We start from the raw sequence: 47,365 nt of genomic DNA, 5'->3' as shown, positions 1-47,365 counted from the left end.
GGGATAATAGAAAGGAAAGAAAAAAAGCAAATAAACAAATTAGAAAAATTCTCTAAAGATAGTGAATATGAACTCTCCGTTATAGGGGCAGCTGTATTTGATAAACAGAGACTGGTGGGATATTTAAATGGGATTGAGACGAAAGCTTATAATATAATAACGGGAAATGTAAAAACTGGGATTATTACTTTTCCTACACCTACTGTATCAGTAGACGAGATTAGCTCACTAACTCTGGCTATAGAAAGCGATATAGATTCTCAAGAGCCAAATAAAATCCATATGAGTACCATTGATATAATAAAGCTTAAATCGAAAAGGGATGTGGAGATAGTAGACGGAAATATATTGCTTAAGGTAGATATTAGACTAAGAGGTTCTTTAGAGGAATTTGTAGGAAATATGGATATATCAAATGAAAGAAATATGAAGGAAATAGAGAAAGCTTGTTCACAAGAGATAAAAAATAAGCTAGAGGATACATTAAGAAAGGTACAAAGTGAATATGAAACGGATATATTTGGTTTTGGTTCTGTCTTTCATAGAAAACATCCAGAGGAATGGCATCAGATAGAGGATAATTGGAATGAAATTTTTTCTAAAGCCAATATAAAAGTAGATGTGAAAACTAATGTAATACGAACAGGCCTTATTAACGTACCTATTGGAAAAACAAAGGGGAAATAGTATGGATAATTTACAGAATACAAAAAAGATTTCAACCTATCAAGTGATTCTATTGGTAATAATATATAGAGTGATTATAGCTTTCACTTACTTACCAGTGGTAAATATTTCGCCAGGCAACCAAGATATTTGGATAGTACTATTGATGTCAATACCATATACAATTTTGCTTTGTGTCCCCCTGATATACTTAGGCAATAAATTTAATAATTTTACCCTAATAGAGTACACTGAGAAGATTTCTGGAAAAATTGTGGGAAAAATAATTGGCATCTATTATACTGGATTTTTGTTGTTATTTTCCATTATCAATGTTGCAACTTTAGTAGAGATATTAAACAGTGCTCTATTCCCAGAGACTCCCACATGGGTAACAACAATAATCATGTTGATTACCTGTGTTTATATAGCTTATAAGGGGTTGGAAACCATAGCTAGAGGCGGGGAAGTATTTATACCCTTTATACTGGGTGTAGTACTATTGTTTATTATATTAGGATATAATAATTATGATTTTACTGTATTACTTCCAATACTTAAGGACTCTACATTCAAAGAATTGAATATAGGAGCTATAGATAGGGGTATAAAGTTTAGTGATGTAATTATCCTAGCTATGATAACACCTTATTTAGAAAGAAAAGAGGATTTGAATAAAATATATATTAAATCCATTGTATATTCAATATTTATAATCATATTGTTGGTGGTGACTACTCAAGCAGCTTTAGGTATAGAGTATGCAAAACATACTAATTTTCCGTTTTTCACCTTTAATAGATTGATAAATATATTCGACTTCATTCAAAGAATAGATGTATTATCTGTAGTTGCATGGATAACAGGAAATGCAGGTAAAATTACAGGGTATTTGTATTTTACTTCAGTAGCCTTTTGCCAAACATTTGACAAAAATGACAACCGACCCTACATAATCCCCATAGCTGCTATTGTATTGATAGCAACTGTATTGATAAAGGATAGGCGTTCCATATTAAGTGTTGGGAAAACTCTTCAAAAGACAATATTAATAACATCAGCTATAGCTTTATTTGCACTTCCAATGGTAACCCTTATTATCTATTTGTTTAGGAAGAAAAATATATCTAACCCAAATAGGGATTAATTACATACTAGAAGGTATTAATATGGTAAATATAGTTCCAATTCCAAATTTACTTTCTACATGGATGGAACCACCGTGGGCTTCAACTAATGTTTTGGTTATGGAAAGCCCTAAGCCTGTTCCTCCAGTTTTTCTATCTCTAGATACATCAGTCCTATAAAATCTTTCAAATATATGGGGAATATCCTCTTCTTTTATACCTGAGCCATTATCTTCTACTATAATTTTTATATGTTTATCCTCTTTACATAGTTTTACCTTTACTTTACCATCTTCATATAAATACTTCATGGAATTGGACAATAAATTATACATTATTTGTTTTAATCTATCCTTATCCATGGAAATTTGAATATTATCTTCAATTGAATATTCTAAACTAAAGCCTTCCTTTTCAAATATTGGAGTGAAAAGGAAAATTATATTTTTCATTTCCTCAGAAATATCAAATAGAGTTTTGTTAATACTAAGTTTCCCTTCGAATATTTGAAAGGTATTCCTTAGGTCATCTACTAGTTTAGTCATATTATCGATTTCTTCCATTAATATATTTAGGTGTTCGTAACTAGGTTCCCAAACTCCATCCATAATCGCCTCTACATGGGATTTAAGGGTTGTTAATGGAGTGCGAAGTTCATGAGATATGTCTGATGCGTACCTCTTTCTTAGAAGTTCTTGTTTTTCTAATGTTTCAGCTAAGTAATTGATGGAATCAGATAATTCCATGATTTCTTTTGTAGAAGTTGGGGCATTAGTACGAGCATTTAAGTTGCCATTTCTCATTAGGTTTGCTGTTTCAGTTATACTTATCAGTGGATTGGTCAATCCTTTGGACAAAAATATACTAATTAACAACCCAAGCACTGTGGTTATCATTCCTGATAAGATAAAGGATTTAGCTAAAGTATTTTTAAATATTAATGCAGATTCTGTTAAATGGGCATTATCAAAATAACCTATTATTAATGTGGCAATTTGTTTTTCATCTTGTATTAGGGGGAAAGCCTTTTTCATATAAGTGCCCGATGTATTTTTGAAATAGGGATTCATCATCTTACCATGGCCCTTCATCATGTTATTCATCATTTTTCTATGATGAGGCGTATTGTTATTTGCGTTACAGATCATAGTGTTGTTTAGGTCTTTTATCTCTATATAGATACCTTCCATTTTGGCATAATTTGATATATCATCAGAAGTTATACTACTACCTTTTTGTAAAAATAGTTCATTGATATCCTCTCTTATGGTTTCAAATTTTTTGTTTCTTTCATCTATCAGATAGGTATCGAACCTATCGTTTATCATTTTATTTGAAATAAAGCTAATGATTAGAATGGCAACAAGGATAGCAAAAATAAAGCTTAGAGTTAATTTTTTATTTAAACTCATCTAAATTCCTCCAAACTTATAGCCAGCCCCATATACGGTGATAATATATGCTGGATTCTTTGGGTCATTTTCGATTTTTTGTCTAATGTTTTTAATATGGGTATCTACAGTTCTATCAAAACCATCATAATCATATCCAAAGGCAATTTCAATTAATTGTTCCCGTGAAAAAACTTGACCTGGATTTGTCAATAAAGCTATCAATATTTTAAATTCGTTAGTAGTTAAATAAACATTTTTGCCATCTTTTCTTACTATCATTTTATCTACATTCACCACAAGCTCCTCATTGTTAAAACTCAACTTTTCAGCTAAGGGACTTAATTCTCTATAGCTCCTTCTCAGTAAAGCTTTAACCCTACTGACTAATTCTCGAGGGCTAAAAGGCTTGGTAACGTAATCATCAGCTCCAATGGATAGGCCTTCTATTTTATCATCTTCTTCTACCTTAGCCGTTAGCATTATAATGGGAATATCTGAGGTACCCCTTATGGTAGTACATACTTCTTCCCCAGACAATTTAGGCAACATAAGATCTAAAATTATCAAATGAAATTCTTCTTTAGAAAACATCTCCAGGGCTTCATTGCCATTGATTGCAATAGTTACATCAAATCCTTCTTTTTCTAAATAGGCTTTAATCACATGGGAGATGTTTTTTTCATCCTCTACAACCAATATTTTAATTTGATCCATTTATTTCACCTCGAATATATAATACCCAAAAATAGAGAAAAAGCTAAGTTTTAATAAGGAACTACTTAGCTTTTGTCCCTCAGTTAATTAGCAGAAGTCCTATTATTAATAAAATGCATAACTAGCTTGTATCCTAAAACCAATAATCCAATAGCAAACAATACCCTAAAAATCAACATTCCTCCGAACAACCAAGTGTTACCTGGATAATTATAAAATCCAAATCCCTGGCACATAGTATTTTCCCTCCTTGAGCTTTTAGCATAATTATAATAATAAAATATGTAGGAAATATGAAGATAGATTTTCTGCTCTCCATATTTCCTACATATTTAAGATTTATAATGAATTTACAAAAGAAAGGGGAGATAAAATGAAAAAGATATTACTCGTTTTAGCTTTAGTATTGGTAGTAGGTTTATCAGCTAGTTTTTCTTATGCTGAAGTTCCTAAAGTATCCGATACAGAACAAACAACTAACTTTGGATCAAGAATTGATAATGAACAACGAGAAGCTTGGTTTCAGCAGAGAACAGAATGGAAAAAAGCTCAGTTAGAAAAAGCATTAACAGATGGGCAAATTACTAAAGAAGAATTTCAGGTTTGGGATGATCATTTTAAAGCAATGGAAGAATTTCACGAAAAGAATGGTTTTATGCCAGGTGCTTGCCAAGGTGGATATGTTTGGAAGGATGAAAATGGTTTGAAAAGAGGTTTTGGCCATAGAATGATGAGAGGCCATAGGTGGAATAGGTAGTAATAGAAGGGATCTATATTTTATAGATCCCTTTTTGATTTGGAAACCTGAGCCTATGGTTCCAGAAAGTACATAGGGAAAAGCTGAGAATTTACGTTTTTTGTCATAATTCCTTAACCTTTTAAAGAGGGATTTGTAATATAATATATTGGTAATGAATTTTGATAATTTTTCAAGATTATGGTGCATAGATTTAATAATAGGAATTTATATATTGGGTGATATAGATGAAAAGGTGTAGGAAAAAAAAGTATAAAATCAATTACAAAAGATTTACCATATCGTTAACTATACTTATAATTTTGCTTTTATCCTTTACCAATATTTCGAAAAGGATACTTGCTCATGACGAAGGCATAGATGAAGCTGAAGAGCATATTAATTTAGATGAAAAATTGGACAATCTTCCCAAAAAGCCGGTGAATTTACATAGAAAAGTAGAGCTAGAGGCTGAGAAAAAAGTGGACAAAGTAGAGGAAAATGAGACTATAATGGATGAAAAAGAGGATACCAACGCAGCCAATGATTCTATGGATATGGATTATAAGGAAATATTTAAAGACAGTTTATTTCTTGGAGACTCCATTACGGACAGCCTATCCTTCTATGAATTTTTAGATGAGTCTAAAGTGGTTGCAAAATTTGGTCTTACTGCCAAAGGAGCTAAGGATATGGTTGACAAAATAGCGGAAGAAAATCCTAATAATATATTCATTATGTTTGGAATGAACGATATCCTTATCCATGAAGGAAGTGTAAGATTTGCAGAGGATTATGCCCAATTGATACATGCAATAGAAGAGAAATTACCTGAGGCAAATATTTATGTACAATCCATACTGCCCGTAGATTCTAAGGTGAAGGATAAAAAATCCCTATTAACTAATGAAAATATAGATGAATTCAATCAAGCTCTAATCAATATGGCTGAAGATGAAGGGGTGGAATATCTGGATATAAGGAGTATATTAGAAAGGGATATGGATCTATTAGAACCAGATGGAATTCATGTCAAATATGGATTTTATAAGCTTTGGCTAGATTATTTAAGAGACAATGTAATGGTTAAGGAAGATTAATATAAAGGAGGAGATGAGTAGGATGAACAGATTTAAAAAATTGTTGAGAAACATGACTATAGTTGGATTGACTATAGTTGTTTTAACTAGTTGTACAGCAAATAAATCTAAAGGTCAAGAGCCTTCCATAGGAGATATAGAAAGGGAGATAAAAGAGTCTGTGGATATTTCCGATATGGTTCAGAGTGATAAGGAAAAACTAGAAAAGCTATATCAAGTAGATGGTGAGGATGTAGAAGATTTCATCCTTTATCTTCCTTCTAAGAATATTGAGGCAAATGAATTAGCAATAATCAAGGTAAAAGATGTAGATAAAATTGATACCATAGAAGCTAATATAGCTAGCAGGATAGAAGAAAAATCCAATGCTTTTAAGGATTATCTTCCTGATGAATACTATTTAATTGAAAAGCATGTGCTAAAAACAAAGGACAATTATATACTATTTGTCATATGGGAGGATGGAGAGAAAATAGAGAAGATATTTGATGAATCCTTTAAATAATAGGATTGTTTAATTGGTTAGGAGTGGATGTGTTTTGGTTTTTAGCAGTTTGATATTTATATTTGTATTTTTGCCAGTAGTTATTTTAGCTTATTATATAGTTCCTAGGTCTATGAGAAATTTGGTTTTCTTATTAGCTAGCCTAGTATTTTATGCCTGGGGAGAACCTATATACATACTTATCATGTTGTTTTCAACGGTATTTGATTATCTCAATGGACTGGCTATAGACAAGTATAGAGATCATAGGTATATAGCTAAGATAGTTTTGATAAATTCTTTGATTGTAAATTTAGGGATACTTGGATTTTTTAAGTATTCAGATTTTGTTATTAACAATATAAATTTATTATTTAGTGTAAGTATTCCCCTAAAAAACCTCCCCCTTCCCTTAGGAATATCCTTCTATACATTTCAGACTCTATCCTATACCATAGACGTATATTTAGATAAGGTACCTGTACAGAGGAATATCATATCCTTTGGTACCTATGTAGCCATGTTTCCTCAATTGGTAGCAGGGCCTATTGTTAGATATAGTCAAATAGCGGAGGAGTTAGATAATAGAAGGGAAAACCTATATCTGTTTGGGGAAGGAGCCGAGCTATTTATAGTAGGATTATCAAAGAAGGTATTGTTGGCCAATAATATTGGTCTATTATGGGATAGTATCAAGACTACACCTTTAGAGCAAATATCCATACTATCGGCTTGGCTGGGAATAATAGCCTTTACATTTCAAATTTATTTCGATTTTAGTGGATATTCGGATATGGCTTTAGGCCTTGGGAAGATGTTTGGTTTTAATTTTGCGAAAAATTTCAACTACCCCTATACCTCCAAAAGTATTACTGAATTTTGGAGGAGATGGCATATATCTCTGGGAGCTTGGTTTAGGGAGTATGTATATATTCCCTTAGGAGGAAATAGGAAAGGAAAAGCAAAACAATACAGAAATCTAATAATAGTATGGTTCCTTACAGGGCTATGGCATGGAGCTAACTGGAATTTTATTTTTTGGGGATTGTATTATGGAATTATCATAATGATGGAGAAGATGTTTTTATTGGACTGGCTTGATAAGAAGCCAAAAGTTGTTAGACATATATATACCATGATAGCAGTAATAATTGGCTGGGTATTGTTTGAGTTTGAAAACTTAAGTGCCGGCTTAAATTTTATCAAAATCATGTTTGGTTTTGGAAATAGTACCTTAATAGATAATAATGCTATTTATTATCTATATACCAATGGGTTGCTTTTTGTAGTGCTTATTTTTTCATCCACACCATTTCCAAAAAAACTATTTGTCAAGTTAAAAGAAAAGGCAAAGGGGTTAGAAGATATATTAATTCCGGTAACCTATATGCTTTTAGTATTTTTGTGCACTGCTTATTTAGTAAATGAAACCTATAATCCATTTTTATACTTTAGGTTTTAAAATTAATATCCTGGAAAGGAAGATAACTTTGAAAAAAAAGGATCCATATAAGCCTATACTTGGTATATTATTACTGATGTATATTGGAACTATGATAGTACTACAATCTATGAAGACGGATATGATATTTTCTGAATCGGAAAACAGAAGATTAGAACAAGCTCCTAAGATATCTAAAACTCAGGTAGTAGATGGGAGATTTACTACTAATTATGAAAAATATATATCGGATCAATTTCCCTTAAGGGATTTTTGGATAGGGGTAAAATCTAAATCAGAGAAGATTTGGGGGAAAAAAGAAAACAATGGGGTCTATATAGGGAAGGACGGCTATTTATTGGAGAAGTTTCAAAATCCTTCAGAGGAAGACTTTGAATCTAAAGTTGCTGAAATAAATGATATAGCTATCAATCTACCTAATGTTAATAAATATTTTATGTTAGTACCAAATTCAACTAAAGTGTTAGAGGATAAGCTTCCACCTTATGCTCCCAATGGGGATGAATTGGATTGTATTGATCAGGTGAAGTCTAATCTAGATAGAGATGTGCAGTTTGTAGATGTATACCAGGTGCTACAGTCCAATAGGGACAAATATATCTATTACAAGACTGACCACCACTGGACCACTAGAGGAGCCTTTTTAGCTTATATTGAACTTATGGGGGAGATGGAGATTGAACCTCGGGATGAAAAATATTATGAAATAAAGAAATTTAGCGATAGTTTTTATGGTTCATTATATTCAAAATCTGGGATTAGGGATGTAGAACCAGATACTATAGAGCTCTATATCCCTAAAGATATGGAGGAGATCAAGGTAGAATATTTAGGAGAAGGGGGCATTAGCTATTCCCTATATGATATGGATAGTTTTAATAAAAAGGATAAGTATACGGTATTTTTAGGTGGGAATCATCCGCTTATAAAAATAGAATCCAGTGCCAACACTACAGATAAACTATTAATACTTAAGGATTCCTATGCCAATAGCTTTATCCCATTTTTAACTAGTCATTTTAGTGAGATATATGTGGTAGATCCTAGATATTATGATGAAGATTTGGTTGACCTTATGAAAGATGAAGGAATAGATAATTTACTTATACTTTATAATGTAAAGACATTTTTTGAATAAAACGATGAAAGGTGACAATATAAAATCCTCTTGAACAATTTCAAACTATATTGTAGAATAGGATAAGTTAGTGTTACGAAATAAATATAGTATTTGTTAGTAAGGAGGCAGGATATCATGGAGAACAGAACCCTGACAGAAGGACCTATAACGGGCACTCTGGTGAAGTTAGCTATACCCATTATGGCTACCTCCTTTGTTCAGATGGCATACAATATGATGGATATGATATGGCTAGGTAGGGTAAGTACCAATGCTGTGGCAGCCGCTGGGACTGCTGGGTTTTTTACCTGGTTTGGGACTGCTCTATTGATGGTACCTAAAATAGGTGCAGAAGTAGGAGTAGCTCAATCTCTGGGAGGAGAGGATGTTAAAGCAGCAAAAAAGTATGTATTTCATACTATACAGTTGGATATCATAGTAGCTTTGATATATTCCATACTATTGATGGTATTTAGACATAAAATTATTGGATTTTTTAATCTAGGGGATGAAGAAGTGATTCAAATGGCTGCGGATTATTTGTTAATAATATCCATTGGCCTAATATTTTATTTTTTAAACCCTGTATTTTCAGGGATTTTTAATGGTTCTGGTAATAGCACTACCCCTTTTAAAATTAACGTAATAGGTTTAATCATAAATATGGTATTAGATCCTTTGATGATATTGGGTATTGGCCCTTTTCCAGAGATGGGGATTAAGGGTGCAGCTCTAGCTACTATTATAGCTCAGTTTACCGTTACCCTTATATTTGTTATAATAGGGAAGAGTAAATCTAGCTTGTTTGATGGTTTAAATATATTCCAGATTCCAGATAAGCACTATTTAAAGAGGATATTTAAATTAGGACTACCAGCTTCAATTCAAACAGGATTGTTTGCAAGTATAGCTATGGTTATTGCTAGGATAATAGCCCAGTGGGGGCCTACGCCTATTGCAGTACAAAAGGTTGGTTCTCAAATAGAGTCCATATCTTGGATGACTGCAGGAGGTTTTTCTACTGCTATATCTGCCTTTATTGGACAGAATTATGGTGCTGGTAAGTGGGATAGAATACGAGAAGGGTATCGTAAGGGACTATTAATTGTAGGAAGTATAGGTATATTTGCTACTTGTTTGTTGATATTTGGTGCAAGTCCTATATTCAGATTATTTATACCTTATGATAAAGAGGCTTTGGATATTGGTATCACCTATCTTAGAATTTTAGGTATATCTCAGTTTTTTATGACTATAGAAATTGCTACCCAAGGTGCTTTTTATGGATTGGGAAGGACTATACCCCCTTCCTTTGTAGGAATATTGTTTAATGGATTACGTATCCCAGCAGCTTTGGTTCTTTCTTCTACTTCTTTAGGACTAAATGGGGTATGGTGGAGTATAAGCATTAGCAGCGTATTTAAAGGGATAGTATTGGTAATATGGTATACTATAGTTCTTAGAAAGAGCCCTAGAAACAATGATAATATAAATACATAGAGAACAATGTAATGGTAAGGAGTAGTGTAAAATGATAGTGTATGAAAAAGGGAACTTAAGAATAGAAAGTGACTTTGAAGTAAGAACATTTATGGAAAATGAATTTGACGTGGATTTGTTTATTCCCACGAATTTTAGAACATTAAATCTATATTTGGAAGATCTACCGGATTATATAGATAGTAGAATACAGTTAACAGAAGTAAAAAATATTGTACTTAGATTTACCACTAAAGAAGATAATGATTATTGTACTATCCATTTTTTAAGAAATATAGACCTTCAATCAGCTATGATAAACTTTGTAATCAATTATAGGGAGCACTATATAGTATTAAAGGATAGAGAATATAGCGGTGAGATGTATATAAAAAGAAAGTAGGTAGTTTAAACTACCTACTTAATATTATTTTGCACGATATACATCATTAACTCTATCTTGGAGGTAGATATGGGTATAGCTTCCTTTAGGATTTTTATATAGATTATATCCTTCGTCGATACAATTGGAGCAAGCATCTACTGGAATCTGTATGGCAAGTATCCGATATCCTTCTCCACTTTGGGATTTAATAGTATTCAAACCGGAACATTTTTTACATATTTTGAAGTTTTGGGATTGATCTTCAAGTATTCTGTCCGTGTCATAGTATATTTGTCTAGTTCTTTCTACTTGATCATATCCTTTAAATTCCTTTAGTCTTAAGTTGTCTTTATCCTTCCAACGATTGTATACTATTTCCGATACCTGTTTAATATATTCAGTAATATCCTTAGGTTGTTTTAATCTATCCTTATCATAATCCGGCTCATGGACATGGGAATAGTCAATACCAGCCATGGCTAGTATAATGCCTAGATTAATATAAGGCAAGGCTCCTTCTATAGAATATCCTCCTTCTAATACTGCAATATCTGGATTTAATCTATCGTTTAATTTTGCATAGCCTTGGGCAGTAAAGTTCATATTGGTAATAGGGTCTGTATAATGATTGTCTTGTCCAGCAGAATTTATTATAATATCTGGCTTGTATTCCTCTAATATGGGCATTACCACATTATCGAGTACATATAAAAATCCTTCTTCTCCAGTTCCTGGTGGAAGAGGAATATTTACATTATATCCATAGGCAGCAGGACCACCAAATTCGTCCAAAAACCCTGTACCTGGATAAAGGGTTCTACCGTCTTGATGGAAGGATATGAACAATGTTTCCTTATCATTCCAATAGATATCCTGGGTACCATCTCCATGGTGACAATCCGTATCCACTATAGCTACCCTTAAAGGACCATATTCTTTTCTAATCCTTTCTAGCATTACCGCTTCAACATTAACTACACAAAAACCCCTGTCTCCATATACGACCCTTTGAGCATGGTGTCCTGGAGGACGAACCAATCCGAAGGATTTGTCTACTTCCTTATCCATTACTGCTTGGGATGCTCTAATAGCTCCACCTACAGAGATTAGATGGGACTGGGTAACTCGTGATTCTACATCTGGGACACAAAAATGTACCCTTTGAATATCCTCTATGTCAGCCACAATGGGATTATAAAATTTAATCCCTTCTATATCCTCAATACCCTCTTCAAATATCTGATCTTGGGTATATAAAAGCCTTTCTTCCCTTTCTGGATGGGTAGGGCTAATAGCCCAGTCAAAGGCTGGGAAAAATACTAGACCTAATCTGTTTTTTGCTTTAATCAATGCTATCACCTCGCAAATCATATATAAGGCCAGGTTTTACTTGGGCCTTTATCCTCATGTTCTGTCCGCTAGTGAAAAATCCCCTTACCATATTGAAACTACTTTCTTCTATTATCTCAGCTTCTATTTGGTCTTCTTCAGCCCCTAGATTTAAAGCTGATTCTTTGACTAATTCCATGGCCCTTTTCTTTGCCGATTCAAATGTGTATTTTTTACTTACTTTTTCATATATCTCCAGTTCAGGTATGGTAAGTATTCCTTTGGCAGTATCTACAAGCATATTTATTTCAGTAGTTGGTTTTGCAAGGGCTGCTCCTACAGCATTGGCTACTTCATATTTATCTGGGTAATAACAGGGGAGGTGGAATTTTTTCTCAAGTATTGGCGCTAAAACCTTTGCTGGGCCACCAATTATATTTATCAGTTTAGGTTCGATAGTCTTTCCATATAGTAATTCCTTGACGGTGTAAACAGGTTGACTATTGATTTCCTTTAAAACTTTATCCACTTTATCCTTAATCATATTAGCCATAGTATCTAATATTAAGTTTGCCATCTCTTCTGCTGATATATTTAGTTTTTTCCCCATGCTTTCCATTATTTCATAGGCTTTTTCCTTTTGACCTTCCATTAGCCCTAAGGTAATCATAGCATCAGTAGGTGTAGGGGCTGGACCTCCAAAGGCATAGGGAACTCCTTCTCGCCTTGGACCGATTTTGATTTTACCATCTTTAATGCTAATGCTACTATCTCCTCCTAATCCAATGGAAAGGCTATAGATAGCCCTAACTAGGGTTTTATACTTATCTATTTTTATTCCCAAGGGTTCAAATAGAGGCACTCCATCAGCAAGGAAGAATATATCCGCAGTAGTTCCGCCAATGTCTAAAAGTATAGCATCTTCATCTCCTGGTAACATCGCATTTATCCCCATGAAGCTGGCAGCGGGACCAGAAAGGATAGTTTCTACTGGTTTTTCTTCAGCAGTGGATAGATTCATGGTACCACCATCAGCTTTTAATATATAGACTGGTGTTTTTAAACCTTCTCTTTCCATGGACTTTTTAATATTGTTAGAGAAATCATTAAAGGTATCATTTACAGCAGAGTTTAAATAAGAGGTATATACTCTTCGTGGAAAGTTCAATTTTCCTGACATAGTATGGCCTAAGGTTATATTGGGAAATGTCCCGTTGGTTTCCAACATCTCTTTTACTTCCAATTCATGGCTAGGATTTCTAGTGGAAAATTTGGTAACTATAGCTATGGAATCAATATCCTTATCTTTAAATATGTTAATTGCCTCTTTGATTTCCTTAGGATTCCAATTCTCCACTATTGTTCCCCTATGGTCTATGTAACCAGAGATAAATACATTCTCCTCTCCACAGGTCAAGAAATCCTGAGGTAGTCCTGGACCAGATTGGATTATCATTCCAACGGGAGAAGTAGTATTTTCAACGATAGCATTGGTGGATACGGTAGTACTTAAGTTAATTCTTTTGATTTTGGACTTATCATATCCTTTAAGTAGTTCCTCCAAAGTGTTCCAGATAGATTCAAATAGATTATCCCTATTAGTAGGTTTCTTTACTGTATTTATGATTCTACCATCCTCTATTATAACCGCATCTACATGGGTTCCTCCCATATCTAAACCAACAATCAATTTTATCCTCCTCATTTCCTTATTTTAGTATCTATTAATATTATATCCCTATTAGGTAGCAGGTATCAAGTTGGGACAGTGGGGATGGTTCTTCCTGTTCCACATTTAATATTTATATGTGGGAGAATCTTTGGCTATTATTGTAAGCAAAGGGAAGGATTCAATTATCTAATTAAGGATAGTTGGATCTTTTTTTATTACAAATCCTATTGACATGTGAAAATACATGAAATATAATGAAAATATATGAAAATAATGAAAGGGGTAATACTTTGGAAAAGCTATATACTGTAAAGGATATTGCAATTATGACAGGTCTTACGGAAAGGACCATTAGAAATTATATTAAAGATGGGAAATTGCAAGGGAAGAAAATAGGTGTCCAATGGAGATTTACTGAAGATGATATTAAAAAATTGTTTGAGGATGAAAATGTTAGCAATAATATTATGGAGAATAATCACGATAGAGTATTTAATTTTTTAAAGAGTAACCCTAAATCTGATACAGGTGCAGTGATTATTAATGTTCCAGTAGCATCAGAGGATGAGTTAGAATCAAAGGTTCAACAGATAGTTGAGTTAGTCAATAGAAATGAAAATTTAGAGTTTTCATACCAATATTTAAAGAAAGATAGAATTGCTCAGTTTACGTTAATTGGAAATACAAAAACAATCCATGAATTCATGGAAACAAGGGGGATATGGGATGAATGTGAATAATATCTGGCAACAGATAGATAGTATCTTAAATGATATGGATTTTAGAGAGTTGTGGAAGGGATTTAAAAGATATAAATTTGTACTATATGATGATGAGAGAGTTTATTTTGGGGATAGGGATATAGAAGTTGATAACAGGTTTAAGGGGAATACATCTATAGATTATGAGGGTGAGAAAATTGCAATTTGGCGTATAACAGAAAAAGATTTAGATAGCATTGAAATACTAACATCTAATATAGTCCATGAAATGTTCCATGCCTTCCAATTGGATAACGAAGAGAATAGATTCCCCAATGATATAAAGGGATTAGATAAGCCTTTGGAAGCTGAATACTATAATATAAAGAAAAAGGAAGCCAGACTTCTCATAGAAGCTATTACATCAAAAGATGATGAAATAAAACTATCAAATCTTGTAGAAATAATTAGCATTAGGGATAAACGAAGTAGACTTTATAGGGGGGCTACTGAATATGAATTCAAAATTGAAACCTTAGAAGGCACAGCAGAATATGTGGGAACAATGGCTTTGAAGACAATTGATGAAAAGAAGTATAAAGAACGCATTGGTAATTATCTACAAATTATAGCGGACAATAATATGATATTTAATACAAGAAGATATTCCTATTTTTATGGGACATTGTTGCTTATATTGTTAGATTCGATGAACATTCAATTATCCCAAGAAATAAAAGACAATCCTAATACCATTATGGAAGAATTGATGAGTATAATCGGTGAAAGAGTTGAGATTGAAAGGATTCCAATAGACCCTGCTATAGAAGAAAATATGATAAAATGTAAGGAGGAATTATTCAATAGATTTAATAAATTTCATGCTGCTGACAGAAAAAATCATTTTGGCAAATATAGCATTACAGGCTATGACCCTATGAATATGTATAAATTAGAAAAGGAAATATTACATGAACATTTTGTGAGCTTATATGATCATGATAGAAATAAGCCAATTTTTATAGAAGGCTCAGTGGTAACAGCTTATAATGAAGATGAGAGTCAAATAATTAATTACATAGTATAATAATTCTATATCTAAAAATGGGACAGTGAGAACTGTCCCCGATGTTCCAAAATATATATAAAATAAATGATTTCAGTCTCGAAATAATATATAATAATAATTGTAGGAAATATTCACAAAGGGGGTAATTTTTTGCTTAGTAAAAAGACAATAGAAAATGTTCTTTACGCAGTTCTTTCCCATGGAGGAGATTTTGCAGAAATATTTGTAGAAGATAGGTTTAATACAAATATCAAAATGGTGGGAGGATATGTAGAAAACAGTATATCAGGCAGGGATTTTGGTGTAGGTATTAGAATATTTGACGGTTTTAATGCTGTTTATGGCTATACCAATGATGCCAGTGAAGAAAATTTAATAGAAGTGGCAAAGGAAATTGCATTAGCATTGAAATCTAAAAAAACAGATATAGTATTAAATTTAATGAAATCAGATACTAGAAATTTAAATCCAATAAAAATCATACCGAGTACTGTAGACAAAGCTAAAAAAGTAGAATTATTAAAAAGGGGATATGAGAGCGCTAAAAATTACGATTCTCTAATAACCCAGGTTACCACTGATTATTTTGATGAAGAACAAAACGTACTGATAGCTAATTCGGAAGGGTTGATGGTAGAAGACAAGCGGGTTAGGACTAGGTTTTATGTTCAATCCGTAGCATCAAAGGATGGAGAAATGCAAGTAGGTTTTTATGCCCCAGGAGCTTCCATGGGCTTTGAGTTCTTCGATGGTATAGATGTAGATGAGGTAGGTAAAGAAGCATCGAGAATTGCTAAAACCATGGTATTAGCAGATTATTGCCCATCTGGAGTAATGCCAGTAGTTATTCACAATGAATTTGGGGGAGTGCTATTCCATGAAGCTTGTGGCCATAGCTTAGAGGCAACTTCAGTAGCTAAGGGGACTTCTGTTTTTTCCAATAAGCTAGGAGAGCAAATTGCATCGCCTTTAGTAACCGCTATTGATGATGGAACTCTACCAAATGAATGGGGTTCATTAAATATTGATGACGAAGGAAAGCTAACCCAGAGAAATGTACTTATTGAGAATGGAATACTTAAATCCTATTTGATAGATAAATTAAATGGGAGGCGTATGGGTATGGAATCTACTGGCTCTGGAAGGAGACAATCCTATAAATTTGCACCTACTTCTAGGATGAATAATACCTTTATAGCCAACGGTGACTCTACTTTTGAAGAGATAATATCCGATACGGAAAGAGGATTATTCGCTAAAAAGCTCGGTGGAGGAAGTGTAAATCCAGCTACAGGGGACTTTAACTTTGCAGTAATGGAAGGCTATTTAATTGAAAATGGAAAGATAACAAAACCTGTTCGTGGTGCAACCCTCATAGGTACTGGAGCTAAGGTGTTGGAAAATATAGATATGGTAGGGAATAATCAAACCTTTGGTCAAGGAGTATGTGGTTCTCTAAGCGGCATGGTACCTACTAATGTAGGACAGCCAACTATAAGGGTTAAAGCTTTAACCGTTGGTGGAAGAAAGGGGGAGAACTAGTATGAAATATAAGGAATTAGCTGATAAGATATTCGAACAAGGAAAAGATAGATTCGAAGATATGGAGGTCTATGTAGAAAAGACCAAGGCTATAGAGATAGCTGTATTTAATGGTGAAATCGACAAATACAATATCTCCGACACAGAAGGCCTATCCCTAAGGGGTATATATGATGACAAGATGGGATATTCCTATACTGAAAAGGTAGATGAATCCTCTATAGAAATGTTAATAGAGGAAGCCTATGAAAATGGAAAACATATAGATGCCTTAGAAAAAGAGATAATATTCTCCGGCTCAGATGAATACAAGGAATTGGATAACTTTAGTAAAGAGCTTCATGAAACACCACTAGAGGATAAAATTGAATTTACAAAGGCCTTAGAAAAGGCAGCCTTAGATTTAGATCCAAGGATTGTAGCGGTAAGCTATTGTATGTACAATGAGATAGAAAATAGCAAATATCTTGTAAATACCAAGGGTTTAAATCTAGAGGACAGTGGAAATTTAGCCTATGCATTTATTATGGTGGTAGCCAAAGAAGGGGAAGATACCAAAACTGGATCTAGCTATGTTATATCTAAGGATTTTGCAGAATTTGATTATAAAAAGTTAGCAAGGGAAGCGGTAGAAGAAGCTTTATCACTATTAGGAGCTAAGCCTATTAAATCTCAGGAATACCCAGTGGTATTTAGAAATGATGCATTTGCTGAACTATTAGGAGCTTTCCAATCCGTTTTTTATGCAGAAAGGGTCCAAAAAGGATTATCCCTATTGAAGGATAAGATCCATGAACCAATTGCTATGAAAAAGTTCACATTGGTAGACGATCCCTTTGTAGAAGGAGGTTTTAATTCTAGCCCCTTCGATGGAGAAGGAACAGCAACATATTGTAAAAAGATAATAGATGAAGGAGTATTAAAGACCTATCTATACAACTGGAAAACTGCCACAAAGGATGGAGTAAAGTCTACTGGAAACGGGCACAGGGATTCCTACAAATCCTCTATAACTACTTCTACCACGAATCTATATGTGGAAGAAGGGGATAAATCCTTAGAAGAAATTTTCCATAGTGTGGATAGTGGAGTATATATTACCGACTTACAAGGTCTACACTCTGGTTTAAATCCAGTTTCTGGCGATTATTCATTATCTGCTCATGGATATGAGATAGAAAATGGAAAGATAAAAAGACCTATAAATCAAATAACCATAGCAGGAAACTTCTTTGAAACATTGATGGATATTGAAGAGATAGGTAAGGATATAAGGGTTTCTATGAATGGAGTAGCTTCCCCAAGTATAAAGGTTAAAAAACTAGCCATATCGGGAGAATAAATCAACCTGGGACAGAAAGGACGGTTCTTTCTGTCCTAAATTAATATTATTTTATTAATATTTTGTCCCAATATAGCTAAAATGGGAGGCTGAGAACCATCCTCAGTCTCCCATAAAAAAAGGGATGACAAACCTCACAAAAAGTAGTATATTATAATTATGATTAAAATTACTTGGGCCAATATAGCTCAGTTGGCAGAGCAGCAGTTTCGTAAACTGCAGGCCAAGGGTTCGAACCCCTTTATTGGCTCCAAATCTGGGACAGTGGGGACGGTTCTCACTGTCCCACAATTATAGATAAATACTATACTTTTAAATATGGGATAATTTGCCTTACATAGAAAGGTTGAAATTATGTCAAAAGCTATTCAAAAACGAAGGATTATTGGAATCCTGCTATTATTTATTGTAATACTATACATATGGTTTATGTACATGGATATATTTGATATTCATGGCTTTATATCTACAGATAGGTTGAAGTTCCTATCTATGATTATTGTATTTATTATTTCTCTATTTACTAGAAAGGATGCCTTAAGCTACAAAGATCTTCATCTACTTCAAGTTGGACTCTTTATCACTCTGATTGCAGATTTATTCCTTTTAATTTTAGATAGCCACTATATATTGGGAATTTTTCTATTTTCCATAGTTCAGATAATATATTCCTTTAGATATGAGCTTAGAAACCTAAAACTTGCCATTAGAAATTTTATAGTAATATTTTTAAGCTTATCCATTGTTTATTTCATAGTAAATAAACTAGTAATAGAGTTGGATTTTATATGGATAATGGGAATATTTTATGCTTTCTGCTTGTTGAATAGCGTGGCAAAGGCATTTAAAGCATATAGATATAAAATATATCCTAAACCCAACCGCCATATGGTCCTCATAGGTATGATATTATTTTTACTATGTGATATAAGTGTGGCTATGTATAATATTTTTAGCGAAGGCCTATTATATAGTATTTCTTCCATAGCCATGTGGTTATTCTATTTGCCTTCTCAGGTATTGTTAGCTTTAAGTGGGTATAATTATGAATGAGTTAAAAGTCCTTGCTACCAAAGGGTAACAAGGGCTTTTTTGCTTTAAAATATATTATATTACTTACTTATTACATATAGGTTCTTCCCACCAACCATAAGCAACTTTTCCACTGGCTGCTAGTTCAGGTGTCTCTGGATTAGATAAAAATATTAAAAAAGAACCGCCAGGTGGAAATATAAATTTACCTTGTTCATCATCAACAATGGTAGTTTCAGGTTGTCCTCGTCTTGCAAAAGCTTTAATACCTCCCACTGGGTCACCAGATACATTTGATGCATATTGTAATTTCACCTTTGATATTGGGAGAGGACAAATTGCTAAATTTGATGGAGTTATAAGGTTGGATTCTTGTGGCGTTCCAGGAGGGTCTGTATTAAACCAAATTTGTGCACGAAATGGAGATTCAGAAACATCACTTACAGTCCAGACTGTTACATGTAGATTTACTCCAGAGTTAGGAGGATTGAACAATCTAGCCCAAGCGTTTGTACCTTAATTATTACCCCTTTGTATTGGATTTAGTTCAGTATATGCTAAACAATGTTAAATGTGTGTTAATGGAGAAAGAATTTATTAATAAGAAAACAAGAATAGTACAGAAAAAAATAGGACTATGAGAGATATACTGATAGGATTTTTGAATATAAAAATTTGAGGGTTATTTAAGAAACAACTAGGGTATAAGGTATAGGAGGGTTTTACTCTATTAATTGGATAAACACTATGGAACAAAAGGAGGTAAGAATATGGATTATAGCATATTGGTGGGAGGAGAAGCAGGTCAGGGGATGGATACTTTTGCCAGACTTTTAGAAAAAACTTTAAAGCGATCTGGATTCCACGTTTTCTCCCATAGCGATTATATGTCCAGGGTAAGGGGAGGACACAACTTTTTCTATATTAGATTTTCCGACAAACCTATATACTCCTATAGTTCAAAGGTGGATATAATATTTGCTTTAAATGAAGAAACCGTAGGAATCCATAGTACTAAACTTAAAGAGAATGGCATAATAATTGCCGATACAAGTATTGCTAAAGATAAAGGTGTAATCCATCTAGAGCTAATTGAGACCGCTAAATCCTTAAGAAACCCAAGGGTTTATACTACTGTAGGTTTAGGTGCCATACTAAAATACTATGGTTTACCTTTAGAAAAAGGTGAAGAGGTCATTAAGGAAGAATTTAAGGATGAAATATACAGAGTAAATATCAATGCACTAAGGGCAGGATATGCAATGTTAGATGAAGAGCATAAGCTGGAAACCTTAGAGGATGGCAAGATCATAATCAATGGAAACCAAGCAGTAGGTTTAGGAGCCATAGCAGCAGGATGTAAGTTTTACTGCGGCTATCCTATGACCCCTTCTACTGGTGTATTAAACTATATTGCTACCCATGCTGATGATATGGGAATTGCAGTAGACCAAGTAGAGGATGAAGTGGCGGCTTTAAATATGGCATTAGGTGCATCTTATGCAGGGGTAAGGGCTATGACTGGTTCTTCAGGTGGAGGTTTTGCATTAATGGTAGAGGCTTTAAGTTTAGCAGGCATGATAGAGGTACCAGTGGTAGTAATCAATGTACAAAGGCCAGGACCAGCGACAGGTTTTCCTACTAGAACGGAACAAGGGGATTTAAGATTTATGATCCATGCTGGGCACGGAGAATTCCCTAGGATGATTATGGCATTGAGAAGTCCAGAGGACGCTTTCTATCAGACAGCTAGAGCCTTTAATATAGCGGAAAAATATCAAATACCAGTACTTTTGATGAGCGATCAATACTTGGCAGACTCTATGACTACTCAGAAGCCTTTCGATTTTAGAAAGATCCAAATAGAAAGATATATTTCTGGAGAAGAGGCAGTTACCGACGAGGAATATAAAAGGTATAAGTTTACAGAAAACGGAATTTCCCCTAGAATATTACCAGGGAAAGTTCCAGGACAAGTGGTATTAGTAGATAGTGATGAACACGATGAATGGGGTAATATTACGGAAAGCGATGAAATAAGGACTAAAATGGTAGACAAGCGGCTGAAAAAGTTTGAAAGCTTAAAGGAAGAAGTGGAAGAACCTTGGTTAATAGGAGATGAAAAACCTAAAAATTTGATAGTTAGTTGGGGCTCTACCTATGGCGCGGTAAGAGAGGCAGTAGAGAAGTTAATAGGAGAAGGAGTATCTATAGGTGCTCTAGTATTTGGAGATATATGGCCACTGCCAACTAATAGATTGTTGGAGCTAAAAGATACTGCTAAAAAGATTATAGATGTGGAACAAAATGCTACTGGCCAATTAGATAGCTTAATAAGAGAGGAAGCGTTAATCAAATCCACTCACAAGATACTAAAATATGACGGTAGGCCTTTTAGTGGAGATGAATTATATGCTAGATTAAAGGAGGTTTTATAGTTGAAATACGAATATAAACTTTATGAACCATCCTGGTGCCCTGGCTGCGGCAACTATATGATACGAACAGCTCTTAAGCAGGCTTTGGAAGAGTTAGAGATAGAACCTCATGAAGTGGTTATTTCTTCAGGTATAGGTCAGGCAGCTAAGATGCCCCATTATATTAAGGTAAATGGATTTAATGGCCTTCATGGCAGAGCATTGCCACCGGCTATTGGTATCAAATTAGCCAACAAGGATTTAAAAGTCATAGTGGAGTCAGGAGATGGTGATACTTATGGTGAAGGTGGCAATCATTTTATCCACACCATAAGGAGAAACATAGATATTGCTCATTTCGTCCACGACAATCAGATATATGGATTAACCAAGGGGCAAGCTTCACCTACTACGGCAATGGGTCAGGAGACAACTTTGCAATTTGATGGGGTAAAAGTGGAGCCAGTACAACCGCTAGCATTAGCCCTTACCATGGGGGCAGGTTTTGTAGCTAGGGGATTTTCAGGAGATATTCCTCATCTAGTAGAGATAATGAAGGAGGCAATCAACTATAGAGGATATGCTTTGGTGGATATATTCCAACCTTGCGTAGTTTGGAATAAAGTAAATACCTTTAGTTGGTATAATGAAAGGGTGTACCATCTTCCAGAGGATTATGATTATACTGATAGGGATGAGGCTTTTAAAAAAGCTATGGAATTTGGAGATAAAATCCCTATTGGCATATTGTATAAAGTGGAAAAGGAAACCTACGAAAATAGATTCCAATTTATAAAGGATGGACCGCCTTTAGTTGATAGGGAATTAGACCCAATGGATGGGGAGAAATTGCTTGAGGAATTCATGTAAAAGGATAGCCAAGGCTATCCTTTTATCAAATCATACATAGGAGGATATTTATGGATATTACAAATTCAAAGGAATTAGTCGAAAAAACTATTGATGGAAACGAAATGGTATTACTCTACTTTGGTACTAACAGCTGCGGAGTATGTATCGATATGAAGCCAAAGGTAGAAAAGATTTTAAAAAAGTATCCTAAGATAAAAGCTTTTCAAGTGGATGTAGAGGATTCAATAAAAATAGCCACTAGCTATAATATTTTTACAATCCCTGCTATACTTCTATTTATCCAAGGTAAAGAAACTGTAAGGGAAGCAAGGCATATTAGTATACCGGATATAGATAATAAAATTGACCGATACTATGCTTTGTTATTTGATTAGATATGGAATATAAACCCTTTCTATGGGTAAGATATAGATAATAATGAAAGGAAAGGGTTTGATTATAAACTATGACCAATACTAAAACTTCAAACAAGCTGATATATCAAAAATCTCCCTACTTACTTCAACATGCTCACAATCCTGTGGATTGGTATCCCTGGGGAGATGAAGCCTTTAAAAAGGCTAAAGATGAAAACAAACCGATCTTTTTATCTATTGGATATTCTACTTGTAGATGGTGTCACAATATGAATAGAGAATCCTTCCAGGATGAAGAAGTAGCAAAAATTCTAAATGAGTATTATGTATCTATTAAGGTAGATAGAGAGGAGAGACCAGATATAGACAAGGTATATATAACCTTTGCCGAAGCTATGACAGGCTCTGCTGGATGGCCACTAAATTTAATACTAACCCCTCAAAAAAAGCCTTTTTTTGCAGGAACCTATTTCCCAAAATATACTAGAGGTGAAATGATAGGATTAATAGATTTACTAGAAAGGGTAAAGGATACTTGGATTAAAGATAAGGAAAACTTAATAGAGGAAAGCAATTATATTTTAGAAGAAGTGGAGAAAAGATATAATGTTAGTTCTCGAGGAAGTATTCAACCAGCTATATTGAAATATACAAAAAATGAATTGGAAAGTATTTTTGATAATATTAATGGGGGCTTCTATCAAAAACCTAAATTTCCATTACCACAGTATGTGTTATTTTTGTTGGAGTATGGGTATAAAAATAATGATGAAAAAGCATTGGATATGGCAAAATCTACTTTAGACAGTATGTATAAAGGGGGCATATTTGATCATGTAGGTTTTGGATTTTATAGATATTCTGTAGATGAGAAATGGCTAGTTCCACATTTTGAAAAGATGTTATATGACAATGCCCTATTAGGCATAGCCTATACTAGAGCTTATGAGATTACCAAAAAATCTTTATATAGGGAAGTAGCAGAGAAAATATTTGAATTTTTACTGAGAGATATGGTCTCTAGTCAGGGAGGATTTTATTCAGCATTAGATGCGGAAACAGAGGGAGAAGAAGGGAAATTTTATATATTTGAAAAGGATGAGATAGTTAAACTCCTAGGAGAGGACTATGGAGAACTATATTGTGAGTATTATGATATAACTCATAAGGGAAACTTTGAAGGTAAGAACATTCCCAATCTAATAGATGTGGATTTAGAAGATATCAACAGCATAGATAAAGGGAAGCTGGAAGGTATGAGGGATACCCTATTCCATTACAGGAATAGGAGGACTAAACCTCATAGGGATAACAAAATTTTGACTTCATGGAATGGACTTATTATTGCTGCATTAGCCTATGGTGGAAAAGTGCTTGGCAATGATATATATATAAATAAAGCTAGGAGGGCAGCAGATTTTGTAATAGCTAATTCTATAGATAATGCTGGCTATCTACTGTCTACTTATATAGATGGAGAGAGCTATAACTATGGATTCTTAGAGGACTATGCTTTTTTCATATATGGACTAGTGGAATTATATAGCGTTACTGAAGATGAAGTTTATTTAGGCATAGTCAAAAAGCTAATAGATGATATGATGGATCTATTTTGGGATGATGAGGAGGGAGGACTATACTACTATAGCAATATATCAGAAGAATTAATATTCAGACCGAAGGATATATATGATGGTGCTATACCTTCTGGTAATTCCATTGCTGCTCAAAGTTTAATAAAATTATATAGCATTACTAAAGAAGAGGAAATATATGATAAATATAAACAGCTGATCTATGCTTTTGGTGGCGATATAAATGGGAATCCATTAGCACATACCTATTTCACCCTATCTTATATGGGAATAAGTTCATAAATTTTAAAAAGTTATTTACTATGATGAACTTTTGTGCTATATTGGAATATAATAACTTATAAAATCATAATATTAATGGCTATGATTTGGTAAAGTAGGGTATATAAGGTATTACAGAGAGGGTTCTTAAGGTGTAAGGAATCTATACTGAGTATATTCGAAGTGCACCAATAAGCCTTTAGTCGAAAGGTATAGTAGACTTAAACGGTAGTTCCCGTTATAGAACTAGAGTATACTAGTACTCGAATTAAGATGGGATAATTCTCAAACAGAGTGGAACCGCGAAGTTAACCTTTCGCCTCTGTATATTTATATATACGTGAGGTGGAAGGTTTTTTATATCTAAATTACAAGGGAATAAAAACGATAAATGGAGGTAATATATATGAAGTTTAATAGTATTTTTGAAACTATTGGAAGAACGCCATTAATAAGATTAAATAGCGAAGTGGAAGATAATATAGCAGAAATACTGGTAAAGGTTGAATCCTTCAATCCAGCAGGGAGTGTAAAGGATAGAGCAGCACGATATATGATTAAGGATGCAGAAGATAGGGGGATATTAAAAAAAGGTGGAACTATTATTGAACCGACTAGTGGTAATACTGGTATTGCCCTTGCTATGATAGGTGCAGCAAAAGGCTATAAAGTAATAATAGTAATGCCTGATACTATGAGCATAGAGAGAAAAAAGCTTATGGAAGGTTATGGAGCTGAAGTAATATTGACAGAAGGAAAATATGGTATGGCTGGTTCTGTAGAATTGGCCAATAAACTAGCTAAGGAAAAGGGTTATTTCATGCCAGATCAGTTTGGAAACATGAGCAATGTAAAAGCCCATTATGAAACTACAGGAGTAGAAATATTGGAGGACACCAAAGGAAAAGTAGATGCCTTCGTAGCAGGAGTTGGAACTGGTGGAACAATAACTGGAGTAGGTAGACGATTGAAAGAGGTAAATCCAAATATATTAGTAGTAGCAGTCGAGCCCCAAAAATCTCCCCTATTATCTGGTGGTAAAGCAGGTCCCCATGGGTTACAAGGCATAGGAGCTAATTTTGTACCGAGTATTTTAGATAAGGATATAGTCGATGAGATAATTCAAGTAAATGAAGAAGATGCTTACTTACAAGCTAAAAAATTAGGTAAGTATGATGGAATATTGTGTGGTATATCCTCTGGGGCCAATGTATTTGCGGCAACAAAGATTGGGGAAAAACTTGGTAAGGGGAAAACCGTAATCACTATTCTTCCAGATACTGGTGAAAGGTATTTATCGACAGATTTGTTTAATGGAGAGTGATATTATGATTAGATTTATCATAGATGAAGCTAAAAACATATTAAAAAAGGATCCAGCAGCAAAATCTTTATTCGAAGCTATATTTTGCTATCCTAGTCTAAAGGCTTTATTATACCATAGATGGAGCCACAAACATTATCTTAAAGAGAGATATACTCTAGCTAGGATTATATCCCAGAGAGCTAGACGCAAAACTGGCATAGAAATACACCCAGGTGCCAAAATAGGTAAAAACTTATTTATAGACCATGGTATGGGGGTAGTCATAGGGGAGACAGCTGAAATTGGCGACAATGTAACAATTTATCATGGGGTAACCTTAGGTGGAATTGGAGGAGAACCCAATGCAAAGCGTCACCCAACAGTAGAGGATAATGTGATGATAGGAGCTGGAGCTAAGGTATTAGGACCTATAACCATAGGAAGAGGGGCAAAAATAGGAGCCAACGCAGTAGTTTTAGAAGATGTACCTCCCTATACTACCGTAGTAGGCATACCAGGAAAAGTTATAAAATCCAATAGAGATGATTATCTTATGTATGTAATATAATCATTAACTATTTACTTTTAAGTACTATGGTGTATAATGTAAAATAACAGTTAAATATTAAATACGTTGAACAAGATTAGTAAACATAGTAAAGGTCTAAAGCGAATCAGGGATGGTGAGAGCCTGAGGATACTATTATGTTGAATGGACTTGAGAGTTAATATCTGAAAATAGTAGGATATTAGGGCTAATCTCCCTTAATAGATTAAAGTGGGCTATAGGCCAATTAGAGTGGTACCACGGAAGGAACCCTTTCGTCTCTTTTAGGGAGATGAAAGGGATTATTTATTTTATAGGAGGTATAAATATGGAAAGAAAAGTAGTGTTCAGTGGAGTTCAACCCTCAGGAGGGCTTACTATTGGAAATTATATAGGGGCTATAAAAAACTGGATAGAATTACAGGACAAATATGATTGCTATTATTCCATAGTGGATTTACATGCAATTACCGTGCCTCAAGTACCAAAGGATCTGAGAAGGAATACTTTAGAGGTATTGGCCATATATCTAGCTTGTGGATTAGATCCAGAAAAGTCTACCATATTCATTCAATCCCATGTGCCAGCCCATGCTGAACTGACTTGGGTACTCAATACCATATCCTATATGGGGCAATTAAGCAGGATGACTCAGTTTAAGGAAAAATCTCAAAGATCGGAAGAAAACTTGAATGCAGGATTGTTTACCTATCCGGTATTGATGGCTGCAGATATATTATTGTACCAGACAGATCTTGTACCTGTTGGGGAGGATCAAAAACAGCATTTAGAATTAGCTAGAGACTTAGCAGAAAGATTTAACAATAGATATAGCCCTACTTTCCAAGTCCCAGAACCTTTGATAAAAGAAGAAGGCGCTAGGATTATGAGCTTGCAAAATCCAGAGAGCAAAATGTCCAAATCCGATGAAAATGAAAATGGATATATATTGATATTAGATGAACCAGAGGCTATTAGAAGGAAAATAAAAAGAGCAGTAACTGATTCTATAGGAGAAGTAAAATATAATGATGAACAATTAGGCATTCAGAATCTGATGAATATATATGGTGTATTTTCAGGGGATTCTATCGAAGAAATAGAGAATAGATATGAGGGTATTGGATATGGTAAGTTTAAGGAGGACTTAGCCGATGTAGTCATAGAAGGTCTAACGCCAATTCAAGAAAGATATGATGAATTAATAAACGACAAAGATTATTTAGAAAAAGTATACAGAGAAGGAGCAGAAAAAGCTAGCTATATAGCTAACAAAACATTGAGAAAGGTATACAGAAAAGTAGGATTTATTCAAAGATAACTAAAATCTCCGTCCCCGGCACTAACTTACTAACTTATTTATGATAATAAGGCAAATCCATGGATTTGCCTTATTATTTTTAAATAGCTATTGACATAAATGAAATAATATTATATATTAATACCTAGATAGTCTATGCATAGGACATCTATGTATAGGAGGTGAGATTATGAAAATCGATAAAGAATTGTTGAAAGGTAGTACTACTACCTTGGTTTTAAGTTTATTAGAGGAAAAACCTATGTACGGATATGAGATCATAAAGGAAATGGATAGAAAATCTAATGGCATTTTTGAATTTAAGGAAGGGACATTATATCCATTGCTCCATGGTTTAGAATCTGATGGTTATTTAGAATCCTATTGGGACAAGGGAGAAGGAAATAGGAAGAGAAAATATTATTCCATTACATCTAAAGGAAAAAAACACATAAAAGTTAAAAAAGAAGAGTGGAATGTATTTTCAAAAACAGTGAATAAAATTTTAGGAGGTGAATATATATGGACTTGATGAACAATGAAAAGATAAAAGTTTATATGGATCTAGTATGTACCCAAATTAAATTTAAAGATATCCACGGAAATATTAAAGAAGAGCTGATAGATCATATGGATGGTATAGTAGAAGAAAACATGGAAAAAGGTTTTTCTTTAGAAGAATCTATAGATATTGGCATAAAACATATGGGAGATCCTTACATATTAGGCAAGGAGTTAAACAAGGTCCATAAACCAAAGCCAGAGTGGAGTATATTGGCTTTAACTTTAATATTTACATTGATAGGTATTTCAACCATTTATATATTAAGTTCAAGTGGGCTAATACCAGGTTGGAGCACTTATGGAATTATGAAAAACTCTATACTGATGGCTATTGCTGGTGTAGGAACAATAGTAGTATTATACTTTTTTGACTATAGAAAGATCAAACCTTTTTCAAAATACCTTTATATAGCAACTAGTTTACTTATTATAATGGGGAATATTGGAGGCACAGAAAACATATTTGTAAGACTTGGAATTTTTAGAGTTGCTATGGGGAGAGTTTTAGTCTTTAGTACAGATTTAAATTATATAACTCCATTTCTATATGCCATGGCTTTATCTGGAATATTTTCTGAAGAGCGTTGGCAAAAGAATAAAATTATTTCAAATTTGATAATTTTATTTCTACCTATAATTTTAACAGTAGCTTTTCAGTTGTCAGTAGTTACTCCTATAATAATGTATTTTACTATGGTTTTAGCTCTCATATATGTATCTGGAGGTAGCATTAAATATATATTAGGGAGCATAGGAGCTGGGGCTTTTGTAGTAGTTTTATCAATATTTAGCCAACCTCATAGAATTGAAAGGGTAAAAAACTTATTGAATCCCTTACGAGATCCATTGGGTTGTGGTTATATGAATGTTCAATTAAGAAAACTAATATCTTCAGCAAGTCTTCTAGGAAACAGGATGAATATAGATAAGACTGAAATACCTATATTGGATTCACCACAAATGCATACAGATTTTATATTTTCTTCTATCATATATGCTTTTGGATGGTTAGCTGGTATAACTATAATAGTACTATCCATTGTATTTTTTATTAGACTAATCAAAACTATAAAAAGTATTGAAGACAATTATGGGAGATTATTAGTGGCAACTTTTAGCGCTTTATTTATAATCCAATTTGTATACAATATCTTAATGATTCTAGGCGTAGCACCACTTGCAGGTATATCTATGCCCTTTATAAGCTATGGGACCACATTGAACATTGTAAACATGATAATGATAGGAATAATATCCTCAGTATACAGAAGAAAAGATATAGTAAATATTGATGCCTAAACATTAGCCTTTCCAAACCTTCGCTTCTCCAAATCTCCGTCCCCGGCACTAACTTACTAACTTATTGCAAATAAAATAAACCGGCTTCCTATAAGGAAACCGGTTTAATACTCTTCTATATTAATATAATCTTCTACCATAAGAAAAATGATTGTTATAATACCCAGAGCTTAAATCAGATATCATAACTCCTCCGCCTGCAGAGCTGGCATGAATAAATTTACCATTTCCTATATATATTCCTGCATGACTTGGGCCAGATTTATATGTGTTACTAAATATGACCAAATCACCAATTTGCAAATCTCCCTTGCTTACTTGTTGCCCAACGGTGGCTTGTTCCGCTGAAGAACGAGGTATGCTTATTCCATGTTGCTTATATACATAATAGGTAAAGCCTGAACAATCAAAAGCTGTGGAACTAGAGCTACCATAGGAATAAGCGGTTCCCATATGTTTTTTTGCTGTAGATACAATCTCTTGTCCTAAAGATAGATTACTTGAGCTACCCCTATTAGCAGAATTGGTTTTGTTCCTACGTTTGTTGCCTGCTAGTGCATCATTTATTGTTTGGATGGTTTCAGCACCTGCTATACCATCAACTTTAATGCCATGAACTTTTTGGAAATCCATAAGGGCTTGTCTGGTTTCAGCGCCGAAATATGTAGTGTACTCATCTATGTCTAAGAAACCTAAAAACTTAAGACTTTTTTGTAAGGCTTTTACATCATCTCCACTTACGCCTTCCTTAAGTATTCTACTGTATTCTATAGGTTCAATTTTCAAGAGGCGTTTTAAAGCTTTATGTGTATCTGACCCGTATATTCCATCTGCATTTAAGCCTTCAGATGATTGAAGCTTCATTACAGCATCAGCAGTTTGGTCCCCATAATATGTAGTGGTTTCATCTAGCTTAAGATAGTTTAATGTGACTAGATGCTCCTGAAGTATTTTTATATCCTCGTGACTCATTCCTTTTTTTAATATCTGATCTCCCAACTGAGCTTGTCCAAGTATTGGGGTAGTAAACAATATTCCTGATATAGTAAAGGCTATAGCTTTTTTCTTTAAAGATTTTATCTTTGGCATGAATATGCAACTCCTTTTTATAGTCTTTTACTTATACAATTAAGTATATAATAAAACAACAAAAAAATAAAGAGGAAATTGTAACTAATTTGTAACTTTTTAAATTTACTCGTTAGGGGCAGTTTTTTACCGCCCCTTACAAGATTACTTCTTTATGCTTTCCATAGCCTTTTTAGCAAATTTAGTAGTTACTATTTTATCATAATCTGCTCTTTTATCCAACTCTCCTGCTAATTCCATAATATCCATCATGTGATTTAGACCTTCTTCAGTAATTATCAAATCAGGTTTCCAGCTATCCTGTTCCCTATATCTGTCTATTAATGCTATCAAAACATCATCATCAGTATCTGGAAATTGTGGTTTAACAGCCTTAGCTATTTCTTCACTGGAATGATTTTGTACCCAAACCATTCCTTTATATATTGCGTTGGTAAAGCTTTGGACCATTTCTGGATCCTTGTCTAAAATACCTTTAGTAGTAGAATAACATGTATAAGGTATATATCCTGCCTCTTTCCCTATAGATGCTACTACATACCCCTTGCCTTCTTTTTCTAGAGTGGCTGCTACAGGTTCAAAAAGTGCTACATAATCTCCTTCGCCACCAACAAAAGCTCCAGCCATTACATCAAATTGGATATCTGTCCTAACATTTACATCTACCCCAGGTGTTAATCCATGCTCCTTAAGTACGTATTCTAAAGTCATCTCAGGCATTCCACCTTTTCTACCACCAATAATTTCTGTACCTTTAAGTTTATCAAAGGTGAAGTCCGGATCAGGTTCTCTACCTACTAAGAAAGAACCATCTTTTTGGGTTAGTTGGGCAAAATTAATTGCATAGTCATCCCTACCTTGATTATATACATATACTGATGCTTCTGGTCCCATAAAGGCAATATCCGCTTCTCCACTTAACAGGGCAGTCATACATTTGTCTGCCCCTTTACCATTAGTAAGCTCAATTTTCAGCCCTTCTTCTTCAAAAAAACCTTGGGTAATAGCTATATATTGAGGAGTATAGAATAGGGAATGGGTAACCTCGATAAGTCTAACCTTTTTAAGTTCATTTTTTTTACAGCCGACCAAACTAGTACTAATCAATAAAGCAAGTATTAATGTCAATGAAATTATTTTGAGAATCTTTGACATCATATCCCTCCTGTAATATTATAAAGTAGTAGCTATCTTTTATATTCATAATATTCGCCTTAAAGTATTTGGTGACAGTGATATTTTTCATTTGACAAGGGTATAATTTATATATATAATAATGTCTAACAATTCAATAAATGCAATGAAGAAGAGGAGTAGGTAAATATCCTATACAGAGAAGGGGGTCCAGAGGCTGAAAGACCTTTTTAGGCAATGTTTACTGAAGGTAGCTTCAGAGTATTTAAGCTGAAGATAGTAGGCTTAAACGGGATAACCGTTATCGATTAAAGGGTCATAGATTATATCTATGGAATTAAGGTGGTACCGCGAGCAAGCCCTTCGTCCTTATATAAGGACGAAGGGCTTTTATTTTGTAATGAATTAATGAGGAGGAATATAAGATGATTGAGAATTTACCTAAAACCTATAATCCCAAGGATTTCGAAGATAGGCTATACAAGTACTGGATGGATAGGAAATACTTTGTAGCGCATGTGGATAAGGATAAGAAACCTTTTACTATAATGATGCCCCCTCCAAATGTGACGGGGAATTTGCATCTAGGCCATGCACTTAACAATACTATACAGGACATACTTACACGCTGGAAGAGGATGGAAGGTTACGAAGCCTTGTGGCTACCAGGAACGGATCATGCTAGTATATCCACTGAGGCTAAGGTAGTAGAAAAGCTTAAATTAGAAGGAAAATCCAAGGATGAACTGGGAAGAGAAGGTTTCTTGGAAGAAGCATGGGAATGGACTAGAAAATATGGAGGAAATATAAATAATCAGCTGAAGAAGTTGGGAGTTTCTTGTGATTGGTCTAGGGAAAGGTTTACTTTAGATGAAGGTTTAAGCAATGCAGTAGAGGAAACTTTTATTAGATTATATGAGAAGGATCTAATCTATAGAGGAGATAGGATTATAAACTGGTGTCCAAATTGTAGAACAGCTATTTCCGATGCAGAAGTAGACCACGAAGATACTTTAGGAAGCATTTGGTATATAAGATATCCATTAAAAGAAGAGGAAGGATATATTACTATAGCTACTACTAGACCAGAAACCATGCTAGGAGATTTAGCTATTGCAGTAAATCCTGAGGATGATAGGTATAAACATCTAATAGGGAAAAAGGCTATTTTACCATTGGTAGATAGAGAAATCTCTATAATTGCAGATGATTATGTAGAGATGGAATTTGGTACTGGTGCAGTAAAGATAACTCCATCCCATGATCCAAATGACTTTGAAGTTGGAGAAAGACACGGATTAGGCCAATGTATAATAATGAATGAAAGAGCTATTATTAATGAAAATGGTGGAAAATATGAAGGACTAGATAGATATGAGGCAAGAAAAAGAATAGTAGAGGATTTAAAAGCAGGAGACTATCTAGTAGAAATTAAAGACCATGATAATAGTATTGGACATTGTGAAAGATGTAGGACAACAGTAGAGCCTCTAATATCGAAACAGTGGTTTGTAAAGATGGGACCCTTGGCTAAGCCAGCTTTAGATGCATATAATGAAGGGAAACTAAGTTTTATACCTGAAAGATTTGGTAAGATATATACCCATTGGCTTGAAAACATTAGGGACTGGTGTATTTCTAGACAATTGTGGTGGGGACATAGATTACCAGTGTACTATTGTGAGGAATGTGACGAAATAATGGTTTCCAAAGAGAAACCTGAAAAATGTACTAAGTGTGGAAGTACAAAAGTATATCAAGATCCAGATACGCTGGACACTTGGTTTTCATCAGCCCTATGGCCTTTTTCTACACTAGGTTGGCCTGAAGAAACAGAGGATATGAAGTATTTCTTCCCTACGGATGTATTAGTAACTGGATATGATATCATATTCTTTTGGGTAATTAGAATGGTATTTTCAAGTCTAGAACAAACTGGAGAAATGCCATTTAAGGATGTGTTTTTAACAGGCCTAATAAGGGATTCGGAAGGTAGAAAGATGAGTAAATCTTTAGGAAATGGAATTGATCCTCTAGAAGTAATAGATGAATATGGTGCAGATGCATTAAGATTTACTTTAGTTACAGGAAATTCTCCTGGCAATGATATGAGATTTTATATGGAAAGGGTAGAGGCTAACAGGAACTTTGCAAACAAATTGTGGAATGCAACTAGATTTGTATTGATGAATTTAGATGAAGAAGTAGTAAATAAGGACATAGACTTAAGTACATTGGAAGAAGAGGACAAATGGATATTGTCAAGGATGAATACTGTAATTCTTGAAGTAACTGAAAATCTTGAAAGATACGAAATAGGAATATCCGCTCAAAAGATATATGATTTTATTTGGGATGAGTATTGTGATTGGTATATTGAGATAGTCAAACCTAGATTATATGGAGATAATATAATGAGCAAAGAAACTGCTCAGATGGTACTGCTACATGTATTGGAAAACATATTAAAATTACTACATCCATTTATGCCTTTTATAACTGAGGAAATATGGCAACATCTACCTGAAAGGGATGAAGCCCTAATAGTTAGTTCTTGGCCTATTTATAGCGAAGAAAATAACTATCCGGAAGCAGAAAAGAGAATGATCTATATAATGAATGCTATAAAAGGTATAAGAAACGCAAGGCAAGAGATGGATATAGCTCCTTCTAAAAAGGCTAAAACTATATTTGTAACTCAGGATGATAGTATAAAGGATACTATAAATTATGGAAGAGGATACTTCATCAATCTAGCAAGTGCTGAAGAGATAGAAATCCTTGAAGACAAGTCTACTTTAGGAGAAGATAATATATCCGTTGTATTAGACAGATGTGAGGTATATATACCTTTAAAGGATCTAATAGACTTTGACAAAGAAATGGAAAGGCTAGAGAAGGAAAAGGAGAAGCTAGAAGGAGAGCTAAAAAGAGTTCGAGGGAAATTATCCAATGAAGGATTTGTTACCAAGGCTCCAGAGCATGTAGTAGAAGGGGAAAGGGAAAAGCAAAAGAAATATGAAGATATGATGGAAAAGGTATTAGAGAGACTTGAGGCTTTAAGGGCCAATAAATAGATAATAGGGTGGATTGGAATCCACCCTAAATAAATTTTTATTGTTTATTATGCAAAAATGATTTAAAATTGGTATAAAAGCATATGGAAAGAAGAGGAGATAAAATGAATTATAAAGAAGCTTTAAGCTACATAAATGATAAAAATAAATTTGGTTCAAGGCTTGGATTAGATACTATTGGGAAACTTTTAGATCTACTAGGAAATCCTCATTTAGATATGGATTATATCCATATAGGAGGAACTAATGGTAAGGGTTCTACTGCTTCTTATATAGCTACTGTATTAGGCGAAGCAGGATATAAGGTAGGACTTTTTACTTCGCCTTTTTTAGAGAGATTTAACGAGAGGATATCCATTAATGGAGAGGATATTCCAGATGATAGATTGGCAGGTATTACCAAGAGGGTCAAGGATAAAATAGAAATAATGCTAAAGGAAGGTTACGAGCATCCTACAACCTTTGAAATAGTAACCACTATCGCTTTTGTATATTTTAAGGAAGAACAGGTAGACTATGTAGTCTTAGAAGTAGGATTAGGAGGGAGATCTGATTCTACAAATGTTATAAAAAATTCTTTAGCTTCTGTTATAACTACTATAGATTATGATCATATAGACGTATTAGGGGATACTTTAGGGAAGATTGCTTATGAAAAAGCTGGCATAATAAAGGAAGATGGTCTTGTGATATCTTATCCCCAGCAGGGAGAAGCTTTAAAGGTATTAGAAGAAGTAGCTATAGAAAAAAGTGCTAAGTTGCTTGTATGCCCCATGGATAAGATTAGGATTAATAGATTGGATGAATATGGTGCAGTATTTGATTTTGAATTTAATGGTAAAGTTTATGAAGATGTTGAAATAGCTTTATTAGGAGAATATCAAGTATATAATGCTGCTTTGGCTATGTATACCATATTAACTCTAAAGGATAGGGAATGTATTCATATTACAGAAAAGGAGATCAGGGATGGCTTCAAAAAGACTAAATGGAAAGGAAGACTAGAGATAATAAATAGAAATCCTACTTTTTTAATAGATGGAGCTCATAATCTTCAAGGAGTAAATAATTTATCTAATAGTTTAAAGATGTTTAATTATGATAGATTAATATTAGGAATGGGGATTCTTAAAGACAAGGATGTGGAACATATGGTGGAGGTTCTCTCTCCTTTAGCTGACCAAATAGTGATAACTGAGGTAAATATGCCTAGAAAAATGGATGCATACGCCCTTGAAAAGATAATCAATAAGTATAATAAGAATACATTTATTGAAAAGGATATTGAAAAAGCTATAGGTAAAACTTTTGAATTGGCAGATGAAGATGATCTAATCGTATTTGCAGGTTCCCTATATTTGATAGGCGATGTTAGAAGGATATTAACTCAGAACAAATAGTTATATGTAACCCTTCTGTAGAATAAACATATTTATATATTCTATAGGAGGGTTTTTTATGAATAAAATAAAATTAAATCCTTATTCAAATTTGACCAATGAACAATTAATCGATTTTACGATTGAAGAGATGGATAGATTGAAAGTTTTATCAAAAGGAGAAAATATAAATGAATATCAAAAAGGTGTATCTATAGTCAATCAATTGATAATTGAGGTAAAAAGGAGAAATCTATCTTTAAACAGACAAAAGCTAAGTCGTAGAATTTTATTGTAATTATATCACCTAAGTCCATTATATAGCATAGATTGATTTATATATAGTGGATGGAGGTGAAATGTTGAAACAGATAGGGAAAATAATAGTTGCTAATGCTGGAGATGATACTTTAAGCTGTATTGACTTGTCCAGCAAGAAGTTAGACCATATTATTCATTTAAAAGACTTCAACAACAAGGATAATAAGTCAATAGCTAATAGCCCTTCAATTGGGCCTTGGGAGATGATATACGATGGTTTACAGTTTGCATACTGTACAAATGCCTATGACAATTCAATATTCAAAATAGATATCAAAAGGGGAAAGATCATTGATATGATATACGTAGGGAGTTTTCCTACCTGTATACGATATTTTGATAATCATCTTTTTATAGCAAATAGCGATTCTAATTCTATATCAATAATTGATGAGAAGAGATTCTCTTTAGTTGAAAATATACCTGTAGGTGAAAAGCCTACAGATATAGAAATCGATGAGGTTCGTAGGAAGGTATATGTAGCTAATAGCAATGGATATAGTATGAATGTTATAGATTTAGAAGGACAGAATAACGAAACAATAAAGCTTAATAACAATCCAGTAAAAATGATATTAGATGGAGAATATATGTATATTCTATATAATGTCAATAATAGTATAATCAACAATAGTAATATTTCCTTAATGAATTTAAAAAATTCTAGAGAGAATGAATTGATAGAGCTAAAGGGCATATTTACCACTATGTTAAAGATAAATAGTGAGGAAATTATATTTATAGCAAATATAGACAAGGGATACATTTATAGGATGAACATTGAAAAAAGGAGTCTATCAAGCAAAACCAAATTAATGGGAATGCCCAATAAGATGGAGTGGGATGGAGATGACACCATATATATTACAGATATATCGAAGGATATATTATATTTATTTAGTATAAAAGCAAATGACATAATAAATCAGATAAGAGTAGGAAGGGAGCCAGGGGGAATACTAGTTATTTAATGGCGCAACCTCATCGTCTGCTAACATATTTAATATATTTTTAAATATATATTCTGTATTATCTTTCCAGGTATCACAGATTTTTTTGGCTTGTTTTGCAGTTGTTACGTTTAGGTATAGACTAAATAAGGTATCCTCATTTTCCACTAACTTTAGATTGACAGTATATTCATATTCATCTTTTTTGAAATATTCCCCTATAACTTGTGTTGCTCTTTTTTCTATATTTTTTTGTTCTATAAACTTATTAGAAATATCAACTTTTATATTTGTTGGAATTCTATCCTCAAAATAATACAATGTGACTCTTCCCTTATCTAGTATTATATATACTTTTTTGTCTTCTTTATTCGCATATTCAATAAATTTAGAGTTTACAAGTTCTGATAAATATTGTTGAATCAGAAAATAATTCATATAATTGTTTTCCAGTACGAATTCAGTAATTTCCTCATTAGTTAAAGGCTTTTCAGACTTATCAATTATATATAATAATAGTAATTTGTTTTGGGCAAGTTCTTCAGTGTTTTCTACAAACATATTTGACACCTCTTTAAAATAATATAACTCATTAAATTATATCATATAAAAGAGGTAAGTGGAATTCCACTTACCTCTTTTTGAACTACTTATTTGACAATTGTCTCTGAGCGTTTTCTACAAGTCTTTTTACCATATATCCACCAACATAACCATTTACCCTTGAAGGTAAATTACCTTTGTCTATACCATCATAATTATTTAATCCCAATTCATTGGCTATTTCCAATTTTAGCTGGTTTAAAGCTTCCCTAGCTTCAGGGACCACAATTTTATTGTTATTAGCCATTTTGTTTCCTCCTTTACAACAACTTTTTTAGCTGCTGTATTATTATAATAACCTTTTATATTAAAAATATTATGCTATAAAATTTCCAGTTTAGTATTATTTTAAGCTAAATTTATGTAAGTAATTACAATGAATTTTTTAGATATTCAAAGGAAAGATATTAGTATAGAAGTAGTAATTAAATTTATTTACCAAATAGTATTTTTGGTAAAGTAATATAAAAAGAAAATAGGAATAAATTGTATTAATAGAGATTACAGGAGGGGATATATTGAATAGGGAATATAATAAAAATCATATGTTTTTTAGAGTACTGATAGTTATATTTTTAGTTATGATTTCAATAATCTATACGGGTATTAAAACTAACACCAATATAGCTGAAGTATTTTCTTATAAAAAGGAGTTGCCAATATATAGTGTAGAAACAGAAGAAAAAAAAATAGCCATTAGCTTTGATGCAGCTTGGGGGGATGATTATACTTTGGAGATATTAGATATATTGGACAAATATGACATAAAGAGCACCTTTTTTCTAGTAGGATTTTGGGTAGATAAATATCCTAAGCATGTAAAGGAAATATATAATAGGGGTCATGATGTAGGCAATCATTCCACAAATCATCCTTATATGACCAAATTGTCTGATGAAGAGATTATCAAGGAGTTAAATATAACAGGGGATAAGATAGAAAAGATAATAGATGATAAACCTACTCTCTTCAGACCGCCTTTTGGAGATTATAACGATAGATTGATCAATGTATGTAGAGATAATGGATATTATGTAATTCAATGGGATGTGGATTCGCTAGACTGGAAAGAGATGGGAGTTCAACCAGTTGTAGATAGAGTTACAAGGAATGTTAGAAATGGTTCCATTGTATTGTTTCACAATAATGCAAAATATGTGCTAGAATATCTTCCTATCATTATTGAAAGATTACAAAGTGAAGGATATGAAATAGTACCTATTTCCCAATTGATATATAAGGATAATTTTTATATGGATAATACAGGTAGGCAGATTCAAAACGAATGATACAATACATTAAGTATTTTAATGACCAGTTAAGTTTAAGACTAACTGGTTTTATTTTTGAGTGGAATCTTTTACAAATATTTGATAAAATATTATCAAATTGTTGCTTCATTTATATTTATACGAAAGCTAAGGAATCTATGTCTATACAAAAATCACAATCATATTAGTTGGCACCTTGGAATAAATATAGTTATAGATTAAAAAAACACAAGAATAAGGGGGAGATGACTATAAATGGTTAGCAAATTGATGGATACTAATTCGGTAAAGATAATAGGAGAGATTGTTACACCACTGGAATTTAGCCATGAAATGTATGGAGAAGGATTTTATAATTTTGAAGTAGAAGTACCTAGGTTGAGTAATTCTGTAGATATTTTGCCAATTACCATATCTGAACGGCTTATTGTTGATATGGATCTATCTGTAGGATGTGTTGTAGAAATATATGGGCAATTGAGATCCTATAATCGATATGTTGATAATGTTAGCCGTTTGGTGTTAACTGTATTTGCCCGAGATATTATTTTGTTGGTAGAAGAGGATGAGATAGAAGAACTATTAAAAGATCCCAATGAGATCTATTTGGATGGTTACATATGCAAGCCTCCAATCTACAGAACAACACCCTTTGGTAGAGAAATAGCCGATCTACTTATAGCTGTAAATAGAGCATATAACAAATCAGACTACATACCAGCAATAGCCTGGGGAAGAAATGCAAGATTTTGTGAGAAATTATTGGTTGGAGACCATATCAAGTTATGGGGAAGAATTCAGAGCCGGGAATATCAGAAAAAATATGACAACGATAAGATTGAAACTAAAGTAGCCTATGAAGTGTCCATATCTAAATTGGAGTATATTGAAAACGATAACAACAGAAAGGATTTATAAGGAAAGGTTAATCAAATCATGCTTTTCGTTTATCCAATGGTTGAACAAAAGCATGATTTTTTTGTTTAACCTAGTCCATAAATATGTTATAATCTACACAACAAAACTATTTATCGTTAACATTACTATAATTATAGTAAGGAGAGTATAGATGTATATTGAAATAATAATCATTTCAGTGCTATTAATCATATTGATAAGCCTCCAGCTTACTTTAAATAGCATACTTGTAGAGTTAAAAGAGATAAAAGAAATATTAAAAAGAAAACTTCAATAATAAATATTCTAAGGAAGGGAGATAAAAAATGGACTTAAACAAAAAACCAAAAGTACTTTTTAGCGTTGAGGAGATATCAAAAAGAGTAAAGGAATTAGGAAAGGAGATATCCAAAGATTATGAGGATATAGTAGCAATATCCTTATTGAGGGGAAGCTTTATATTTGCCGCTGATCTAGTGAGGGAAATAGATATCCCTGTAAATATAGACTTTATGACTACCTCTTCCTATGGCCACGATGAGGTATCTCCAGGAGTAGTGGAAATAATAAATGATATTAGAACGGATATAAAGGGAAAAGATGTATTAATTCTTGACGACATAATCGATTCAGGGAATACTATGAAAAAGGTAGTAGAATTTATCCAGATGAAGGAACCAAAATCCATTAAAATTTGTTGTATGCTGGACAAGCCAAGTAGAAGGCAGGCTGATATAAATCCCGACTATGTAGGCTTTACTATTCCAGATGTATTCATAGTAGGCTATGGTCTTAACTACGGAGATTATTACAGGAATATACCCTATATTTTTACTTTTGATGAATAAAAAAACCTACAGGATAACCTGCAGGTTTTTATTTGTTGATAATATCGTTCATATTATACAATCCATTATTTTTATCTACTATGAATTTAGCAGCAGTTAAGGCGCCTTTAGCAAATACGTTTTTAGAAGAGGCACTATGTTTTACTTCGATAACTTCATCTAATCCAGCAAATAGCACGGTATGCTCTCCTACTATTGTTCCTCCTCGAACGGCATGAATACCTATCTCATTAGAGGATCTTCTATTGGTTTTAGTATGTCTACCAAAGGTATATAATTTATTGTTATCAAACACCTTATTGATCTCGTTAGCTATCATGTAGGCTGTACCACTAGGGGCATCTACTTTTTTATTGTGATGTTTTTCTATCACTTCGATATCAAAATCCTCATCTAGAACAGAAGCAGCTTTTGATACTAAGGATAGCATAAGGTTTACTCCTAGAGACATATTAGCTGAGTAAAAAATAGGAATTTTTTCAGCAGACATTTTTAGTTTGTTTATTTCATCATCTCCATACCCAGTTGTTCCAATTACCAAAGAAGTATTGTTTAATACTGCATATTCTAATAGATCATCTAGAGATGATGGATGGGAAAAGTCGATTATGACATCACATTTGTTATCAAAATCCAATATATTATTATATACATCTATCCCTTCTTTATGAGAAGAGGCATTTCTATCTATACCTCCTACTAGTTCCATATCATCCCTATCTAATATTTGCTTACTGATAACTTGCCCCATTTGACCTAGATAACCGTTAATAACTACTTTTATCATATATTATTACCTCCTAATTTCCATGCCATATGATTTCAATTCATCTATAAGCTTTTGTCTATTTACATCAGACATATTGGTTAGAGGTAATCTACAAGGGCCTACTTCCATACCTAATACATTCATGGCTTCCTTAATAGGAATTGGGTTTACTTCGATGAATAGAGCATCTATTAGTGGTTTCATATTCAACTGTAGTTTTCTAGAAGCTTCCATATCTCCACCGAGGAAAAATTTCACCATATTGTGGGTATCCTTTGGTAGTATATTGGCAACCACAGATATTACCCCATGACCTCCTAAGGACAATAGAGGAACTATCATATCATCATTTCCTGAATAGATATAGAAATCATCACCTACTAATCGGGCGATTTCAGCAACCTGTGCTATATTGCCACTAGCTTCTTTTACACCTTTAATATTAGGGTGTTTAGCTAATTCAAATAGAGTCTCTGGCAGTACATTTAACCCCGTTCTACCAGGAACATTATATACTATAATAGGTATATTCACCTTATCAGCTATGGCAGTGTAATGATCTATTAACCCTTTTTGAGTAGTTTTATTATAGTAAGGAGTTACTATCAATAGACCATCAGCACCAACTTTTTCTGCATATTGACTTAGTTCAATGGAATGCTTGGTATTGTTACTACCTGTCCCAGCAATTACTGGAATTCTCTTGTTTACCTTTTCTACTGTAAATTTAATAGCTTCTTTTTGCTCTTCGTCAGTCATAGTGGCAGATTCGCCAGTGGTACCACATATTATTATGGCATCTGTGTTTTCCGAAATATGCCATTCAAGTAATTCACCAAGTTTTTCAAAATCAATGCCTTGATCGTTAAAAGGGGTTACTATTGCAACTCCAGAACCTTTAAACATAATCATACCTCCTATTTACTTAACAATAATTCAGCTATTTGGATAGTATTAGTAGCAGCACCTTTTCTGCTATTGTCAGCTACTATCCAAAGATTCAAACCATTTTCTAAACTAAAATCTCTTCTTATTCTTCCTATATACACTTTGTCCTTTCCTTCTGATAGAATAGGCATAGGATAAATATTGTTTGCTGGATCGTCTAGTATTTCTATTCCAGGGAAACCTTTGAACATTTGATAAATATCGTTTAATTCAAAGTTTTTTTCTAATTCAATATTTGCCGATACAGCATGACCATACTTAACCGGTACTCGTACAGTAGTAGCAGTTATCTTAATGTCTTTGTTGTTTAGTATCTTCTTAGTTTCTTCTATCATCTTCATTTCCTCTTTTGTATAGCCATTTTCGAGGAAATCATCGATATGGGGTAGTACATTGAAAGCAATGGGATGAGGGTACTTTTCATGGAAAGGCTCTGATAAACCTCTTTCTAAATCATTAAGTCCTCCTACTCCTGATCCTGATACCGCCTGATAGGTGGAAAATACTACTCTTTTTAATCCATAACTATCATCTAAAGGCTTTAATGGTATAACTGATTGAATGGTAGAACAGTTTGGGTTTGCTATTATCCCTTTATGCCCATCTATTGCTTTAGCATTTACTTCTGGTACTATTAAAGGTACCCATTCTTCCATTCTCCAAGCACTACTATTGTCTATTACTGTAATCCCTTTTTCTTTTGCTATAGGGGCAAACTTTTTACTTATACTGCCTCCTGCAGAGAACAATACCATATCCATCGGTCTATTAAAAGAATTTTCTCCTAATTCTTCTACTATATATTTATTATTTTTAAAATTAATTACTGTGCCTTTGGATTTTGATGAAGCAAATAGGTATAGCTCATCTACTGGGAAATTTCTCTCTTCCATGACCTTTAGAAAATTTCGTCCAACCATACCTGTAGCCCCTACTATTCCAACATTTACCATATAAATAGAACACCTCCTATAATTAATAATACTAATAATACTAATATACTAATATATATGATATAACAAAATATATGTTAATAGAAGAGTATATTTGATTTTAGTTATTAAAAAGTATAAAATATATGAAAGAAAGGGGAAAGGTAAATTATGCCGAGAGATAAAAACACGCCATCAATTTTAGAAGCCAATATATTATTTTTATTTATTGCTTTATTATTATTAACATTAGGGGCAAGAGCTCAGTATAAAGAAATATACACTGGATTATTGATTACGGAATATTTAATTATTTTTATGCCAATATTATTGTTTTTAAAGCTTAATAACTATTCAATTAGTCATACTTTTAGACTAAACAAGGTAAATTTCAAACAGATATTATTGACTATATTAATAGTACTATCTTCCTATCCCGTTGCGGTATTTTTTAATTTTATAGGATTGACTTTATTAAATAGGTTTACCCAGATTAGACCAAATCCTATACCCATCCCCTCAAATCCAAGGGAATATATATTAGGCTTTTTAATAATCGCCCTAACTCCTGGCATATGCGAAGAAGTAATGTTTAGGGGATTGATAATGACATCTTATGATAGTTTTGGAAGGAAAAAAGCCATTATATACTCAGCTATATTATTTGGAATATTTCATTTTAATGCACAAAATCTATTGGGACCAATTTACTTAGGCCTATTGTTTGGAATAATTGCATATAAGACAGATTCTATCTATCCTACCATTATTGGGCATACGGCAAACAATACCATAGCTTTGACTATTGGATATTTTGCTACTAGAGCTGAACAGATAGTAGAACTGAATATGGAAAATATAAATATGCCTGAGATGGGGGAAATGGTAGCAGCTTTTTTTGGATTAGGTGTGCTGGCTCTTATATTCGGATTTGTATCTTTTAAGTTGATAAGATTAATGCCTACTAGAGAAAATAATGAAGTTTTAGAGATAAATACCTTTATCCAAGGGGAAAATCTATTAGAGGATTTGGATAACAAAAAAGGCATGAGTATAATGGAAGCATTTCCCATATTCATAGTCATGATCATATTTATCATATGGAATTATAAATTTTTGTTTATATAAGAATAAAAGATTCCATCCTTTCTAATACTAGAATATAGGAGGGATGGATTTGAAAAAGAAAAAGAAGGAGCCAACATTAGAAGACAAATTGAAATACGAAATAGCCGAAGAACTAGGCTTAATGGATAAGATAAACCAGGTTGGCTGGGGAGGTTTAACAGCTAAGGAATCTGGTAGAATAGGTGGTTTGATAACGGTAAGAAAGAAGGAATTAGAGAAGAAGGGTAAATAGTTGTATAAATAAGGGGGCATTTAAGTGAGTTTAGAAGATATAGACAAGGCTGCAAAGCTGATTAAGAATTCATCTAAAACCATGGTGTTGACTGGAGCAGGAATTTCCACAGAAAGTGGTATACCAGATTTTAGAAGTCCGAGTACAGGTTTGTGGGAAAATATCGATCCTATGGAAGCCCTATCTACACCAGTATTGCGTAAGGATCCAGAGAAGTTTTATAAGGAAGGATTTAATATATTACTGGATATGACCCATGCTGAGCCAAATAGGGCCCACAAGGCACTGGCTGAGCTGGAAAGACTAGGCTATATAAAGGGAGTTATTACGCAAAATATAGATAATTTACACTATATGGCAGGCTCAAAATACATTTTAGAAGTACATGGTAATACTAGGGAAGGCTATTGTACTAGCTGTGGAGATGTGGTGGATTTAAATGTATTGACCACCAAGGTCAATAGTGGAGAGATTCCACCTATTTGTGATAATTGTCAAGGCACCCTTAGACCTAGTGTGGTATTGTTTGGAGATATGTTGCCTGAGGAATTTAATATTGCAATCAGAGATGTAGAGAGTAGCGATCTATTGATTGTAATTGGGTCAAGCCTTATGGTAGCACCGGTAAACTACCTTCCACAGATGGCAAAAAAATTAATAATAATAAATATGGGACCTACGGCTATGGATGGATTTGCTAACGTAAAGATTGAAGAAAAAGCAGGGGATACTTTAGAAGCCATAATAGAAAAACTGACTGAGGAGTAAAATTATGTACGAAGAATTTGCTTATATTTATGATGATTTGATGACAGATGTAGATTATAAGGTTTGGTATATGTATATTGAAAGCATATTTAACAGATTTGACTATAAACCTAAAGACATATTGGAGTTGGCTTGTGGCACAGGAAACCTTACCTATTACTTAGCAGATGCTAGATATGATTTAACCTGTATCGATATATCTCCAGATATGTTGAGCATTGCTTACAATAAATTGAATAAGTTTAAAAATGTAAAGTTACTAAATCAGAATATGGTAGACTTTTATATAAACCAAAGATTTGATGCCATAATCTCTGCCTGTGACAGCATCAACTATATAGAAAATGAAGGGGATTTATTAAATACATTTAGAAATGTAAAGAAACACCTAAAACCTGGAGGAATGTTTATATTTGATATAAACTCCTACTATAAATTAAAGCACATCATCGGGAACAATACATTTGTAGAAGATAGGGAGGATATATTTTATACTTGGCAAAATTATTTTGACGAAAAGAATAGTATAGCTGAGTTTTATCTCACTTTCTTTGTAAAGGATGAGGATGAGAAGTATATTCGATTTGATGAAACCCATATTGAAAGGGCTTATAGAACTGAAGAGATAAACTATCTACTAGAAAAAGCATCTTTTAATACTATATTTTGCTACGATGGATTTTCCTTTGAAAAGCCTAAGGATAGATCAGAAAGGATTACCTTTATAGCTATAGCTTAATAAGAAAAGTCCCATGATACCACTAATTTATTTGTTGTCACATGCAACTTTAAGTCAAATATGCTTTTCATTTGATTCATTAGTCAACAGTATTTTATTAGTCATCTTTAGTAGAATAGTTATCGATAGTTAACATCAAGAATGATAGGGAATTGTTAAAAATATTCTAGTTTATTAGATGGATATATGGAATTAATTCAATATTAATATATAAAATATATTTCCCATAAAAATTAAAGAATAATTGATGAAATATTGGGGAATATTATTTGACAAGGATATCCTATTTGTGATAGACTTAATTAAAGGTAGATGATACATAGGACTCATCTATTAAATTGTTGTATTGGAGGAATGTTTTAAATGGTAAAAGGTACTGTAAAGTGGTTTAACGCTACAAAAGGTTAT

The 47,365-nt window shown here is 33.3% G+C and carries 48 protein-coding genes, 1 tRNA gene and 3 other annotated features; of the genes, 36 read left to right on the top strand and 13 right to left on the bottom strand.

The window, feature by feature from the left end; translation table 11 throughout:
• Together C3E88_RS09845 and C3E88_RS09840 are read left to right on the top strand one after the other, a co-directional pair.
• Positions 1-687, top strand: a 687-nt coding sequence (locus tag C3E88_RS09845) for a Ger(x)C family spore germination C-terminal domain-containing protein (RefSeq protein ID WP_236910013.1), incomplete at its 5' end; no start/stop codon positions are given.
• 1 nt (position 688) lies between these two features.
• A complete protein-coding gene (locus tag C3E88_RS09840; RefSeq protein ID WP_236910012.1) occupies positions 689-1,813 on the top strand; it encodes a GerAB/ArcD/ProY family transporter in 1,125 nt (374 codons plus the stop codon).
• On the opposite strand, the gene C3E88_RS09835 is transcribed toward C3E88_RS09840, so the two are convergent.
• From C3E88_RS09835 to C3E88_RS09825, 3 genes are all read right to left on the bottom strand, one after another.
• Entirely contained in the window at positions 1,814-3,205 is a 1,392-nt protein-coding gene (locus C3E88_RS09835) for a sensor histidine kinase (RefSeq protein ID WP_236910011.1), read from the bottom strand.
• Complete coding sequence (locus tag C3E88_RS09830; protein WP_236910010.1) at positions 3,206-3,901, bottom strand: response regulator transcription factor; 696 nt, start codon at positions 3,899-3,901, stop codon at positions 3,206-3,208.
• A gap of 83 nt (positions 3,902-3,984) precedes the next feature.
• Positions 3,985-4,137, bottom strand: coding sequence for a hypothetical protein (locus C3E88_RS09825; RefSeq protein ID WP_236910009.1), 153 nt, complete (start codon positions 4,135-4,137; stop codon positions 3,985-3,987).
• 137 nt (positions 4,138-4,274) lie between these two features.
• Here C3E88_RS09825 and C3E88_RS09820 point away from each other — a divergent pair, with 137 nt between their 5' ends.
• From C3E88_RS09820 to C3E88_RS09790, 7 genes are all read left to right on the top strand, one after another.
• Positions 4,275-4,658, top strand: a complete 384-nt coding sequence (locus C3E88_RS09820; protein WP_236910008.1) for a hypothetical protein — start codon at positions 4,275-4,277, stop codon at positions 4,656-4,658.
• Positions 4,659-4,885: 227 nt separating this feature from the next.
• A complete protein-coding gene (locus C3E88_RS09815) occupies positions 4,886-5,737 on the top strand; it encodes a GDSL-type esterase/lipase family protein (RefSeq protein WP_236910007.1) in 852 nt (283 codons plus the stop codon).
• 22 nt (positions 5,738-5,759) lie between these two features.
• A complete protein-coding gene (locus C3E88_RS09810; protein ID WP_236910006.1) occupies positions 5,760-6,242 on the top strand; it encodes a DUF4358 domain-containing protein in 483 nt (160 codons plus the stop codon).
• Positions 6,243-6,276: 34 nt separating this feature from the next.
• Positions 6,277-7,683 carry an MBOAT family O-acyltransferase gene (locus C3E88_RS09805; RefSeq protein WP_236910005.1) on the top strand — a complete coding sequence of 469 codons (1,407 nt, stop codon included), beginning with the start codon at positions 6,277-6,279 and terminating at the stop codon, positions 7,681-7,683.
• A 28-nt stretch (positions 7,684-7,711) separates the two neighbouring features.
• A complete protein-coding gene (locus tag C3E88_RS09800) occupies positions 7,712-8,821 on the top strand; it encodes a DHHW family protein (protein WP_236910004.1) in 1,110 nt (369 codons plus the stop codon).
• Positions 8,822-8,938: 117 nt separating this feature from the next.
• Entirely contained in the window at positions 8,939-10,303 is a 1,365-nt protein-coding gene (locus tag C3E88_RS09795) for an MATE family efflux transporter (protein ID WP_236910003.1), read from the top strand.
• Between the two features lie 31 nt (positions 10,304-10,334).
• Positions 10,335-10,685, top strand: coding sequence for a hypothetical protein (locus tag C3E88_RS09790; RefSeq protein WP_236910002.1), 351 nt, complete (start codon positions 10,335-10,337; stop codon positions 10,683-10,685).
• A gap of 24 nt (positions 10,686-10,709) precedes the next feature.
• On the opposite strand, the gene C3E88_RS09785 is transcribed toward C3E88_RS09790, so the two are convergent.
• Together C3E88_RS09785 and C3E88_RS09780 are read right to left on the bottom strand one after the other, a co-directional pair.
• Complete coding sequence (locus C3E88_RS09785) at positions 10,710-12,017, bottom strand: histone deacetylase family protein (protein ID WP_236910001.1); 1,308 nt, start codon at positions 12,015-12,017, stop codon at positions 10,710-10,712.
• Positions 12,010-13,686: a hydantoinase/oxoprolinase family protein gene (locus C3E88_RS09780; RefSeq protein ID WP_236910000.1), complete on the bottom strand. Its 1,677-nt coding sequence runs from the start codon at positions 13,684-13,686 to the stop codon at positions 12,010-12,012. Before C3E88_RS09780 ends, C3E88_RS09785 begins: the two co-directional genes overlap by 8 nt.
• A 272-nt stretch (positions 13,687-13,958) precedes the next feature.
• Between C3E88_RS09780 and C3E88_RS09775 the strand changes: the two genes are divergently transcribed.
• From C3E88_RS09775 to C3E88_RS09750, 6 genes are all read left to right on the top strand, one after another.
• The gene (locus C3E88_RS09775; protein WP_236909999.1) at positions 13,959-14,408 is read left to right on the top strand and encodes a helix-turn-helix domain-containing protein; all 450 of its coding nucleotides are present in this window, start codon (positions 13,959-13,961) and stop codon (positions 14,406-14,408) included.
• Complete coding sequence (locus C3E88_RS09770) at positions 14,395-15,456, top strand: hypothetical protein (protein WP_236909998.1); 1,062 nt, start codon at positions 14,395-14,397, stop codon at positions 15,454-15,456. Before C3E88_RS09775 ends, C3E88_RS09770 begins: the two co-directional genes overlap by 14 nt.
• Positions 15,457-15,588: 132 nt before the next feature.
• Positions 15,589-16,980 carry a TldD/PmbA family protein gene (locus C3E88_RS09765; RefSeq protein WP_236909997.1) on the top strand — a complete coding sequence of 464 codons (1,392 nt, stop codon included), beginning with the start codon at positions 15,589-15,591 and terminating at the stop codon, positions 16,978-16,980.
• A gap of 1 nt (position 16,981) precedes the next feature.
• The gene (locus C3E88_RS09760) at positions 16,982-18,322 is read left to right on the top strand and encodes a TldD/PmbA family protein (protein WP_236909996.1); all 1,341 of its coding nucleotides are present in this window, start codon (positions 16,982-16,984) and stop codon (positions 18,320-18,322) included.
• Positions 18,323-18,499: 177 nt separating this feature from the next.
• Positions 18,500-18,575: transfer RNA gene (locus C3E88_RS09755), tRNA-Thr, on the top strand.
• Positions 18,576-18,676: 101 nt separating this feature from the next.
• Positions 18,677-19,375, top strand: coding sequence for a lysoplasmalogenase family protein (locus tag C3E88_RS09750; protein ID WP_236909995.1), 699 nt, complete (start codon positions 18,677-18,679; stop codon positions 19,373-19,375).
• 63 nt (positions 19,376-19,438) lie between these two features.
• Here the strand turns inward: C3E88_RS09750 and C3E88_RS09745 are convergent, their stop codons facing one another.
• On the bottom strand, positions 19,439-19,849 hold the full coding sequence (locus C3E88_RS09745; protein WP_236909994.1) for a DUF6143 family protein: 411 nt from the start codon (positions 19,847-19,849) through the stop codon (positions 19,439-19,441).
• A gap of 275 nt (positions 19,850-20,124) precedes the next feature.
• On the opposite strand from C3E88_RS09745, the gene C3E88_RS09740 reads away from it, so the two are divergent.
• From C3E88_RS09740 to C3E88_RS09700, 9 genes are all read left to right on the top strand, one after another.
• Positions 20,125-21,792: a 2-oxoacid:acceptor oxidoreductase subunit alpha gene (locus tag C3E88_RS09740; RefSeq protein WP_236909993.1), complete on the top strand. Its 1,668-nt coding sequence runs from the start codon at positions 20,125-20,127 to the stop codon at positions 21,790-21,792.
• Positions 21,793-22,641, top strand: a complete 849-nt coding sequence (locus C3E88_RS09735; RefSeq protein ID WP_272878529.1) for a 2-oxoacid:ferredoxin oxidoreductase subunit beta — start codon at positions 21,793-21,795, stop codon at positions 22,639-22,641. It abuts the gene before it with no gap.
• A gap of 50 nt (positions 22,642-22,691) precedes the next feature.
• Positions 22,692-23,018, top strand: coding sequence for a thioredoxin family protein (locus C3E88_RS09730; protein ID WP_236909992.1), 327 nt, complete (start codon positions 22,692-22,694; stop codon positions 23,016-23,018).
• Positions 23,019-23,089: 71 nt separating this feature from the next.
• Entirely contained in the window at positions 23,090-24,877 is a 1,788-nt protein-coding gene (locus C3E88_RS09725; protein ID WP_236909991.1) for a thioredoxin domain-containing protein, read from the top strand.
• A gap of 72 nt (positions 24,878-24,949) precedes the next feature.
• Positions 24,950-25,183: a binding site (T-box leader), on the top strand.
• A 79-nt stretch (positions 25,184-25,262) separates the two neighbouring features.
• Positions 25,263-26,180 (top strand): cysteine synthase A, encoded by a 918-nt coding sequence (gene cysK, locus C3E88_RS09720; protein WP_236909990.1) that lies wholly within the window; start codon positions 25,263-25,265, stop codon positions 26,178-26,180.
• A gap of 4 nt (positions 26,181-26,184) precedes the next feature.
• Complete coding sequence (gene epsC, locus C3E88_RS09715; RefSeq protein WP_236909989.1) at positions 26,185-26,730, top strand: serine O-acetyltransferase EpsC; 546 nt, start codon at positions 26,185-26,187, stop codon at positions 26,728-26,730.
• Between the two features lie 57 nt (positions 26,731-26,787).
• Positions 26,788-26,995: a binding site (T-box leader), on the top strand.
• 42 nt (positions 26,996-27,037) lie between these two features.
• Positions 27,038-28,030 carry a tryptophan--tRNA ligase gene (gene trpS, locus C3E88_RS09710; protein WP_236909988.1) on the top strand — a complete coding sequence of 331 codons (993 nt, stop codon included), beginning with the start codon at positions 27,038-27,040 and terminating at the stop codon, positions 28,028-28,030.
• Between the two features lie 169 nt (positions 28,031-28,199).
• Positions 28,200-28,541 carry a PadR family transcriptional regulator gene (locus C3E88_RS09705; protein ID WP_236909987.1) on the top strand — a complete coding sequence of 114 codons (342 nt, stop codon included), beginning with the start codon at positions 28,200-28,202 and terminating at the stop codon, positions 28,539-28,541.
• The gene (locus tag C3E88_RS09700) at positions 28,532-29,872 is read left to right on the top strand and encodes an FtsW/RodA/SpoVE family cell cycle protein (protein ID WP_236909986.1); all 1,341 of its coding nucleotides are present in this window, start codon (positions 28,532-28,534) and stop codon (positions 29,870-29,872) included. Before C3E88_RS09705 ends, C3E88_RS09700 begins: the two co-directional genes overlap by 10 nt.
• Before the next feature lie 120 nt (positions 29,873-29,992).
• Here C3E88_RS09700 and C3E88_RS09695 read toward each other — a convergent pair whose 3' ends face one another.
• Both C3E88_RS09695 and C3E88_RS09690 read right to left on the bottom strand, forming a co-directional pair.
• Positions 29,993-30,961 (bottom strand): C40 family peptidase, encoded by a 969-nt coding sequence (locus tag C3E88_RS09695; RefSeq protein ID WP_236909985.1) that lies wholly within the window; start codon positions 30,959-30,961, stop codon positions 29,993-29,995.
• 144 nt (positions 30,962-31,105) lie between these two features.
• A complete protein-coding gene (locus C3E88_RS09690; protein WP_236909984.1) occupies positions 31,106-32,116 on the bottom strand; it encodes an ABC transporter substrate-binding protein in 1,011 nt (336 codons plus the stop codon).
• Positions 32,117-32,252: 136 nt separating this feature from the next.
• Positions 32,253-32,469 (top strand) — a binding site (T-box leader).
• A 51-nt stretch (positions 32,470-32,520) separates the two neighbouring features.
• Between C3E88_RS09690 and C3E88_RS09685 the strand changes: the two genes are divergently transcribed.
• From C3E88_RS09685 to C3E88_RS09670, 4 genes are all read left to right on the top strand, one after another.
• Complete coding sequence (locus C3E88_RS09685) at positions 32,521-35,172, top strand: valine--tRNA ligase (protein ID WP_236909983.1); 2,652 nt, start codon at positions 32,521-32,523, stop codon at positions 35,170-35,172.
• Positions 35,173-35,276: 104 nt separating this feature from the next.
• A complete protein-coding gene (locus C3E88_RS09680; protein WP_236909982.1) occupies positions 35,277-36,572 on the top strand; it encodes a bifunctional folylpolyglutamate synthase/dihydrofolate synthase in 1,296 nt (431 codons plus the stop codon).
• A gap of 58 nt (positions 36,573-36,630) precedes the next feature.
• On the top strand, positions 36,631-36,849 hold the full coding sequence (locus C3E88_RS09675; RefSeq protein ID WP_236909981.1) for a hypothetical protein: 219 nt from the start codon (positions 36,631-36,633) through the stop codon (positions 36,847-36,849).
• 61 nt (positions 36,850-36,910) lie between these two features.
• Positions 36,911-37,843, top strand: a complete 933-nt coding sequence (locus tag C3E88_RS09670) for a YncE family protein (protein WP_236909980.1) — start codon at positions 36,911-36,913, stop codon at positions 37,841-37,843.
• Here C3E88_RS09670 and C3E88_RS09665 read toward each other — a convergent pair.
• Together C3E88_RS09665 and C3E88_RS09660 are read right to left on the bottom strand one after the other, a co-directional pair.
• The gene (locus C3E88_RS09665; RefSeq protein WP_236909979.1) at positions 37,832-38,383 is read right to left on the bottom strand and encodes a DUF4364 family protein; all 552 of its coding nucleotides are present in this window, start codon (positions 38,381-38,383) and stop codon (positions 37,832-37,834) included. The two genes, C3E88_RS09670 and C3E88_RS09665, sit on opposite strands and share 12 nt — an antisense overlap.
• Before the next feature lie 85 nt (positions 38,384-38,468).
• A complete protein-coding gene (locus C3E88_RS09660) occupies positions 38,469-38,672 on the bottom strand; it encodes an alpha/beta-type small acid-soluble spore protein (RefSeq protein WP_236909978.1) in 204 nt (67 codons plus the stop codon).
• Between the two features lie 271 nt (positions 38,673-38,943).
• Between C3E88_RS09660 and pdaB the strand changes: the two genes are divergently transcribed.
• From pdaB to hpt, 4 genes are all read left to right on the top strand, one after another.
• The gene (gene pdaB, locus C3E88_RS09655) at positions 38,944-39,714 is read left to right on the top strand and encodes a polysaccharide deacetylase family sporulation protein PdaB (RefSeq protein WP_236909977.1); all 771 of its coding nucleotides are present in this window, start codon (positions 38,944-38,946) and stop codon (positions 39,712-39,714) included.
• Positions 39,715-39,951: 237 nt separating this feature from the next.
• Positions 39,952-40,614, top strand: a complete 663-nt coding sequence (locus C3E88_RS09650) for a single-stranded DNA-binding protein (RefSeq protein WP_236909976.1) — start codon at positions 39,952-39,954, stop codon at positions 40,612-40,614.
• Positions 40,615-40,765: 151 nt separating this feature from the next.
• Positions 40,766-40,891, top strand: coding sequence for a hypothetical protein (locus C3E88_RS12360; protein WP_272878528.1), 126 nt, complete (start codon positions 40,766-40,768; stop codon positions 40,889-40,891).
• Positions 40,892-40,919: 28 nt separating this feature from the next.
• Positions 40,920-41,441, top strand: a complete 522-nt coding sequence (gene hpt, locus C3E88_RS09645; protein WP_236909975.1) for a hypoxanthine phosphoribosyltransferase — start codon at positions 40,920-40,922, stop codon at positions 41,439-41,441.
• 28 nt (positions 41,442-41,469) lie between these two features.
• Here the strand turns inward: hpt and dapB are convergent, their stop codons facing one another.
• The 3 genes from dapB to C3E88_RS09630 are packed head-to-tail and all read right to left on the bottom strand — an operon-like array spanning position 41,470 to position 44,111.
• Positions 41,470-42,228, bottom strand: coding sequence for a 4-hydroxy-tetrahydrodipicolinate reductase (dapB, locus tag C3E88_RS09640; RefSeq protein ID WP_236909974.1), 759 nt, complete (start codon positions 42,226-42,228; stop codon positions 41,470-41,472).
• Positions 42,229-42,234: 6 nt separating this feature from the next.
• Positions 42,235-43,122, bottom strand: a complete 888-nt coding sequence (dapA, locus tag C3E88_RS09635; protein ID WP_236909973.1) for a 4-hydroxy-tetrahydrodipicolinate synthase — start codon at positions 43,120-43,122, stop codon at positions 42,235-42,237.
• Positions 43,123-43,127: 5 nt separating this feature from the next.
• Positions 43,128-44,111 (bottom strand): aspartate-semialdehyde dehydrogenase, encoded by a 984-nt coding sequence (locus C3E88_RS09630; protein WP_272878527.1) that lies wholly within the window; start codon positions 44,109-44,111, stop codon positions 43,128-43,130.
• A gap of 150 nt (positions 44,112-44,261) precedes the next feature.
• Between C3E88_RS09630 and C3E88_RS09625 the strand changes: the two genes are divergently transcribed.
• Genes C3E88_RS09625 through C3E88_RS09610 form a run of 4 tightly spaced genes read left to right on the top strand, consistent with a single transcriptional unit; the run spans position 44,262 to position 46,957 of the window.
• On the top strand, positions 44,262-45,218 hold the full coding sequence (locus C3E88_RS09625) for a type II CAAX endopeptidase family protein (RefSeq protein ID WP_236909972.1): 957 nt from the start codon (positions 44,262-44,264) through the stop codon (positions 45,216-45,218).
• A 43-nt stretch (positions 45,219-45,261) separates the two neighbouring features.
• Entirely contained in the window at positions 45,262-45,450 is a 189-nt protein-coding gene (locus tag C3E88_RS09620; protein WP_236909971.1) for a small, acid-soluble spore protein, alpha/beta type, read from the top strand.
• Positions 45,451-45,474: 24 nt separating this feature from the next.
• The gene (locus C3E88_RS09615) at positions 45,475-46,218 is read left to right on the top strand and encodes an SIR2 family NAD-dependent protein deacylase (protein WP_236909970.1); all 744 of its coding nucleotides are present in this window, start codon (positions 45,475-45,477) and stop codon (positions 46,216-46,218) included.
• Between the two features lie 4 nt (positions 46,219-46,222).
• Complete coding sequence (locus tag C3E88_RS09610) at positions 46,223-46,957, top strand: class I SAM-dependent DNA methyltransferase (RefSeq protein WP_236909969.1); 735 nt, start codon at positions 46,223-46,225, stop codon at positions 46,955-46,957.
• Positions 46,958-47,365: the final 408 nt, after the last annotated feature.

The organism is Clostridium sp. Cult3 (genome assembly GCF_021655115.1).
In the GTDB taxonomy this organism is placed as follows: domain Bacteria; phylum Bacillota; class Clostridia; order Tissierellales; family Tepidimicrobiaceae; genus PPXY01.
Note: the sequence above shows the minus strand (reverse complement) of the source record. Positions and strands in the feature narration are given on the sequence as shown.

Bases quoted from the DNA above. Each gene is read 5' to 3' on its own strand.
- C3E88_RS09840 (WP_236910012.1), top strand. From the start codon at position 689: ATGGATAATTTACAGAATACAAAAAAGATTTCAACCTATCAAGTGATT.
- C3E88_RS09835 (WP_236910011.1), bottom strand. From the start codon at position 3,205: ATGAGTTTAAATAAAAAATTAACTCTAAGCTTTATTTTTGCTATCCTT.
- C3E88_RS09830 (WP_236910010.1), bottom strand. From the start codon at position 3,901: ATGGATCAAATTAAAATATTGGTTGTAGAGGATGAAAAAAACATCTCC.
- C3E88_RS09825 (WP_236910009.1), bottom strand. From the start codon at position 4,137: ATGTGCCAGGGATTTGGATTTTATAATTATCCAGGTAACACTTGGTTG.
- C3E88_RS09820 (WP_236910008.1), top strand. From the start codon at position 4,275: ATGAAAAAGATATTACTCGTTTTAGCTTTAGTATTGGTAGTAGGTTTA.
- C3E88_RS09815 (WP_236910007.1), top strand. From the start codon at position 4,886: ATGAAAAGGTGTAGGAAAAAAAAGTATAAAATCAATTACAAAAGATTT.
- C3E88_RS09810 (WP_236910006.1), top strand. From the start codon at position 5,760: ATGAACAGATTTAAAAAATTGTTGAGAAACATGACTATAGTTGGATTG.
- C3E88_RS09795 (WP_236910003.1), top strand. From the start codon at position 8,939: ATGGAGAACAGAACCCTGACAGAAGGACCTATAACGGGCACTCTGGTG.
- C3E88_RS09790 (WP_236910002.1), top strand. From the start codon at position 10,335: ATGATAGTGTATGAAAAAGGGAACTTAAGAATAGAAAGTGACTTTGAA.
- C3E88_RS09770 (WP_236909998.1), top strand. From the start codon at position 14,395: ATGAATGTGAATAATATCTGGCAACAGATAGATAGTATCTTAAATGAT.
- C3E88_RS09760 (WP_236909996.1), top strand. From the start codon at position 16,982: ATGAAATATAAGGAATTAGCTGATAAGATATTCGAACAAGGAAAAGAT.
- C3E88_RS09750 (WP_236909995.1), top strand. From the start codon at position 18,677: ATGTCAAAAGCTATTCAAAAACGAAGGATTATTGGAATCCTGCTATTA.
- C3E88_RS09740 (WP_236909993.1), top strand. From the start codon at position 20,125: ATGGATTATAGCATATTGGTGGGAGGAGAAGCAGGTCAGGGGATGGAT.
- C3E88_RS09730 (WP_236909992.1), top strand. From the start codon at position 22,692: ATGGATATTACAAATTCAAAGGAATTAGTCGAAAAAACTATTGATGGA.
- C3E88_RS09725 (WP_236909991.1), top strand. From the start codon at position 23,090: ATGACCAATACTAAAACTTCAAACAAGCTGATATATCAAAAATCTCCC.
- cysK (WP_236909990.1), top strand. From the start codon at position 25,263: ATGAAGTTTAATAGTATTTTTGAAACTATTGGAAGAACGCCATTAATA.
- epsC (WP_236909989.1), top strand. From the start codon at position 26,185: ATGATTAGATTTATCATAGATGAAGCTAAAAACATATTAAAAAAGGAT.
- trpS (WP_236909988.1), top strand. From the start codon at position 27,038: ATGGAAAGAAAAGTAGTGTTCAGTGGAGTTCAACCCTCAGGAGGGCTT.
- C3E88_RS09705 (WP_236909987.1), top strand. From the start codon at position 28,200: ATGAAAATCGATAAAGAATTGTTGAAAGGTAGTACTACTACCTTGGTT.
- C3E88_RS09700 (WP_236909986.1), top strand. From the start codon at position 28,532: ATGGACTTGATGAACAATGAAAAGATAAAAGTTTATATGGATCTAGTA.
- C3E88_RS09695 (WP_236909985.1), bottom strand. From the start codon at position 30,961: ATGCCAAAGATAAAATCTTTAAAGAAAAAAGCTATAGCCTTTACTATA.
- C3E88_RS09690 (WP_236909984.1), bottom strand. From the start codon at position 32,116: ATGTCAAAGATTCTCAAAATAATTTCATTGACATTAATACTTGCTTTA.
- C3E88_RS09685 (WP_236909983.1), top strand. From the start codon at position 32,521: ATGATTGAGAATTTACCTAAAACCTATAATCCCAAGGATTTCGAAGAT.
- C3E88_RS09680 (WP_236909982.1), top strand. From the start codon at position 35,277: ATGAATTATAAAGAAGCTTTAAGCTACATAAATGATAAAAATAAATTT.
- C3E88_RS09675 (WP_236909981.1), top strand. From the start codon at position 36,631: ATGAATAAAATAAAATTAAATCCTTATTCAAATTTGACCAATGAACAA.
- C3E88_RS09670 (WP_236909980.1), top strand. From the start codon at position 36,911: ATGTTGAAACAGATAGGGAAAATAATAGTTGCTAATGCTGGAGATGAT.
- C3E88_RS09665 (WP_236909979.1), bottom strand. From the start codon at position 38,383: ATGTTTGTAGAAAACACTGAAGAACTTGCCCAAAACAAATTACTATTA.
- C3E88_RS09660 (WP_236909978.1), bottom strand. From the start codon at position 38,672: ATGGCTAATAACAATAAAATTGTGGTCCCTGAAGCTAGGGAAGCTTTA.
- C3E88_RS09650 (WP_236909976.1), top strand. From the start codon at position 39,952: ATGGTTAGCAAATTGATGGATACTAATTCGGTAAAGATAATAGGAGAG.
- C3E88_RS12360 (WP_272878528.1), top strand. From the start codon at position 40,766: ATGTATATTGAAATAATAATCATTTCAGTGCTATTAATCATATTGATA.
- hpt (WP_236909975.1), top strand. From the start codon at position 40,920: ATGGACTTAAACAAAAAACCAAAAGTACTTTTTAGCGTTGAGGAGATA.
- dapB (WP_236909974.1), bottom strand. From the start codon at position 42,228: ATGATAAAAGTAGTTATTAACGGTTATCTAGGTCAAATGGGGCAAGTT.
- dapA (WP_236909973.1), bottom strand. From the start codon at position 43,122: ATGATTATGTTTAAAGGTTCTGGAGTTGCAATAGTAACCCCTTTTAAC.
- C3E88_RS09630 (WP_272878527.1), bottom strand. From the start codon at position 44,111: ATGGTAAATGTTGGAATAGTAGGGGCTACAGGTATGGTTGGACGAAAT.
- C3E88_RS09625 (WP_236909972.1), top strand. From the start codon at position 44,262: ATGCCGAGAGATAAAAACACGCCATCAATTTTAGAAGCCAATATATTA.
- C3E88_RS09620 (WP_236909971.1), top strand. From the start codon at position 45,262: ATGGATTTGAAAAAGAAAAAGAAGGAGCCAACATTAGAAGACAAATTG.
- C3E88_RS09610 (WP_236909969.1), top strand. From the start codon at position 46,223: ATGTACGAAGAATTTGCTTATATTTATGATGATTTGATGACAGATGTA.